This window comes from Shewanella sp. SM29 (assembly GCF_025654245.1).
Taxonomy (GTDB): domain Bacteria; phylum Pseudomonadota; class Gammaproteobacteria; order Enterobacterales; family Shewanellaceae; genus Shewanella; species Shewanella oncorhynchi.
Genome location: NZ_JAKKRN010000023.1, coordinates 1 through 56767, shown reverse-complemented (window position 1 = coordinate 56767; position 56767 = coordinate 1). Strand labels below are relative to the sequence as shown.

59 protein-coding genes, 2 pseudogenes and 1 riboswitch (1 of these 62 cut by a window edge) are annotated in these 56767 nt (G+C 44.7%); of the genes and pseudogenes, 32 read left to right on the top strand and 29 right to left on the bottom strand.

What is annotated here, in order from left to right; translation table 11 throughout:
- The 3 genes from L5L77_RS15650 to L5L77_RS15640 all read left to right on the top strand — a co-directional run.
- On the top strand, positions 1-453 hold the final stretch of the coding sequence (locus L5L77_RS15650) for an exonuclease SbcCD subunit D (RefSeq protein ID WP_263186256.1). Its footprint begins 693 nt before the window's first position; the window shows 453 of its 1146 coding nt (coding positions 694-1146); its start codon lies off the left edge, out of view; its stop codon occupies positions 451-453.
- Complete coding sequence (locus L5L77_RS15645) at positions 450-3506, top strand: AAA family ATPase (protein WP_263186258.1); 3057 nt, start codon at positions 450-452, stop codon at positions 3504-3506. Before L5L77_RS15650 ends, L5L77_RS15645 begins: the two co-directional genes overlap by 4 nt.
- A 264-nt stretch (positions 3507-3770) precedes the next feature.
- Entirely contained in the window at positions 3771-5072 is a 1302-nt protein-coding gene (locus L5L77_RS15640) for a peptidoglycan DD-metalloendopeptidase family protein (RefSeq protein WP_028760425.1), read from the top strand.
- A 372-nt stretch (positions 5073-5444) separates the two neighbouring features.
- Here the strand turns inward: L5L77_RS15640 and L5L77_RS15635 are convergent, their stop codons facing one another.
- From L5L77_RS15635 to L5L77_RS15620, 4 genes are all read right to left on the bottom strand, one after another.
- On the bottom strand, positions 5445-5900 hold the full coding sequence (locus L5L77_RS15635) for a hypothetical protein (protein WP_105253145.1): 456 nt from the start codon (positions 5898-5900) through the stop codon (positions 5445-5447).
- Positions 5901-5990: 90 nt separating this feature from the next.
- Positions 5991-6515 (bottom strand): M48 family metallopeptidase, encoded by a 525-nt coding sequence (locus L5L77_RS15630; RefSeq protein WP_105252910.1) that lies wholly within the window; start codon positions 6513-6515, stop codon positions 5991-5993.
- Between the two features lie 48 nt (positions 6516-6563).
- Positions 6564-7001 (bottom strand): DUF3010 family protein, encoded by a 438-nt coding sequence (locus tag L5L77_RS15625; protein ID WP_028760422.1) that lies wholly within the window; start codon positions 6999-7001, stop codon positions 6564-6566.
- Between the two features lie 203 nt (positions 7002-7204).
- A complete protein-coding gene (locus L5L77_RS15620) occupies positions 7205-8560 on the bottom strand; it encodes a DEAD/DEAH box helicase (RefSeq protein WP_173496518.1) in 1356 nt (451 codons plus the stop codon).
- Positions 8561-8810: 250 nt separating this feature from the next.
- On the opposite strand from L5L77_RS15620, the gene rssA reads away from it, so the two are divergent.
- The gene (rssA, locus tag L5L77_RS15615) at positions 8811-9758 is read left to right on the top strand and encodes a patatin-like phospholipase RssA (RefSeq protein ID WP_105252908.1); all 948 of its coding nucleotides are present in this window, start codon (positions 8811-8813) and stop codon (positions 9756-9758) included.
- A 135-nt stretch (positions 9759-9893) separates the two neighbouring features.
- On the opposite strand, the gene L5L77_RS15610 is transcribed toward rssA, so the two are convergent.
- Positions 9894-10904, bottom strand: a complete 1011-nt coding sequence (locus L5L77_RS15610) for an NADP-dependent oxidoreductase (RefSeq protein WP_263223054.1) — start codon at positions 10902-10904, stop codon at positions 9894-9896.
- 146 nt (positions 10905-11050) lie between these two features.
- Between L5L77_RS15610 and L5L77_RS15605 the strand changes: the two genes are divergently transcribed.
- The 7 genes from L5L77_RS15605 to L5L77_RS15575 all read left to right on the top strand — a co-directional run bounded on the left by L5L77_RS15605 (position 11051) and on the right by L5L77_RS15575 (position 17655).
- The gene (locus L5L77_RS15605; RefSeq protein ID WP_263138198.1) at positions 11051-11539 is read left to right on the top strand and encodes a MarR family winged helix-turn-helix transcriptional regulator; all 489 of its coding nucleotides are present in this window, start codon (positions 11051-11053) and stop codon (positions 11537-11539) included.
- 120 nt (positions 11540-11659) lie between these two features.
- Entirely contained in the window at positions 11660-12349 is a 690-nt protein-coding gene (locus L5L77_RS15600; protein ID WP_173496521.1) for a hypothetical protein, read from the top strand.
- A gap of 261 nt (positions 12350-12610) precedes the next feature.
- Entirely contained in the window at positions 12611-14728 is a 2118-nt protein-coding gene (nrdD, locus tag L5L77_RS15595; RefSeq protein ID WP_263163218.1) for an anaerobic ribonucleoside-triphosphate reductase, read from the top strand.
- Positions 14729-14832: 104 nt separating this feature from the next.
- On the top strand, positions 14833-15294 hold the full coding sequence (nrdG, locus tag L5L77_RS15590; protein WP_105252903.1) for an anaerobic ribonucleoside-triphosphate reductase-activating protein: 462 nt from the start codon (positions 14833-14835) through the stop codon (positions 15292-15294).
- 114 nt (positions 15295-15408) lie between these two features.
- Positions 15409-15765: a YibL family ribosome-associated protein gene (locus L5L77_RS15585; protein ID WP_028760414.1), complete on the top strand. Its 357-nt coding sequence runs from the start codon at positions 15409-15411 to the stop codon at positions 15763-15765.
- Between the two features lie 273 nt (positions 15766-16038).
- Positions 16039-16653 (top strand): GTP cyclohydrolase II, encoded by a 615-nt coding sequence (gene ribA, locus L5L77_RS15580; protein ID WP_006087423.1) that lies wholly within the window; start codon positions 16039-16041, stop codon positions 16651-16653.
- A gap of 57 nt (positions 16654-16710) precedes the next feature.
- A complete protein-coding gene (locus tag L5L77_RS15575) occupies positions 16711-17655 on the top strand; it encodes a hypothetical protein (RefSeq protein WP_263223052.1) in 945 nt (314 codons plus the stop codon).
- A 52-nt stretch (positions 17656-17707) separates the two neighbouring features.
- On the opposite strand, the gene L5L77_RS15570 is transcribed toward L5L77_RS15575, so the two are convergent.
- The 5 genes from L5L77_RS15570 to L5L77_RS15550 form a co-directional block, all read right to left on the bottom strand.
- On the bottom strand, positions 17708-18163 hold the full coding sequence (locus L5L77_RS15570; RefSeq protein ID WP_263163214.1) for a FlxA-like family protein: 456 nt from the start codon (positions 18161-18163) through the stop codon (positions 17708-17710).
- A 169-nt stretch (positions 18164-18332) separates the two neighbouring features.
- Entirely contained in the window at positions 18333-18716 is a 384-nt protein-coding gene (locus L5L77_RS15565; protein ID WP_263163212.1) for a VF530 family protein, read from the bottom strand.
- Between the two features lie 182 nt (positions 18717-18898).
- Positions 18899-20359, bottom strand: coding sequence for a carbon starvation protein A (locus tag L5L77_RS15560; RefSeq protein WP_219252149.1), 1461 nt, complete (start codon positions 20357-20359; stop codon positions 18899-18901).
- Between the two features lie 199 nt (positions 20360-20558).
- Positions 20559-21269 (bottom strand): two-component system response regulator BtsR, encoded by a 711-nt coding sequence (gene btsR / locus L5L77_RS15555; protein ID WP_028760409.1) that lies wholly within the window; start codon positions 21267-21269, stop codon positions 20559-20561.
- Complete coding sequence (locus L5L77_RS15550; RefSeq protein WP_263223050.1) at positions 21266-22963, bottom strand: sensor histidine kinase; 1698 nt, start codon at positions 22961-22963, stop codon at positions 21266-21268. Before L5L77_RS15550 ends, btsR begins: the two co-directional genes overlap by 4 nt.
- A gap of 128 nt (positions 22964-23091) precedes the next feature.
- On the opposite strand from L5L77_RS15550, the gene L5L77_RS15545 reads away from it, so the two are divergent.
- Complete coding sequence (locus L5L77_RS15545; RefSeq protein ID WP_028760407.1) at positions 23092-23334, top strand: YecH family metal-binding protein; 243 nt, start codon at positions 23092-23094, stop codon at positions 23332-23334.
- On the opposite strand, the gene L5L77_RS15540 is transcribed toward L5L77_RS15545, so the two are convergent.
- The 6 genes from L5L77_RS15540 to L5L77_RS15515 all read right to left on the bottom strand — a co-directional run bounded on the left by L5L77_RS15540 (position 23261) and on the right by L5L77_RS15515 (position 26405).
- Entirely contained in the window at positions 23261-23458 is a 198-nt protein-coding gene (locus tag L5L77_RS15540; RefSeq protein WP_263223057.1) for a hypothetical protein, read from the bottom strand. The genes L5L77_RS15545 and L5L77_RS15540 overlap by 74 nt on opposite strands.
- A 237-nt stretch (positions 23459-23695) precedes the next feature.
- Positions 23696-24040: a replication protein RepA gene (locus tag L5L77_RS15535; protein WP_105252895.1), complete on the bottom strand. Its 345-nt coding sequence runs from the start codon at positions 24038-24040 to the stop codon at positions 23696-23698.
- Complete coding sequence (locus tag L5L77_RS15530) at positions 24027-24695, bottom strand: AAA family ATPase (protein WP_028760405.1); 669 nt, start codon at positions 24693-24695, stop codon at positions 24027-24029. The genes L5L77_RS15535 and L5L77_RS15530 overlap by 14 nt, the downstream gene beginning before the upstream one ends.
- Before the next feature lie 76 nt (positions 24696-24771).
- Positions 24772-25074 carry a PilZ domain-containing protein gene (locus L5L77_RS15525; RefSeq protein ID WP_263163206.1) on the bottom strand — a complete coding sequence of 101 codons (303 nt, stop codon included), beginning with the start codon at positions 25072-25074 and terminating at the stop codon, positions 24772-24774.
- A gap of 158 nt (positions 25075-25232) precedes the next feature.
- A complete protein-coding gene (locus L5L77_RS15520; protein WP_028760403.1) occupies positions 25233-25637 on the bottom strand; it encodes a phosphate-starvation-inducible protein PsiE in 405 nt (134 codons plus the stop codon).
- A gap of 258 nt (positions 25638-25895) precedes the next feature.
- Complete coding sequence (locus L5L77_RS15515; RefSeq protein WP_028760402.1) at positions 25896-26405, bottom strand: DUF2062 domain-containing protein; 510 nt, start codon at positions 26403-26405, stop codon at positions 25896-25898.
- A gap of 32 nt (positions 26406-26437) precedes the next feature.
- On the opposite strand from L5L77_RS15515, the gene L5L77_RS15510 reads away from it, so the two are divergent.
- Genes L5L77_RS15510 through L5L77_RS15495 form a run of 4 tightly spaced genes read left to right on the top strand, consistent with a single transcriptional unit; the run spans position 26438 to position 31783 of the window.
- Positions 26438-28756 (top strand): DNA internalization-related competence protein ComEC/Rec2, encoded by a 2319-nt coding sequence (locus tag L5L77_RS15510; protein ID WP_263223049.1) that lies wholly within the window; start codon positions 26438-26440, stop codon positions 28754-28756.
- Between the two features lie 32 nt (positions 28757-28788).
- On the top strand, positions 28789-30597 hold the full coding sequence (gene msbA, locus L5L77_RS15505; protein ID WP_105252892.1) for a lipid A export permease/ATP-binding protein MsbA: 1809 nt from the start codon (positions 28789-28791) through the stop codon (positions 30595-30597).
- The gene (gene lpxK, locus L5L77_RS15500; protein ID WP_263186269.1) at positions 30598-31593 is read left to right on the top strand and encodes a tetraacyldisaccharide 4'-kinase; all 996 of its coding nucleotides are present in this window, start codon (positions 30598-30600) and stop codon (positions 31591-31593) included.
- A gap of 10 nt (positions 31594-31603) precedes the next feature.
- Positions 31604-31783, top strand: coding sequence for a Trm112 family protein (locus L5L77_RS15495; protein WP_006081200.1), 180 nt, complete (start codon positions 31604-31606; stop codon positions 31781-31783).
- Between the two features lie 137 nt (positions 31784-31920).
- On the opposite strand, the gene L5L77_RS15490 is transcribed toward L5L77_RS15495, so the two are convergent.
- Positions 31921-32382, bottom strand: a complete 462-nt coding sequence (locus L5L77_RS15490) for a hypothetical protein (RefSeq protein WP_263186270.1) — start codon at positions 32380-32382, stop codon at positions 31921-31923.
- Positions 32383-32513: 131 nt separating this feature from the next.
- Between L5L77_RS15490 and L5L77_RS15485 the strand changes: the two genes are divergently transcribed.
- Positions 32514-33203 carry an energy-coupling factor ABC transporter permease gene (locus tag L5L77_RS15485; RefSeq protein WP_263186271.1) on the top strand — a complete coding sequence of 230 codons (690 nt, stop codon included), beginning with the start codon at positions 32514-32516 and terminating at the stop codon, positions 33201-33203.
- Between the two features lie 161 nt (positions 33204-33364).
- Here L5L77_RS15485 and L5L77_RS15480 read toward each other — a convergent pair whose 3' ends face one another.
- The 3 genes from L5L77_RS15480 to L5L77_RS15470 form a co-directional block, all read right to left on the bottom strand.
- A complete protein-coding gene (locus L5L77_RS15480; protein ID WP_028760396.1) occupies positions 33365-33721 on the bottom strand; it encodes a glutathione S-transferase N-terminal domain-containing protein in 357 nt (118 codons plus the stop codon).
- A gap of 302 nt (positions 33722-34023) precedes the next feature.
- Positions 34024-37404 (bottom strand): DUF748 domain-containing protein, encoded by a 3381-nt coding sequence (locus L5L77_RS15475; protein WP_263223048.1) that lies wholly within the window; start codon positions 37402-37404, stop codon positions 34024-34026.
- A 255-nt stretch (positions 37405-37659) separates the two neighbouring features.
- Positions 37660-38040, bottom strand: coding sequence for a VOC family protein (locus L5L77_RS15470; RefSeq protein WP_028760394.1), 381 nt, complete (start codon positions 38038-38040; stop codon positions 37660-37662).
- A 435-nt stretch (positions 38041-38475) separates the two neighbouring features.
- Between L5L77_RS15470 and L5L77_RS15465 the strand changes: the two genes are divergently transcribed.
- From L5L77_RS15465 to L5L77_RS15455, 3 genes are all read left to right on the top strand, one after another.
- The gene (locus L5L77_RS15465; RefSeq protein ID WP_105253144.1) at positions 38476-39180 is read left to right on the top strand and encodes a DUF445 domain-containing protein; all 705 of its coding nucleotides are present in this window, start codon (positions 38476-38478) and stop codon (positions 39178-39180) included.
- Positions 39181-39282: 102 nt separating this feature from the next.
- Entirely contained in the window at positions 39283-39633 is a 351-nt protein-coding gene (locus L5L77_RS15460) for a VOC family protein (RefSeq protein WP_105252887.1), read from the top strand.
- A complete protein-coding gene (locus L5L77_RS15455; protein WP_131524340.1) occupies positions 39608-39841 on the top strand; it encodes a DUF1289 domain-containing protein in 234 nt (77 codons plus the stop codon). Before L5L77_RS15460 ends, L5L77_RS15455 begins: the two co-directional genes overlap by 26 nt.
- Positions 39842-39966: 125 nt before the next feature.
- On the opposite strand, the gene cdd is transcribed toward L5L77_RS15455, so the two are convergent.
- Both cdd and sbcB read right to left on the bottom strand, forming a co-directional pair.
- Positions 39967-40857, bottom strand: coding sequence for a cytidine deaminase (gene cdd, locus L5L77_RS15450; RefSeq protein WP_105252885.1), 891 nt, complete (start codon positions 40855-40857; stop codon positions 39967-39969).
- 211 nt (positions 40858-41068) lie between these two features.
- Entirely contained in the window at positions 41069-42487 is a 1419-nt protein-coding gene (sbcB, locus tag L5L77_RS15445; RefSeq protein ID WP_263223046.1) for an exodeoxyribonuclease I, read from the bottom strand.
- 170 nt (positions 42488-42657) lie between these two features.
- On the opposite strand from sbcB, the gene L5L77_RS15440 reads away from it, so the two are divergent.
- The 4 genes from L5L77_RS15440 to L5L77_RS15425 all read left to right on the top strand — a co-directional run bounded on the left by L5L77_RS15440 (position 42658) and on the right by L5L77_RS15425 (position 45154).
- On the top strand, positions 42658-43107 hold the full coding sequence (locus tag L5L77_RS15440) for an Arm DNA-binding domain-containing protein (protein WP_317629713.1): 450 nt from the start codon (positions 42658-42660) through the stop codon (positions 43105-43107).
- Positions 43108-43716: 609 nt separating this feature from the next.
- Entirely contained in the window at positions 43717-43872 is a 156-nt protein-coding gene (locus L5L77_RS15435) for a hypothetical protein (RefSeq protein WP_263223045.1), read from the top strand.
- A gap of 239 nt (positions 43873-44111) precedes the next feature.
- Positions 44112-44726 (top strand): hypothetical protein, encoded by a 615-nt coding sequence (locus L5L77_RS15430; protein ID WP_263186274.1) that lies wholly within the window; start codon positions 44112-44114, stop codon positions 44724-44726.
- Between the two features lie 188 nt (positions 44727-44914).
- Positions 44915-45154 (top strand): hypothetical protein, encoded by a 240-nt coding sequence (locus L5L77_RS15425; RefSeq protein WP_263223043.1) that lies wholly within the window; start codon positions 44915-44917, stop codon positions 45152-45154.
- Between the two features lie 79 nt (positions 45155-45233).
- On the opposite strand, the gene L5L77_RS15420 is transcribed toward L5L77_RS15425, so the two are convergent.
- Both L5L77_RS15420 and L5L77_RS15415 read right to left on the bottom strand, forming a co-directional pair.
- Positions 45234-45467, bottom strand: coding sequence for a helix-turn-helix transcriptional regulator (locus L5L77_RS15420; RefSeq protein WP_263186869.1), 234 nt, complete (start codon positions 45465-45467; stop codon positions 45234-45236).
- Positions 45468-45537: 70 nt separating this feature from the next.
- Complete coding sequence (locus L5L77_RS15415; protein ID WP_263186868.1) at positions 45538-45699, bottom strand: hypothetical protein; 162 nt, start codon at positions 45697-45699, stop codon at positions 45538-45540.
- A 119-nt stretch (positions 45700-45818) separates the two neighbouring features.
- On the opposite strand from L5L77_RS15415, the pseudogene L5L77_RS15410 reads away from it, so the two are divergent.
- The 3 genes and pseudogenes from L5L77_RS15410 to L5L77_RS15400 form a co-directional block, all read left to right on the top strand.
- A pseudogene (locus tag L5L77_RS15410) lies at positions 45819-46196 on the top strand (hypothetical protein); the annotation flags it as partial.
- A complete protein-coding gene (locus L5L77_RS15405) occupies positions 46189-46404 on the top strand; it encodes a helix-turn-helix transcriptional regulator (protein ID WP_263186867.1) in 216 nt (71 codons plus the stop codon). The pseudogene L5L77_RS15410 and the gene L5L77_RS15405, both read left to right, overlap by 8 nt.
- On the top strand, positions 46394-46753 hold the full coding sequence (locus L5L77_RS15400) for a hypothetical protein (RefSeq protein WP_263223041.1): 360 nt from the start codon (positions 46394-46396) through the stop codon (positions 46751-46753). The genes L5L77_RS15405 and L5L77_RS15400 overlap by 11 nt, the downstream gene beginning before the upstream one ends.
- A gap of 76 nt (positions 46754-46829) precedes the next feature.
- Here the strand turns inward: L5L77_RS15400 and L5L77_RS15395 are convergent, their stop codons facing one another.
- The 4 genes from L5L77_RS15395 to L5L77_RS15380 all read right to left on the bottom strand — a co-directional run bounded on the left by L5L77_RS15395 (position 46830) and on the right by L5L77_RS15380 (position 51721).
- Positions 46830-48539, bottom strand: a complete 1710-nt coding sequence (locus tag L5L77_RS15395) for a potassium/proton antiporter (protein ID WP_263186865.1) — start codon at positions 48537-48539, stop codon at positions 46830-46832.
- Between the two features lie 241 nt (positions 48540-48780).
- Positions 48781-49173: a GGDEF domain-containing protein gene (locus tag L5L77_RS15390; RefSeq protein ID WP_263186864.1), complete on the bottom strand. Its 393-nt coding sequence runs from the start codon at positions 49171-49173 to the stop codon at positions 48781-48783.
- Between the two features lie 92 nt (positions 49174-49265).
- Entirely contained in the window at positions 49266-50267 is a 1002-nt protein-coding gene (locus L5L77_RS15385; RefSeq protein ID WP_173496527.1) for a sodium:calcium antiporter, read from the bottom strand.
- 92 nt (positions 50268-50359) lie between these two features.
- Positions 50360-50471, bottom strand: a riboswitch (yybP-ykoY riboswitch).
- A gap of 359 nt (positions 50472-50830) precedes the next feature.
- Complete coding sequence (locus L5L77_RS15380) at positions 50831-51721, bottom strand: LysR family transcriptional regulator (RefSeq protein WP_263186863.1); 891 nt, start codon at positions 51719-51721, stop codon at positions 50831-50833.
- 138 nt (positions 51722-51859) lie between these two features.
- Here L5L77_RS15380 and L5L77_RS15375 point away from each other — a divergent pair, with 138 nt between their 5' ends.
- From L5L77_RS15375 to L5L77_RS15360, 4 genes are read left to right on the top strand one after another with little or no spacing between them, the layout of a single operon-like run.
- Complete coding sequence (locus L5L77_RS15375) at positions 51860-53092, top strand: MFS transporter (protein ID WP_263186862.1); 1233 nt, start codon at positions 51860-51862, stop codon at positions 53090-53092.
- Positions 53093-53107: 15 nt separating this feature from the next.
- The gene (locus tag L5L77_RS15370; protein ID WP_263186861.1) at positions 53108-54157 is read left to right on the top strand and encodes an NAD(P)-dependent alcohol dehydrogenase; all 1050 of its coding nucleotides are present in this window, start codon (positions 53108-53110) and stop codon (positions 54155-54157) included.
- A 19-nt stretch (positions 54158-54176) separates the two neighbouring features.
- Positions 54177-54692 (top strand): cyclophilin-like fold protein, encoded by a 516-nt coding sequence (locus L5L77_RS15365; RefSeq protein ID WP_263186860.1) that lies wholly within the window; start codon positions 54177-54179, stop codon positions 54690-54692.
- A gap of 58 nt (positions 54693-54750) precedes the next feature.
- Positions 54751-55761: an alpha/beta hydrolase gene (locus L5L77_RS15360; protein ID WP_263192897.1), complete on the top strand. Its 1011-nt coding sequence runs from the start codon at positions 54751-54753 to the stop codon at positions 55759-55761.
- A 166-nt stretch (positions 55762-55927) separates the two neighbouring features.
- Here the strand turns inward: L5L77_RS15360 and L5L77_RS15355 are convergent, their stop codons facing one another.
- On the bottom strand, positions 55928-56083 hold the full coding sequence (locus L5L77_RS15355; protein ID WP_198572234.1) for a hypothetical protein: 156 nt from the start codon (positions 56081-56083) through the stop codon (positions 55928-55930).
- 384 nt (positions 56084-56467) lie between these two features.
- On the opposite strand from L5L77_RS15355, the pseudogene L5L77_RS15350 reads away from it, so the two are divergent.
- Positions 56468-56767 (top strand): annotated as a pseudogene (locus L5L77_RS15350) (transposase); the annotation flags it as partial.

The following is a 56767-nucleotide window of genomic DNA, read 5'->3' as shown; positions in this document are numbered from 1 at the left end:
TTGAAGTATTCCTTTAGCGAACAACGTCAACATAAGTCGGTGACCTTAGTCGAACTTAGTGCGCAAACGCCGATTAAAATTAGTTTATTGCCATTAACGTCGATACGCGATGTCCGTATCTTAGAAGGGGAGTTAGCCACATTACTCGCCCAAGGTAAAACGGATATCAAGCGTGAGGACTACCTTATGGTCAGACTCCTTGATAAACATGCCATTTTAGATGCTATGGGAAAATTGAGAGCTGTTTACCCTAATGTGCTGCATTTAGAGCGGACTGGTCTGATGGCGGGGCAGCAACAAGTCACCTTGAGCCGAGATCATATCAAAAAAGGCGAGATGGACATGTTCCGTGACTTTTTCTCTCAAGTGTCCGGCGAGTCATTAACACAAGCACAGCAAGCTGTGATGGATGAACTCCTGACTAAGCTACACAATGAGGAGCGCCAAGCATGAGACCACTTAGCCTTTCCATGTCAGCCTTTGGCCCCTTTGCATCGACTCAACAACTTGATTTTACGGCCTTAGGGACTAATCCATTATTTTTGATTAATGGACCCACAGGTGCGGGTAAGACGACCTTGCTCGATGGTATTTGCTTTGCCCTCTATGGCAAAACCACAGGTAATGAGCGTGAAGGCAGCCAGATGCGCTGCGATATGGCCGATGATAGTCTGCTAACAGAAGTCACTTTTAGTTTTCAGTTGGGTAATAGCTGTTATCGTATTCGCCGTGTGCCAGAGCAAGACAGGGTTAAAAAAAGCGGTGACGGCTCAACGGTGCAGAAGCCCGAAGCTCAGTTATATAAGATAGACGCCGAGGGTAATGAAAGTTTGCTTGTAGCGAGCAAAGTCTCTGAGGCAACCGCTGAGATTGAAGCCTTAACTGGCCTTGATGTGGAGCAGTTTCGCCAAGTGATGGTGTTGCCGCAGGGAAAATTTCGCGAATTGTTAATGGCTGACTCCAAAGCAAGAGAACTGATATTTAGTCAGCTATTTCAAACGCATATATACCGGCGTATTGAAGATTCCTTAAAAAGTAAGGCTGCAGATATCCGCGCCTTAGTGAAAGATCAACGCAGCCGCCGTGATGGCATTTTACAAAGTGCGGGTTTAGCATCCGATGACGAGCTTAGCTGCGAATTAGCCAAGCTCACGCCAGAACTTGAAACAGCCCAAAGTGCGAAAGAACAGGCATTACAGCAGCAACAATGGGTGATAAAAACCAGCGATGCCGCCCAGCATTTATTGGCCGAATTTGCGCAGTTTGATGCCTTAACTCAAACGGTTGCTGTGCTTGATGTACAGCAAGAAAACATGGCTGCGCAAACCTATAAACTGAATTTGGCTAAACAGGCGCAGCACATGGCACCTATGCTTGAGGTGTTTGTGGCTCGTGAGCAGGAAGCCAAGGCAGCAAGTCTCGCACTTGATCATGCGAAAACAGCATTAATCCATGCTAAACAAGCCTTCGATAACGCAGAGCTTAAGGCTGCTGATTTGCCCGTGTTGGAAGCGTCGTTACTCGAACTGGAACAGGTCAAACAGCAACTGAATGCCTTAGGGCCGCAGCTTAGGGAATTGGATAGGCTTAATAAAACCCTCGAACAAGAGCAAGCGCAGCTAATTAGCGCGAAAACACAACTTCAGAACAGCAAAAATGAGTTAACCACCGTAGTCCAAAAACGCCGTGAATTGGAATCCGTTCTGCCGCAACTACAGGCCAACAGCGAAACTCGCCTCTCATTGCAACAAGCGCACCAGCAGCAACAGCAATTATTGTCTACCTATCAGCAATGGCAACAAGTGGCGGCAAGGGTATCGTCGACACAGGCAAAACTTGTTGAGGCTAAAGTCAAAGGGCAACAACTCAGTGCTCAGCATCAGCAAGCACAGGTTGCATATAAAGCCTTATTGTTGACTTGGCACCAAGGACAGGCCGCTATTTTAGCGCGGCAATTACAGCAAGATGAACCTTGCCCCGTTTGTGGCAGCCAAACACATCCACAGCCAGCACAAAGCCAAGAGCCGCTCCCAAGTGATGAAGCGCTGCAATTAGCACTAGAGGCTGAAACGAATGCCCAAGAAATCCTGAGCAAAGCCAGAGCGGAATATCGTGGGCTACAAACGCAGTTAGAAACCTTGCAACAGCAAGCACAAGATCTCGCGGTCCAATTGGGCACTGCGGTTGATATTTCTTTAGACGAACATACACATACCTTGTCGCAATACGCTTTCTCACTCACTCAAGCGGAGCAAGCCCATCAGCAGTTACAGCTGTTACAGCAAGAGATTGCATTGTTGCACGCACAGGAAACGCATCTACAACAAAAGTTAGAGCAAGGACAAACACACGACAGTGCACTGCAATCTAAAGTGGATATATTGCAGGGGCAGTTAGCGCACATGCAGCAAAGTGTTCCATCTGCGCTTGCAACGCTTGAGGCCTTAACTGCAGCAATCGCGCAAAATCAGCAAAGTATCAGCCAAATTAAGCAACAGATTGCTAGTGTTAGGGATCTCCAACAACAGACTGGCCAATCTTTTGTTGCGGCTAAAGCGGCACTTAATGGTGCTGAAAATGCTGCTGAGGCAGCATTAGCCCAGCAAACGCGTGCACAGCAGCAACTCAATCAGCAATTAGTCGCAGTAGGTTTTGCCGATCAACAGGCCTTATTTGAGGCCATGCTCGATGAAGAACAACAGCGCGCATTAGCCAGCGAGATTGAGGCTTACCAGCAGCGCAGTGCTTTGACCAAGGCACAGTGCGAGCAGTTAGCGCTTAAGCTTAAAGATAAAGTGCCACCTGATAGCATTAAGCTGGCTGCTGAGCTTGAGTTCGCGCAGCAAGCATTACACGCAGCAGAGCAGGCATGGCAGTTGCTTCACACGCGCACAGTATTACTGATGCAAACCCAAACCCAGCTGAGTATTGCCGATGCAAAAGCTAAGGTTTTGGAAGATGAATATGCGGTTATCGGCACCCTTGCAGATGTCGCTAATGGAAATACAGGTAATAAGATCAGTCTGCAACGTTTTGTGTTAAGCGTACTGCTTGACGATGTGTTGTTAGAGGCAAGCCACAGGCTACACCTAATGAGCAAAGGGCGTTATCGTTTACTACGTAAGGAAGATAGGGCCAAGGGCAACAAAGCTTCTGGGCTCGAATTAGAAGTAGAAGATGCTTATACCTCCAAAGTGCGTCCTGTGGCCACCTTAAGCGGTGGTGAAAGTTTTATGGCAGCATTATCTATGGCGTTAGGCCTATCTGATGTAGTGCAAGCCTATGCAGGTGGTATTAAACTCGATACTTTATTTATCGATGAAGGCTTTGGCAGTTTAGATCAAGATTCTTTAGAACTGGCCATTCGGACCCTGATGGATTTGCAATCCTCTGGCCGCATGATAGGGGTGATCTCGCACGTGTCGGAAATGAAAGAGCAGATAAATACCCGCATCGACATCAATAAAACCTCACATGGGAGCGAAATGACGATAGTTTTGCCTTAGTTGTTCATTCTCACAGAGTGTGATAAATAACAAATTGTTTTATAAGTGTTATTTATTGTATCTCCTGTGTGTTTAACATTCGGATAATACACACAAAGTGAGTTGGAAATGCCAACTAGCGCATGTTTTTCATTAATGGTACAACAAAAGAGTGAAATAGCGTTTGTCATAATCGGTTTTTTGATATAAGTTGGAAAAAATTCGGGCTTCCCTCAAAGGGACTGGTCAAAAATAGAACGCAAAGTTAACGAAAGGTGAAAAGCGTTGCAAACAGGCAAACCCAACTTTATCAACTTATCGCAAACCCGTTTGCAGAACTTATCATCGACCCAAAAGAACATTCTATTAATGGGTAGTTTGTTGATGGGTGCTGCGATGTTGATGCCGAATAATAACCATGTTACGCCAACTGCTCAGCGTATCCCTGTTGTTCTCGATATTGAAAATATTCTCCCTCAAGTTTCTGAACCTGAAGTCCTAGATCAAGCTGCACTCATTAATAATGCTCCCCAGTTTGAGCGAATTATCGTTTCCGGTGATACCTTAAGTGGGTTATTTTCCAAGGCGGGTGTTGATCAGCAAACTATGTATAAGGTTTTAGAAGCTGATTTAAACATTTTGGCACTTGATACCCTGTTACCTGGTAACAGAATGCAATTTTGGCTTGATAGTGAAGGTCAGTTACAAAAATTAGAACTTTATTTTAACGCTGCCCGCCAAGTGGTTTTTACGCGTTATGAAGACGGTAGTTTTAATGTTGAAGAAGTGAACGTTGAAGGTGTTTGGCAAAATCGAATTTTGACTGGCGATATTAAAGGTTCTTTCTACGTTTCAGCCCAAAAAATGGGCTTAGCCGCTGCAGATATTCAGCGAATTGAAGATTTACTCAAAGAAAAATTGAATTTTGCCCGTGATTTACGAGCTGGCGACAAATTCTCAGTTTTGGTAAATGATCAATATGTTGAAGGTGAACCGACGGGAAGTAGCCAAATTTTAGGCGTCAGTATTAAAAGTGGCCGTTCTGAAATTAGTGCATATCAATATTCTGATGGTAGTTATTATGATGCTAAAGGTCAGAGTTTAGTTCGGGCATTCCAACGTTATCCGTTAGCTAAACAACCGCGTATGAGTTCACGTTTTAACAGCCATCGCAAACACCCAATCACAGGGCGTATTTCTCCCCATAATGGAACAGACTTTTCTGTGCCGATCGGGACTAAAGTTGTTGCACCTGGTGATGGAATTGTCAGTTTAGTGACGGACCATCAGTTTGCTGGTAAGTATATTGTGATTGAACATGGTGGTAAGTACCGTACCCGTTACCTACATTTGTCTAAGGCGTTAGTGCGTAAAGGTCAACGTGTAACTCGCGGTCAAGTGATTGCTTTATCTGGTAATACAGGTCGTTCGACTGGCCCGCATTTGCATTATGAATTCCATATCAATGGTAAACCTGTTGATCCGTTGAAAGCCGATATTCCTATGTCGAGCAAGTTAGCGAATCAAGATTTACGCACATTCACTAATATGGTGAAGAGTCGTGAAGCTATAATGAACTTAGGTTAGCCAAACCTAAGCTAATAGAATTTATAGTATCAAAGTTTGAATAAACAATAGCACTGACTTTCTAGAAGAGTTTATCAATGCCGATGAAATGAAAATTTCATCGGCATTTTTGTTTCCACAATACTTATTATGGTAGACATTTTCCTGCTATCACGAGTACTGTTCGAGTTGTATAAAAGCTTAAAATTTGTTCGACTCGAAGTCGTGGCGATAAAACATAAGGGGATAAAATAGATAGGATCTTCAGTTAGAAGTGTTATAGCGAGTCATTCAAAAGGTTGTGAAGAGGAAAATTGTGCGGCTGAAGAGCTTATAACGTTTTTTATTAAGGACTGAACAGAGAACCCAATATGCAGTGCTAAATCGTGCCTATCAGCTTGCGTGGCGCCTTTGCATCACTTTTAATGCGCACTTGCACAATTTACCTTTTAATGCGGGACAGCCACCACAGGGTGATTTTTTAAAGGGACGTAATGCAAAGCTGTGTTCCGTGGGTAAAGGAGAAAGTCGAGTAATAATAGTCGATGAAAATGTCGCATCATTTGCGGCAATAAACTTAGCTTTCGCGAGTTTTAATTGTTTTTTGAGTGTTGATTTATTGCTATGGGCAAATTCTTGCTGAGCAATATGCTTAGAGAGTAATTGGGTGAGGTGCTTTCGTTGAGCCTTTTTATTCGTCAAAGATTTATCAGTCAGGGTGTTCAGACGAGATAAGGATGGAATCACTTTTCCTGAACTTGAAACAGATTTCGCCTGTGTTTTGAGTAACTTTTTAGCTTGTTTTTTACACCATTTGCTCAAAAGTTTATCGATATTCTGTTTCGTCATTGTCATTACTGAGTTCTCCTGCGTGAGATACTTCAGCATTCTAAATGAAAACTATTATCAGTCAAGTTTTGGGCGAAAAATATACGAAGGTTAGGTATCGACTTTATCTGTAGAATAAGGGGATATGTTAGCGTCGATGCAAGTCAATAATAAGCGCAAATCAAATTCAAACTGGTGATAATCCGGCTCCATGTGGGTACACAAATTATAGAAAGCTTTGTTGTGATCTTTTTCTTTTAAATGGGCTAATTCATGTACTACGACCATACGCAACAAAGGTTCTGGCACACGCTTTAAACGCGAAGAAATGCGAATTTCGTTCTTCGCTTTGATTTTATTGCCTTGAACTCGTGCTACGTAAGAATGCAAGCCAAGTGCATGATGGCTAATATTAATTTTGTCATCAAATATCACTTTTGAGAGCGGGGAGGACTGGCGTAAAAATTGATTTTTAATCGTCTGAGTATAGTCGTACAGCGCTTTATCGCTACGAACGCTATGTATGACAGGATGACGTTTCAGCAATAGCTTGGGTAATGTGCCAGCATCGAGATGTTGCTGTACCTGCTGTTGAATATCAAGGCTGTAACCGTTTAAGTACTTTAATGGATTCATAGAGGATTTAGCTCCGAATGACTTCGGAGCCTGAGTTCATCACATTACTTATACTTTGCCAAAAATTCGGCGATTTTGATGGGCATAAGCGGCTTCGAAAGCTAACTGCTGTACTTTTTTAAGATCTAAACTATCGAAATCAACTTGGGGTGGATTGCGCTTGTTTTGCTCTTTGATAGTGACAGGAGACAATAGACTGACAGGTAATTCCCCTAATTGAATGGCTGCTTCAAGTTTAAAGCTTGTCGCTGAACCCGCGAGTTTACCTTTTTGCTCACGTTCTATGATGACAACTTCATCAACGCGATAATCTTGCATAAGCTTATGAAAAGCGAAGTGAAACTCACGAATAGCTTCTGTGGTAGCAGATTGGGAAACGGTGAAAGACACCTTACGGCATTCTGGCACATTGAAGGTTTCACCTTCATAGCTCAATAAACTGATAATGGCTTCGCCACCTTTTAATTCAACACCACAAACTCTCATGTTACACCTTCAAAATATCGATAATAGCGCTATTGTAGCTGGAAATGACATGAGGATCAGTGTTTACCATGCGCTTTTGATTCGCTTGGCGACAGACTGATAATTTTAGTATGTCAATTTCCAGTATTAGATCATGCCTATGTGATTTGTATCAGAGATAATATCTGATGTTAAATCCACCGGCCTTTATGCATAAATTAGTTTTAAACTTCTTCAGTATCATTATCTTGCAGTAATTGTGCCGCAGCAGGTTTTCTACGCATAGGAGCATCGCCGACATCCACGCCCGTGATGAAACGCTTATCCCGCGACGGTGCTGGTGTGGTTGCTTTGGTTCTTTTGCTCTTACCTTTAGCAAGCTCCGCTTTAGCAACACGTTTTACTGGCGTTTGTTTAGCTTTGCTTTTTAGACCACTAAATTTAGCTTCTAGGCCTGGAATTGTGCTGATCTCAAAGGTTTTTCTGAGGAAGACTTGGACTTTCTTAAAGTTGTCCCAATCTTTTGGCCCGACGAGCGATATCGCATCACCTTTTGCGCCTGCACGACCAGTACGGCCGATACGATGCACGTATTCTTCGGCAAATTTAGGCATGTCGAAGTTAACGACCAAGGACACATTGAGCAAATCCAGGCCGCGAGAGGCGACATCGGTTGTCACTAGTACTTGTTGTTGGCCACGGGCAAATTGGTCCATGATTTGGTTTCGTGCGGCCTGCTTTAAATCACCGCTGAGTGCGGCGGTTGCAAAACCTTGCGTGGTTAATTTAGCGGCTAAGCGCTCAGTATCTGGACGCGTCGCGGTAAAAATAATCACTTGTTTATGGGTTTCATCTTTGAGCAAACGGGCTAATAACGCTTCTTTATGGTCTAAGTGGTCACATAAAAAGATACGTTGATGAATATCGTTATGCTCAGAGTGAGCCGCGCCAATCGCCACGTGCGCTGGATTTTTTAGTAATGTTGCTGCGATATCATTGATTTCGTCGTGATCTAACGTGGCAGAAAACATCAGAGTTTGACGGCGTTTATGATCGGCTGCATCGTTGATGGCTTTTAACTGCGGGGCAAAGCCTAAATCTAACATGCGGTCGGCTTCATCGAGGACTAATAACTCTAAGCCATTGAGAAAAAGATGCTTCTGTTCTAAATGATCGGCGATACGGCCTGGAGTCGCGACAATAAAATGCGGTTCTTTCGCTAAGGCTTTGGCTTGGTCATTAAAGTTTTCACCGCCCAGTACGCTGATGGCCTTGTATTGGGTGTTGGCGACAAGGAGGCGAAGCTGACTATAAACCTGATGTGCTAGTTCGCGAGTCGGTAATAAAATCAAGACTCTAGGATCACGTTTCGACAGTGAGCGGGTAGAAATGACTCTTTGCAATGCGGGTAACAAAAACGCTAAGGTTTTACCTGAGCCCGTTTTTGATGACGCCATTAAATCTTTACCTGCCAATGCGATAGGCAGTGCTTGTTCCTGGATGGCGGTGGGTTCTGTGATCCCCATATGTTTTATGCTTTGAAGCAGACGCTGGTCCAGAGAAAAATCGGTAAATTGCAAAGGTATATCCCCTAAATCTTAGTAAGGGCAGATTATAGCCTTAATCGCCCTTGCTCAGCTATCCACATCGGTGATTATCTCTGCTTCATGCACGGATTGATGTAGAAAGTGTGCCATTTATGCTCTGTTGATTGTATTTATTTACATTGGTATTACAACCTCTTAATTGTGTCGTTTTTACCGATTGACAGTGGATATGGCAGGATTTTACGTTATCGTGTACTGCATTGAGTTACAGGAGAAATGATTTATGGCTAACGGAACAACCCCTTCGGTAGGTATTGCCTTGGGCAGTGGGGCGGCGAAAGGTTGGGCACATATAGGTGTATTGAATGGTTTAGCTGCCATGGGTATTAAGCCCGATAAAGTGGCTGGATGTTCGGTGGGGGCTTTAGTGGGTGCCGCTTACGCCCATGATCATTTACCCGAGTTAGAAAAATGGGTGCGCGGTTTTTCTAGTTGGGACGTGCTTGGCTTGATGGATATTCGATGGCGTAAGGGCGGGCTTATCGGCGGAGACAAGGTGTTCGATGTGCTGCATGCACGTATAGGAGATGTGAATATTGAAAATCTCAATCGTCCCTTTGCAGCCGTCGCGACTGACTTATACTCTGGTCAGGAAATTTGGTTTACTGAAGGGGATTTACGGCAAGCGGTACGGGCCTCTTGCTCCATGCCGGGGATTTTAGCCCCTGTCAGACAAGGAGAACGCTGGTTAGTCGATGGTGCTGTGGTGAATCCTGTTCCTGTTTCGGTCAGCCGTGCCATGGGCGTTGATGTAGTGATTGCAGTGGATTTATATGGCTATCATTCTGGGCGTATCCAAGTGTTACCCGTGAATATGACCAGCCAAAGGACTGTCCAAGCTGAAATGGATATGCCAGCGCGACAAGAAACGGGCTTTATGGATTTATTTGCCCGTGGCCGAGATTATGTCAGTAACCTAACCGATAAGTTTTCGCTCGGCACTAAATCGAATCCGGGGATGATTGCTGTGATGTCGCAATCTATGGGTATTTTAGAGCAAAGACATAAGCGGGCGCGGTTGATGGGCGATCCACCAGATATTTGTATTGTGCCAGAGGTGGGAAATATCGGCACTATGGAGTTTCACCGTGCTGATGAGGCGATTGCCGCCGGCGAAGCTGCGGTGGAGAAAGTCGCCCACTTGATTGAAGCAGCGCTCTGGAAGGGCTGATGAGGCAAAATATAGAGTCAAAAGCTTTCATATAGATAGCGTTTGATTGCAAGATAAACAAAAGTCGGTATCACTTTCGCGATACCGACTATTTGCTATCTCATATTGAGATGTTTATACCGCTTTGTTGGTGACTTAGGCTAGTTTTACCAACATTTTACCGCGATTCTTACCTTCAAATAGACCGATAAAAGCATCAGGTGCTTGTTCAAGCCCTTGATAAATTGTTTGTTCTGCTTTGACTTTGCCTTCCGCTAACCATTGAGCCATTTTTGCGGTGAACTCAGGATAATGCGCCCAATGTTCGGATACGATAAAACCTTCTAACTTGAGTTTTCGCATTACAATTAGGGCTAAGTTGTCAGGGCCAGGTGTTGGAGTTGTGTTGTTATATTGCGAAATCATACCGCAAACAGCGATACGTCCATGATCTTTCATATTGCCTAGTGCTGCGGCTAAATGCTCGCCACCGACGTTCTCAAAATACACGTCAACCCCTTCTGGGGCTGCTTTTGTCAACGCTTGGGTAAGATTGCCACAAGTCTTGTAATTGATGACCGCATCAACACCATAACTTTTTAATAATTCAGCTTTTTCATCTGAACCGACAGAGGCTATTACACGAGCACCTATTAGTTTACCAATTTGGCAGGCCACGCTACCTACTGCGCCAGAGGCGGCGGAAACGAATAGTGTCTCACCCGCTTTTAAATCTGTAATGCGAGTCAGTCCTGTCCAAGCTGTCATGCCTGGCATGCCGAGTACGCCGAGGAAATGTGAACTATCAAGCGTAGTTAGTGGTAAAGCTGTTAGTCCTGCGGTATCTGTGACTGCGTGTTCACGCCAACCTAGCATGCTGCTGACTTTAGTACCAACCGGGAACTTGGTGTTTTTTGACGCGATAACTTCACCAATCGCACCGCCTTCTAAGACTTGATTTAAGGCGAAGGGCGGAACATAACTCTTGCGATCAACCATGCGCCCGCGCATGTAAGGGTCAACCGACATCCATAGATTTTTAATCAGCACTTGTCCATCAGCGAGCGGTGCTAACGCTTTATTTACTAAAGTAAAATTCTGTGCTGTAGGCATGCCTTCTGGGCGACTAGCTAGATGGATTTCACGGGTTTCAGTCATACTCTTCATAAAAACTCACCTTTTGTTTGTGCGCAAACGAATGATGTTAACTCTACGTGGCTTTAAGATTGAATGCAAATAGTTTGCGCGCAAACTAGATGAGGTGGGACAGATCGGATAAGATAGCGTTATGTTTAAATGACAGGCGCTTAAACGTGCAGAATTGCTTACCTCAACCTGAGCTAGACGCTACAAAACAGACTCATAGCCAAGCTTCTAGCGATCCACTCTGTTTATCCGATAATGTTTGTTTCGCGTTATATTCTGCGAGCAATGCATTAGTGCGTGCTTATCGGCCTCTACTCGAGGCATATGAGTTAACTTTCCCTCAATATTTAGTGATGCAAACCCTGTGGCGTCAAAACGGCTGCAGCCAAACCCAGCTATCAATGGCGACTAAACTCGATATGGGAACCCTAACGCCAATCGTCAAGCGGTTAGAGTTGAAGGGGTTGATTACGCGATTAGCCTGCGTTGAAGATGAGCGGAAAAAGCTGATCACTCTGACAAGTCAAGGAGAGGGTATCAGGCACGAAGCTCTTGCCTTGAAGCAAACCTTGCTTGATAAAGTGCAGATGGACGCTGAGGCACTCGATTTACTAAGGCGGCAATGTCTTGCCCTTATTGAAGATTTACAGTCCTAGAGATAAATCTACTGGTGCTGTTCGCTACCCGAAAATTCAGGATCTGCACAGATTAATACTTGATTGGCTTAGTTTTTGCTTTAAAACCGTTATTGAGTCTTAGACGCCGAATTTTTGACGATGAATTCTATTTTAAATGCCTTTAATCTTAATCGCAGCAGTGCCAGTATCGCCGATGCCTATGGTGCCAATAGCCAAAAGACGAGCACGGCTAAAACCGATACTACGACAGAAACAAATAAAACGCAGACGGATGCTACCAAACCCGATAACGGTAAAACCGATGAGATAGCGCTGTCGCCAAGGGCGCAACGCGCACAGAAAATTCAATCGATGGCGAAGGATTTTTTTGCCGATGGTCAATTTGGCGTCGCCGATATTCCCGCATTGGTGTCGCGCTTACAAAAAGATGGCATTTTATCGGATGTGCAACTCGAGCGTTTATCGAAAAACGGTATTACAGTGCCGAGCACAACAACGCCGACTAAACAATCGTTGCAAGATTTTTTAGATGATGAAATCAAGTCATTAGCTAAAAAATCACCTAATAATCCTCTTATCAATACCTTAGTTGATGCTAAAAACGTCTTAACCAATATGGATGATGCTCAGTCGCCGGTGCTAGCCCAGAAGGCCACGAAAGTCCTTAGCCAATTGACGGATTATTTGAATTCTGAACCTCCGCTTACGGATGCTCAAAAGCAGCAGTGGCAGGGGCTAAAATCTATGATGCAACTTGCTTCATCTATGGGGGCACATCAATCTGCATCGGGCCAACTCAGTAGTTATCTTGCGCTTGCTAAACGTTAATTCACATCCATAGTGCGTGATAAACACAAATTGTCACGCATTCAACTAGCTGGGTTTAATCAGCAGGTCAAGGCGCAATTTTCAGATAATTGGGCCTAGCTGCAGTTCTTGTTTGTTCTTTTATTTCATCCTAAAAACTATGATCTGGATCATGGACTCCTTACCGTCATTGTAGCCTAATGCTCTACATATTGTGTTTTATGCTTTTAAAATCACTAGATGTAGTGTTAATTTTTAGGCGAGATGGAGAGGAACTGAACAATGCCAGTCGTAATTAAGCGTGATGGTTGCCGCACACCTTTTGATGAAACAAGGATAAGGGATGCAGTGAATGCCGCTGCAAACTCAGTTGGAATAGAGGATGGCGACTATGCAGCGACAGTGGCAGCGTGTATCAGTCAGAGCGTCGCGCCATTAGCTGAAGTCGATATCCACCATCTACAAGATGCGGTTGAGAATTTACTGATGGAAGGGCCGTACAAGTCCCTGGCGCGGGTGTATATCGAATACCGTCACGACAGAGATGTGTGCCGTGAAGCGACCAGTAAACTCAACCTCGAAATCCGTGGTTTAGTTGAGCAAAGCAATGCGGCTTTACTCAATGAAAATGCTAATAAAGATTCAAAAGTCATTCCTACTCAGCGGGATTTACTCGCGGGCATAGTCGCCAAACATTACGCCAAGAGTCATATTTTGCCAAAGGATGTGGTCGCTGCCCATGAAGCGGGCGAGATCCATTACCACGACCTAGATTACTCTCCGTTTTTCCCGATGTTTAACTGCATGTTGATTGATTTAGCTGGCATGTTGACCCACGGCTTTAAAATGGGTAATGCCGAAATTGAAACCCCTAAGTCTATTTCAACAGCGACAGCGGTGACCGCGCAGATTATTGCCCAAGTGGCGAGTCATATCTATGGCGGAACTACTATCAACCGTATCGATGAAGTGTTAGCGCCATTTGTCGCTAAGAGCTACGACAAGCATTACCAAATTGCCCTGAATTGGAAGATTACCGACGCCAAAGCCTTTGCCACGGCGCAAACTGAAAAAGAATGTCACGATGCATTCCAGTCTTTGGAATATGAGGTCAATACTTTACACACCGCCAATGGCCAAACACCGTTCGTGACCTTTGGGTTTGGTTTAGGTACGTCGTGGGAATCACGCTTAATTCAGCAATCTATGCTCAAAGTGCGGATGGCGGGATTGGGTAAAAATCGCAAGACGGCAGTATTCCCTAAGCTAGTGTTTGCGATTCGCGATGGTATTAATCATAAAGCGGGCGATTGCAATTACGATGTAAAACAGATGGCGCTCAAATGCGCGACAATGCGCATGTATCCCGACATTCTCAACTACGAGCAAGTCGAGAAAGTGACCGGTTCATTTAAAACCCCAATGGGCTGCCGTAGCTTTTTAGGCACCTATGAAGAAAATGGCGAGCTTGTGCATGAAGGGCGCAATAATTTGGGAGTGGTCAGTTTAAACCTGCCGCGGATTGCCTTAGAAGCCAATGGCGATGAAGCTGAATTTTATCGCATTTTAGATGACAGATTAGTATTAGCTCGTAAAGCACTGGATACCCGTATTGAGCGACTGAACGGTGTTAAAGCCCGCGTGGCACCTATCCTCTATATGGAAGGCGCCTGTGGTGTACGCTTGCGCGCTGATGATGATGTGGCGCAAATCTTTAAAAATGGCCGTGCGTCGATTTCACTCGGTTACATTGGACTGCATGAAACCATGAATGCACTCTATGGCCCCCAAACCCATGTATTTGATGATACACAATTGAGGGAAAAAGCCGTCGCTATTGTAGCCTATCTTAAAGCGGCCACGGATGCATGGAAGGCCGAAACAGGTTATGGCTTTAGTCTGTATAGCACGCCAAGTGAGAGTCTCTGCAGCCGTTTTTGTAAACTGGATGCGAAGCAATTTGGGCTAGTCACAGGGGTGACGGACAAGGGCTATTACACTAATAGTTTCCACCTCGATGTGGAAAAAAGTGTTAACCCTTACGATAAAATTGATTTTGAACAGCCATATCCCGCTATCGCGAACGGCGGCTTTATTTGTTATGGCGAATATCCCAATATGCAGCATAACCTCGAAGCGCTGGAAAACGTCTGGGATTATAGCTACAGCCGCGTGCCTTACTATGGCACTAACACGCCAATTGATGAATGCTACGACTGTGGCTTTACCGGTGAATTTAGTTGTACCAGTAAAGGGTTCACTTGCCCTAAGTGTGGCAATCATGAGCCTAGTCGGGTTTCTGTGACGCGCCGTGTGTGCGGTTACTTAGGCAGTCCTGATGCGCGGCCCTTTAATTATGGCAAGCAAGAAGAAGTAAAACGCAGGATCAAACACTTGTAACACTATTACCTTATTCTGCCTGTTAGACTTATTCCGTGGCATCAAATAGTGCCACGGGATGAGTGTCAGTGTTAAAAGATGAAATGCACTATGAGTGACCATCAATGAATTACCATCAATATTTCCCTATCGATGTGGTCAATGGCCCAGGTACCCGTGCGACCTTGTTTGTCTCTGGCTGTGAGCACCAGTGCCGCGGTTGTTACAACCAAAGCACGTGGGATCCCCGTTCTGGGCATGTGTTTGATAGGACGATGGAAGATAGGATTATTGCCGATCTCAATGATCAGCGGATTGTGCGCCGTGGTTTATCGCTTTCGGGCGGAGATCCTTTATTGCCTGTCAATCTCAGTGCCATTTTGACGCTCGTCAAACGAGTCAAGGCTGAGTGTAAGGGGAAGGATATTTGGCTGTGGACAGGTTATGTGCTCGATGAGTTGAGTGATGAACAGCGCGCCGTGTTGGCTTATATTGATGTGCTGGTGGACGGAAAATTTGAACAAAGTCTTGCCGATCCGAGTCTTGTCTTTCGCGGTAGCAGCAATCAGATCATTCGTTTGTTATAAAAGCGGTAACGAGGATCTGTAACTTGCTGCTATAATCTCAGGCCTTGACACAGACGCTAGCATAATCAGGCTAAGATTTTACTGTGGCTAACTTAGGTAATTTAAGGTAACAGAATGAATTTAAAGCAAGAACTGCAGCAGCTTAACGATAAATTAGATAAATTTCGTCGTAAACTTGCTGCGGCTGAACAAAGAGGCGATGACGTCATTATTGCCCAGTTCAAACGCGAAATCGCTGCGGTCACTAAGCAAATCGGCAGTGTGAAAGGGCAACAAACCCGCTTATTGAATAAGCAAGGGTCAGATATTAAAGGTTTGCCTTTCCATCGTGCTTTGACAAAAGCGGAACAAGCAGACATGGGCAAACTGAAAAAGTCTGTCAAAGGGCTTGTGGTAATCCACCCTATGACGGCTATCGGCCGTGAAATGGGGCTAACGGAAGTTACTGGATACGCTCCCGCAAAATTTTAATGTGGGATAGGATGTCACTGGCACGGGATCGAGTGTCGATCACGTGTTTGTGCTCCTTGTATTTAATGCACTGCTTCGTTTTAATCCATTCCTTCGTGCTGCCCATCGAAAAGACATTCATGTTTGGTTTAGTTGATTAAAACACTAAAGTATTTCTGGATTGTTCGAAAACACTTTAGAATGGTGCGCTTAGTTGGCTAAGTGCCTAATCCTCGTTTTGTTTCTAGGGATCTTATTCGTCTCATGGAATGAGAGTTGTCGTTAAGGTTAAGTATGTCGATAAAATATGTCGCGACGTCAAAGTTACCCACTCCTTGGGGCGTGTTTGCCATGCATGGTTTTGAAGATACCGAATCAGGTAAAGAGCATGTTGCGCTCACATTCGGTACGCTCAGTGCGGATGAACCTGTGTTGGGCCGTATTCATTCCGAGTGTTTAACCGGCGATGCTTTATTTAGCTTGCGTTGTGACTGTGGTTTTCAGTTACAAGCTGCCATGCAAAATATTGCGGAAACGGGCAGTGGCTTTATCCTCTATTTACGCCAAGAAGGCCGTGGCATTGGTTTGCTGAATAAAATTCGCGCCTATGAGCTGCAAGATAAAGGCGCCAACACGGTTGAAGCCAACGAGCAACTCGGTTTCGAAGCGGATATGCGTAAATACGACATGATCAAGCCTATGCTGGAACAGATAGGGGTGAAGCATGTGCGTTTGATGACCAATAATCCGCGTAAAGTGAAAGCGATGAAGGAGTTTGGCATCGAAGTGGTTGAGCGCGTACCGCTGCAAGTTGGTAAAAATCGTTATAACGAAGCGTACTTAAAAACTAAATCCACTGAGCTTGGACACATGATGTCTGAATATCATTTTATGGATGAAAATAAGTAGTTTTGTCATCATGATGAGTCGACCGATTGAGTTAAAAATGAGGAAGGTTTAAGTCAATTGAGCCATTGTTTCAGTCGGTTGCTATTAAGCTTGTCGCTAATGTGCTTGGCATTACTGAGCGTTATTCCTACCACCTTTGCCGATAGTGTCTCTGCTACAAATACATTTATATCTGCATCTCAAGCGGATGATTCCGACTTTTCTATCAATCATGCACCTAATAATGCTAATGGTAGTAATCCGATAGAAACTAGCACTAATCCAAATTCTGTTTACGCCTTTGGTAGTTATCTTGGCACTGGCGTTTACCGCGCTGCAAACCAAAATGCCACCGTCGTTAGTATTCCGTTAACTTTTGATTTGAAGAAAGATAGCGGTAGCCAAACTTGGTTACGGTTACCTATCTCCTTTGGCTTTTTTGATTATTTAGCCAAAGATATCACTGAAGGCGAGTTACCGTCGTCGATAGGCACTATGACAGTTACCCCAGGTTTTGAGCATCATTGGCAGGCGAGCGAAAATACTCGAATGGAAGGGTATTTAGATATCGGTTTTGGCACTAACTTCGATAAAAACGATAACGTTGCTATTATCGCCTCAGGGATCAGTAGCTTGTATGACTTTACCTTAGCAGGGCAGGATGCTGTGTGGGTATCGAGATTACGCTTTGCTGGGTACAGTGAGCACTATGGTAAGTTTTCGGATCAATTTGCAGTACTACAAACAGGTGTTGATTTAGGGTTAGCACCACGCTGGCAATGGTGGGATCTGCAGGTGCAACCAAGGATCTTTGCCGTGGGTTATTGGTATTTCAATGAACTCAGATTTATCAGCGAGATAGAGCAAGATACTATTGTTTCTGGCAGCTATGAGGCAGGCTTCTCCCTTGCCTTTTCTAAGCCGTTAGGCGGTGAATTATTGAGTGTTGATCGCATCGGATTTAGTTATCGTCGTGGCGATGGGCTCAATGTTTGGCGTTTAATGTTTAGCTTTCCTATCTAGGTTATCATCCATTACGGGCTGTATTACAAAGACTATTGGTAAGTTATCTTGTCTAAGCTGACTTTTGCGCGTCGCGCATCTTCTTATCAGTCAAGGTTGCTATTTGACTACTTAGCTGCATTATCTGTTCTTGAATTAACTTACGTTGTTGCTCCGCAACCTCAGAGTCATCTCCTTTAAGTTTGGCCAGCATTTTTTGTAGTGCTTTGATCTGCTCTTTTATTTTCTGGATCTGTTGGTCGATTAACGTCATGGGCTCTTCTGACGCATCATTTTCTATTCCATCTTTTTTGGCTGCAGCATTGTCTCTTAAAGGGGCACCTACATCTGCGGACAATGCGGCGCGGCCGGCTGAAGAAATGGAGACTGTGTCTTGAGTATCCTGCGCATCTGCTGTCGATTCATTAGTCGCCGTTTTTGTTGTGGCAGGAGTTGCTGCGATATATGCGCTCGATACCGGAGTGAAAGTTGAGCCGATTGTGGCACTGTTTATTCCATTAATGCTCATTCCATACTCCATTAGATGCAAACTGTGTTGATACTCAAATCGCTATCGGCCATTAATTGGAAAACTGAAGCTAATTTTTGGCTTATTTGGCAAAAAGCGCGATAGAGCTGATGATAATACAGCCCTTAAGTGAGGGCTGTTCACGTTTTATGGCTGCAGAGGGCGAAGATTAACTGTTACCCCAAATATGGCTATTTATTTTGTCATCTGTGCTGGGTTTATCGCTTTTAACAGACTTGTCAGGGGGAGTTTGATTGGTTTTCTTCGTCGCAATTTTTGCCGCAGGCTTCTTAGCGGTTTGACTCGCTTCCGCTTTAGGTGGCGGCAAGGGTAATTTATTGGCTCTTAAATAAAGATATTCGACTTTATCCCGCGCCCACTCTGTTTTTCTCAAAAAACGTAAACTGGATTTGATGCTGGGATCGTGGGTAAAACAGCGGATATTAATTCTTTCACCTAATTCTTCCCAGCCGTATTTCTCGACTAAATAAGTGATGATCGTTTCCAGTTTAATGCCGTGGAGCGGGTTATTCGATTGATTCATATTATGCATGTTGCAGTGTGCTATGGCGGGAGTATAGCAGTTTTGTATGCCTGATACAGTGTGGAATGGTATCGAGTCAAGCTTGAATACCTTGCTAGCTTAAACCTGTGATAGCTGTTATTGGTGGAGCAGTATGATCAAAACAGGCGCAATAAAGCGCCTGTTTTAGGTTGGTCATTTGAATTGTTTGACTAGTCTTTGACTGTCTCTTTAAGCTCAGTTTCAACCGGTAAATCAATTTCGCCTTTACCTTTGGTTTTCACAATCAAGAGTGCTGTAATCACTAAGGTTGTGACTATGCCCGCTATGGTTGATACCGTCATAGGTAAACCTGCACCTAAGGTTGACGAGTTCAGTAGGAAGGTGATAACCACAGTGGTCATAAACATCGCTGGAATTGTCGCAATCCAATGTAGTTTGTTATGTCGTAGCAGGTAAGCCGAAGCCGTCCACAGCATTAATACTGCAGTGGCTTGGTTTGCTACACCGAAGTAGCGCCAAATCACACCAAAGTCCACTTGGGTCAATATGCCGCCGATAACAAACAGTGGCAGAGCTAACACTAAGCGCTTTGGTAGTGAGATTTGTGGCATGTTGAAAAATTCAGCCAGAATCAAACGCGCAGAACGAAAAGCCGTATCGCCTGAGGTAATCGGCAGAATAATCACCCCTAGGATAGCCATAAAGCCACCGATAGCGCCTAACAGACCAGTAGAGGCCTCATAGACGACGTTGGCAGGGTTACCTGACATACCCGCACTTAACCCTTCTACTCCGCCAAAGTAAGACAACGCGATGGCACACCAAAGCAATGCGATAATGCCTTCGCCAATCATGGCGCCAAAGAAGACGAAGCGACCATTCGTCTCGTTTTCAACGCAGCGGGCCATTAACGGTGATTGAGTTGCATGGAAACCTGATACTGCGCCACAGGCAATAGTGATGAATAGGGCAGGCCAAAGTGGCATGTCGTTCGGATTTAAGTTTTGGAAGAAATCGCCCGCTTGTACGTTAGGCAGTAAGGTATGCTCGCTTGATAGCATAATTGCGAAAGCTAAACCAAACGACATGAAGAACAATAAAGCGCCAAAGAAGGGGTACAGACGACCGATAATTTTATCGACAGGTACCACAGTTGCAATCAGGTAATAGACGAAGATTATACCAACGAAGATACTGACATCCCAGCCAGTAAGCTTGCCAAGTAAGCCAGCAGGCGCAGAGATAAAGACCACACCGACGAGCAGTAACAGCACAATAGCAAACACGTTCATGAAGTGTTTGGCGCTCTTACCTAAATACTTACCCGCAAGGTTTGGCACGGATTGACCGCCATTGCGCACTGACAACATACCGGAGAAGTAGTCATGTACTGCACCTGCAAAGATACAGCCAACTACAATCCACAACATGGCTGCAGGACCATAGAGTGCACCTAAGATAGGACCAAAGATTGGGCCTACGCCTGCAATGTTTAATAATTGAATTAGATAGACTTTGCCTTTAGACATAGGCACAAAGTCGACGCCATCAGTTTGACTGAAAGCGGGTGTTTGACGATTAGCGTTAATGCCGAAGACTTTCTCGACAAAAGCGCCGTAGATAAAGTAGCCGCCGATCAGTAGACCGACACAGAGTAGGAACCACATCATTTTTGTTATCTCCCCATTTGAGTTCTGGCGAGTGTAAACAAGTTGTTGATATAAAACTTTGCAATTTCAATGAGTGGTCGAAAATGCAGTGTGAGCGGCAATTGGTGAGCTTAAGTGGTTACCATTGTATGTTAACGGTGAGTGTTGTTGGCTATCTTATGGCTAAAAATACGTTGCTAAGATGACTTTTGGATTGTGTTTATTGAAAGCCAAATAGCTGTTTAAGGCTTTTAAGATAGCGGCGTGATACGGGTACTTTATCGCCTAAATGAGTGGTGACTTCAGCCCCTGTATCTAACAGCTCAATTTCAGCAATCGCCTTAGGTGAAATCAAATACTGCCGATGGCAGCGCACCAGTGGGGTTTTTTCTTCGAACACTTTCAAGGTCAACTGGGTATGGACTTTGCCTTTCGTGCTGGCCACATGGATGCCGCTTAAGTCACTGAACACATATTCCACATCTTGGATTGCAATGACTTTGAGTTTATTGCCGCTGTAGCAGGGAATATGTTCAAGACTCTTTGGGGTAATGGAGTCCATAGCCTGAGGCGTTAGATTTTTACGCACACGAGTGAGGGTTTTACTGAGTCTGTCGGCATCTATGGGTTTGAGTAAATAATCGAAGGCATGATTGTCGAAGGCTTTGACGGCAAATTCGTCGTAGGCGGTGACAAACACGATTTTCGGCATGTCATCGGGGTCGAGCATTGCAATAAGTTCCATGCCCGAAATGCGTGGCATTTGGATATCAAGAAAGATTAACTGAGGTTTTTCTTTGGTTATGCTCTGTAATGCCTCAATAGCATTGGCGCATTGACCGACGATTTGGATGTCGTGTTCTTGCCCCAAAAGGTCAGCTAATTCTTCACGAGCAAACAGCTCATCATCGACAATTAAACAAGTGATCACGTGCGGTTATCCATATTTGATGTTTCAGGGCTTTCTATGGGCAATCTTATGGTGACACGAGTCAATTGATCGGGCTCGCACTCCACTGTCACGCCGTATTGTTCGCCAAAAATATTTTGAATTCGCTTATGCACTAAGTTCATCCCTAGGCCTTCTGAGCCCTCAATGGGCTGATACAACCCGGCATTGTCTGTGACTTCTAGCTCCAGCACATCATTTTCGAGCTTGCCAGTCACTTTAATCTGCCCTTGCTCAATCATGTGCGAAGTGCCGTGCTTTACGGCATTCTCAATAATTGGCTGCAGGGTAAAGGCGGGGACTTTACAGTGGTAGAGTGATTCAGGTATCGCGATACTGACTTGTAATTTATCAATAAAACGCGCTTTTTCAATGGTGAGATAGGACGCTATGTGATCTAGCTCATCCCCAAGCGTCACTAAGCCTGTCGTTCGCTTTAAATTGATCCGTAAAAATTGCGATAACTGCTGCAGTAGTTGCTTAGACATATCAGGATCACGTTTGATAATCGCGCTAATGGTATTCAGTGCATTAAATAAAAAGTGTGGATTGACCTGAGCCTGCAGCAATTTAAGTTCGGCTTGAGTCAGTAGATTTTGCTGTTGCTCAAAACGCCCATAAAGAATTTGGTTCGATAACAGGCGGGCAATACCTTCACCTAAAGTACGGTTGATATTCAAAAAAAGTTTATTCTTAGGCTCATAGAGTTTAATCGTGCCAATGACTTCGGTATCACTGCGCAGCGGGATCACTAGACTTGACCCTAGACGGCAATGAGAAGAAATAGAGCATGCATAGGGCATTTCAACGCCATCGGCGAACATGACCTTATTTTGATTGATGGCTTCTAAGGTGATTTTGGACGAAATCGGTGTACCAGGGAGATGGTGATCGGCGCCTATGCCAATAAAGGCTAACAGTTTTTCCCTGTCCGTGATGGCCACTGCACCCACATTGGTTTCTTCGATGACGATTTGGGCGACGTGACTACTACTTTCTTCGTTAAATCCTTTGGATAGTAATCCGACACTGCGTTCGGCAATTTTTAATGCTTTAGTCGAAAAGCTCGATGAGAGTTTATCAAACATGGTTTTTTGGTCACGGATCATGCTCATAAAGAGTGCCGCTCCCACGGAATTGACTAATAACATGGGCGGCGCGATTTGACGTACTAATTCCCATGCATCATCGAAGGGACGTGCAACCAAAAGTATGATGCTCATTTGCATCATTTCAGCATAAAAAGTCACTAGGCAAACGAGTAATGGATTGTAGATGAGCTCACTTTTATCTGCGCGTCTTAAGTAGAAGCTTATCATCCCAGCGGATAAGCCTTCTAAGGTGGTGGAGATAGCGCAGGCTATATCAGTAAAACCGCCCATACTGTAGCGGTGTAGCCCACCAGTCAGCCCCACCAGAAAACCAGTAACCGGTCCTCCTAATAATCCGCCTAAAACTGCGCCCATAGCACGAGTGTTGGCAATCGCTCCCGAGGTTTGCTCACCAAAATAAGTGGCCATGATGCAGAAACTCGAAAAAATCAGATACATAAAAATCTTATGTGGCAGACGAGGAGACGTTTCGGCAAACAGTTTAAACAGTGGCGTTTTACTGACTAAGTAAACGATCACTAAGTACAGCGACATCTGTTGGGTCAGTAATAGGATCAAAGACATAATGGCTCACATTATCGTCACAGATGTCGGCGCAGTCGTCCCCATTTGAAAGTTTGTGCGCGAGATCAGGGTTCGAATTTAACCGTTAGGATATAAAGAACAATAATATTGCATCTTTAGGAGGACATATGTCCAATTCTGTTCACGGTCATGATGTTATGGCGCTGATGGTAGCTCAAGGGGCCGCTATTATAAAGCCTGAATTAATTTCCATGATGGAGCAAAAGTTTGGCTCGGCGGCTCGATACCATACTTGTAGTGCAACTGATTTGAGTGCCGAAGCATTAATTGAGTTACTTATAGGTAAAGGTAAGTTTTACGAAACGTCCCAAGGTATTCAACTTGTAGCTGGGCGAAAGTGTGAGCATTAATATCCATCGTATTAAATATCTGTTCATTCAGCGGGAATTTAACTCGCTTTAGACAAGGAAAAGGCTTGAAGGCATAGTGGTGCTCTGTCAAAAGCCTTAAACGCAGTATAAAGCGCGATGCCATAAACATCAGCCGCCCTTCGGGAGCCACAGGCATTCCACTCCGGTGTTGCATTACTTAAAAGTGAATGATCATTTCTGCATCAATGCGCCTTGGATTGAGATGCTAGTGAGGCTCTGAAATGGCTAACTATTTAATATTATTGGTATAATACACAGTGCCATAGCGTACTCATTTTATTTTGTTGTATTTTATTGATTGGTTTTTAGCCGCTTAGACGTGTAATCGTTTTGTTGAAGCTCAGGTCTCATCGTGGCGCTTATTTGCAATTTGCTCCTGCTGTGCGGGGGTGAGTTGGGTAAATTCATTGATCAAAATACGCAGTAATCGAGATTTTGCAATATTGGTGGATTTTGATAGGGCATCAAGCTGAGAAATGCTGTTTTCAGTGAGGGTAAAGGTCGCGTGGCGATAAATCTTAGTCGATTTTTTATCTAAGCCCTTAACTATGGTATGTGTGGTGGGCGCAGCTAATAAACTCGCCTTACCTAAGGCGTAGTTATTGGCATCTTCAATGAAATCATCGACAGAAACCGGCTTGATGATTTGCTTAGGTTTCTTACGTTTAAGATCAGTTAAGCTCATAGCTATTTTCTGGTGGCATTGCGAATAACTCATCCGCTATGGCGCGGATCTCATCGGCTGCTTTCCCATCGGGTTCTATTTCGACGACTGAAGAGCCTCTTTCTTCACTGTCATCATAAATATTTCGGCAAAATGTAACTGAATTTAGCACCCTTAGTCCAAAGGATTGCACCACATCTTTGGCTTCTAAAATGCGTTTAAACTGTGTGGGAAGCGCTGGGCATTGGGTTAGCACTATAGTCGCGATCATTTTAGGATTCACCATTTTACAAGTGCTTAGCATGTCTTCCATGTGGGGTAATGTTTTGAGATCGCGTCTTTTGGGTCTGAGGGGGATCACAACATAAGTCGCTACCGACATAGCTGCGCGCATGGCTAAGTTATCTTGGCCACCACAATCTACAATTACGTAGTCAAAACGCTCATTGAGGCTGAGTAAATCATTACGAATCTTGCCGTAAAGTTGGATGCAATTAATGCTTGGGAGGCTTGGATCATTATTTCTTGCTTGGATCCAATCTGAAGTCGTGCGTTGGGGATCACAATCGACCATGAGGACGTTTGCCTGAAATTTTTGCTTAATATAAACGGCAAGATTTTGAGCGAGACAACTTTTTCCGCTACCACCTTTTTCACCACCTACCAGCAAGATCATACAGACGCCCCTTAATGAATTGTTCAATTCATTGAGTGTAGAACAGAGCCATTAAAGCTGCGAAATTTAAGTTAAATTAAAGCAGTTGCATAGCAATATGGTAGCTTTGGTCATGGCATCTCGCACAACGGCAGACTTGTCCTTTAACGGTATTTTGTTGGGTTGAATTGGGATTAAAGGTCACTTCGATGAGTTCCCCGAGTGCAAACGGATTTTTATAATCGAATAAAATGCCGCGTCTTGCTAAGTCGATACACACACCTTCATCAGTTTGCTTCATGCCTTGAGTGTCGATCCAATTCAAGACCACGCGCTCTGCTTCCATGTCGACTCGCAGTGATGTGCGTTTTTCTTCAAAACCACTAGTATGGTTACCCATAACTCAATTGCCCCGTAAATTATTGATCTCAGTAAAACTAGCATAATTGCTTTTTGGCAGAATACCAATGTGAAAGCTAGGTCTTTGATAATAGTTTTAAAACGAGAACAGCAGGTGCCATTGATTTAGGTTTCAATAGCACCAACTCAGGTATTTGATTAATTGTCGTATTCTTGATTTTTTGGATAAGGCATTTTTAATTGGCCCCAACGAATCACAATCACGGTTGCCGCTAAAATTAGCGTCGATAATGATATTGCTGCGATACGCCAGTCTTCCATGCTCTTCATATCTAAGATTAGGTAACGGGCCAAGGCGACAATCGCAATATAAAGCGGCATACGTACTGGTAACTTACCGGATTCATAGTAGTTAGCCACCATGGCTAACACTTCTAAGAAAATAAATAACAAGAGTAAATCGGCCAGTGCGACCATACGTACAGAGATGATATGCACAATTTCTTGGCCTATTGCGACAACGGTGGCAATGGCAATAATAAATAGGACTAAGTGTTCAACGGCTTTAAGGCTTTTAGAACCATATTGATGATAAAAAGGCATGGATATTCCCTACTTGATGTTTTTATAAATAGTAACAGCAAAAATCTGTTTTTAGGGAAAAGCTAGGCGCCGCTGTGTGATTTAATTCACAGATATGTACGATCTTAAATTCGGCGCAAAGTGGAGTTAACGTGGTTGTATTGTAAAAGGTGATTCACATGATGAACAAAAGGGAAGCGAGAGCGAATGTGTTAATCCGCTTATGCTGTTACCTTGACTCAATCGTTGTACCAACATAAGCGGTTTGAATATAAAAGATTATTTATTCTTGCGTTTCTGCCACTTAAACATAATTGAATATTTCCACAGATTATTAATCAGCAAATAACCGACAGCGGAAAAAACCACTCCTAGCACGAGACACCCGAGTAAGAATGCCGGACCTATAGTCGCAAGCGATGCTTCAATCCATTGCCAACTTGCTTCGAAGGCAAAATCTTGCGGAGCATGGCCGAGTATTTTAGCTCCGAGCAAATACGCCCCATAAAACATCACTGGCATAGTTAAGGGATTGGTTATCCATACTAATGCAACTGAAACAGGAATATTAACGTTAAATAGAATGGCAAAAGCCGCTGCAACAACCATCTGAAATGGCATTGGGATCCAAGCGACAAATAACCCTACGGCAAATGCGCCTGGGGCGGATTTTCGATTAAGTGCCCATAGATTGGGATTATGTAACAAGCGTCCGAACATGCGTAAGTGTTTATGCTCACGCAAGGTTTCAGGCTTAGGCATAAATCTTTTAATTAATTTTTTTGGCATATGCTGAAATTGCTGTCTTAACTTAATTCACTATGAATCGATTCATGTTTGGCTTTAGTGCCATCTTATTATCAGCGATGTTATGGCCTTCGCTGCCGCCAGTCAGTTACATACCCTACCTTGTTGTTGGGGCGTTAATCTTACACCGAAAAATCCCTGTCTGTGCAGGTGGGCTCTTTGCGGTAGCATGGCTAACTGGTTTTTGCTTAGGATTATCTAGGCAGGATTTGCCAGTGTTACAACAACCTATACAGGTAAGGGGCGAAATCATATCACTAGTTAGTCGAAACAGCGACTGGCTAAGTTTGGATATATCGCTCATTAAACCAAATTTAATCTTAGGACCAAACGCAAAATTGCGACTCACGTGGAAAGATCCGCCAGAAGTCGATGTGGGTCAGGTTTGGCTGTTTACCTTGACACCTAAGAGCATTGCTAGCGTGCTAAATCAAGGCGGCTACAACGAACAAAAACAATTAATCAGTCAACATGTGGTCGGTAAAGGGCGAGTGATTGAGGCGCAGTTACTTGCGGTTTCGCCTTCATTGCGTAATGACCTCATAAGCGCATTGACACCTGAATTAGCCTCTTTACCTCAAGGTGACATTTTACTCGCCTTGCTTTTGGGGGATAAGCATTTGATCTCACAAGCTCGTTGGCAAGCACTAAGGCAGACTGGCACTGGCCATTTAGTGGCGATTTCCGGTTTGCACCTCTCCGTTGTCGCGGCATGGGTATACGCTTGCCTTTTGTTTGGATTGAGTCGTTTTGTGTCACATCAGAGTCGACGTAATATGACTTTTGCGTTAGTCGCGGCAGGTATAGGCGCAGCATTTTATGCCTATCTTGCAGGTTTTGGTGTATCGACTCAGCGTGCACTCGTGATGATTTTACTGTTAATGCTACTGAGTTTATTAAAGCGATTTTCTACTGCGTGGGAGCGCTTGCTGTTTGCATTGTTTGTCGTATTGTTACTCGACCCGCTTGCTTGTTTAAGTGCGGGATTTTGGCTGTCGTTTTGTGCTTTAGGGGTGATTTTATATACCTTAGTCATCCAGCCCAAAGAGTTTACGGCTGTGTCGACTCGAAGGACGCGTGTAGGCGCGGGGCTTTTACAATTTTGGGCCATCCAGTGGCGCTTGAGCCTTGGGCTTGGATTACTGCAAGGAGCACTCTTTGGTGGTGTGAGTTTACACAGCTTGTGGATGAATATCCTAGCTGTGCCATGGTTTAGTTTTGTTGTTATCCCATTAGCTATGGCGGGATTTATATGCTGGTGGGTTGGTACTGCGTTTGGGTTCTCTTGGTTAGGACTGCTTCGCCTAAGTGATTGGAGTTTATCACCCTATGCGCAGTTGCTAGACATAAGCCAGCAATTGCCAGCCCATTGGTTAGCGCTTTCAGATACGATATTAGCCTTGGGGTTATCCGCGCTCATCGGTGGTGTGTTATGGCGCTATGTGCCTAAAAATAAAAATTATACTTCTTGGTTAAGCCTGCTGAGTTTACTGTTTATTCCCGCTTTGCTTTTCTGTATTACGCTGTGGTCACCCGTTCAAAATAATCGATGGGCTATGCATTTACTGGATGTAGGCCAAGGTTTAGCTGTGGTTATTGAAAAGAATGGTAGAGGGCTGGTTTACGACACTGGTGCCGCCTTTGGTGATGACTTCAGTTATGCGGAGCGGGTGATATTGCCTTTCCTAAAAGCCAAAGGCATTCAAGAGATTGATTATATTGTTATCAGCCATAGCGATAACGATCATGCCGGTGGTGCCCCTGTTTTGATTGAGGCTTACCCTAAGGCTTTAGTGATCACAGACGTGGCTGGCTTTAGCGGCCAAGATTGCCGCCCAAGGCAGATTCAATGGCAAGGGCTGAGTTTGAATTTGCTGTCTCCGCCTCAAGCGTTAGCGGGTAATAATGGTTCCTGTGTTATACGCATTGATGATGACAGGCAGAGTCTACTGCTTACGGGGGATATCGAAAAGCAAATCGAAACTTCGCTATTAAGTCGTGCCCTAAGTGGTGAGTATGAGTTACAAAGTGAAGTGCTCGTTGCGCCCCACCACGGCAGTAAAACCTCGTCAACAGAAGCCTTTATTGATGCTGTTGCCCCCAAGTTAGTTTTGTTTCCTGCTGGTTTTGCTAATCGCTGGGGGTTTCCAAAATCCACAGTGGTTGAACGGTATCAGCAACGGGAGATTATGGGCCTAACTACAGGTATAGAAGGGCAAATTAGTGTGATTTTTCAGCAGTCTGAGCGAGAGGTTAAGACCTATCGTGGTGATTTAGCGCCATTTTGGTACAACTCTCTGTTTAGATTTGGTGACTTGATTAATCCAGAGTAGAATGCCTACTTTGCCATAATTTAGTGTTATCAATGACAACATCTCCTAAAGACGAAATGTGGACAGTTTTCAAACGATTACTGGGCTATATAAAACAGATGAAAGGCATGTTTATGCTTTCAGTTGCGGGATTAATTATTTATGGTCTCGTCGATGCCGCCTTTATCGCTTTCATCGGCCCCTTTATTGATAAGGGTTTCTCCGGCGGCGCACCTGCTGCGGTGACCAACGGCATCGCATTGCCAACCAGTGAAGGTTTCCACGCAAACAACGACGTGCTTATGATGGCGCCGCTTGTGGTTATCGTTATGTTTTCCCTACGTGGCTTTGCTAACTTTGTTTCGACTTACGGCATTTCATATATGAGTGCACGTTTGATCATGGACATGCGTCAGCAAGTGTTTGAGCATTATCTGAGCCTGCCTGTCAGTTATATGGATAAGGAAAATACCGGTAACTTGATCTCAAAAGTGACTTTTGATACTGAGCAAATCGCTCGAGCATCGGGAAGTGCTTTGATTTCCATCGTCCGCGATAGTGTGACTGTGTTTGGTATGCTGGTGCTGATGTTCTATAACTCTTGGAAACTATCCCTCTGTATTCTTGTGATTGGTCCTATCATGGGCATGGTCATTGCGGTGGTTAGTCGTCGTTTCCGCAAGGTCTCTAAGCAAATTCAAACAGCCATGGGCGGGGTGAGTGCGACTACGGAGCAAATGATTAAAGGCCATAAAAACGTATTGGCCTTTGGTGGACAGGAAACCGAAGCCACCCGTTTTGCTAAAGTAAACGATCAAAACCGCCATCAAAATATGAAGTTAGCTGTGGCACAAGCCATTAGTCAGCCTCTGATCATGATTATCGGCTCATTCGCCTTAGCCTTTGTACTTTATGCGGCAAGCTTAGACAGCATGAAAGCTGATCTTACCGCGGGTACTTTCGCGACGATTCTTGGCGCTATGATGGCCATGTTACAGCCAATCAAAAACTTAACCCGAGTGAATGCCGAATTTCAACGGGGTATTGCGGCTTGTACCACAGTGTTTGAATTACTGGATACGCTGCCTGAGTCCGATACGGGAACTTATACTGTCGAGCGTGCTAAGGGTCATCTACGTTTTGATAATGTGTGTTTTACCTATGACAGCCAAGATCGTCGTGCACTTGAGAATGTCGATTTTGAAGTCAAACCTGGACAAACCTTAGCCTTAGTTGGACGTTCTGGCTCAGGTAAGTCGACTATTGCGAGTTTAGTGACCCGTTTTTATACGGGCCTTGAATCCGGCGATATTCTGCTTGATGACGTCAGTATCTACGATTACTCGCTAAAATCGCTGCGTAATCAAGTGGCACTAGTATCGCAACAGGTGACCTTGTTCAATGACACGATAGCCAATAACATCGCTTACGCCTACCCAGGTGAAGCCACTCGTGAGCAGATCATCGAAGCTGCGACCTTGGCCTATGCGATGGAGTTTATTGATCAGCTGCCCCAAGGCCTTGATACCCAAGTGGGTGAGAATGGTGTGTTATTGTCCGGTGGTCAAAGGCAGCGGATTGCGATTGCGCGCGCTATGTTGCGTGATGCGCCCGTGTTGATCCTCGATGAAGCGACCTCAGCACTGGATACTGAGTCAGAAAAAGCCATTCAAAAAGGGTTAGATAACCTCAGACAAAACCGCACATCTGTAGTGATCGCCCACAGGTTGTCGACCATCGAGAGTGCCGATCAGATTTTAGTAGTCGATCAGGGGCGGATTGTCGAGCGGGGGACGCACCAATCACTATTGGAATTAGATGGCATGTACGCCAAATTATACCAAATGCAATTTGGTAGTTAGATGCAGGCCTTAGTGAATAAAATCTGGTATCAGGGCCATCCACTGCGATGGCTATTGTTACCTTTATCTGGCTTATTCGCGGTTATCACTTATGTGCGCCGCGCTTTGTTTCACCTCGGGATGACATCACAAACGGCAATGCCTGTACCTGTCATCGTCGTCGGTAATATTACCGTCGGTGGCAGCGGTAAGACGCCAACTGTGATTTATCTGATTGAATTACTGCGCCAACATGGATTTCACCCTGGTGTGATCAGTCGTGGTTACGGTGTTGATATTCAAGGCGTTAAATCGGTTTGCTTAGGTGCAAGTGCGGCAGAGGTGGGTGATGAACCTGCCATGATAGTGGCGCGTACTCAAGTGCCTATGGTGGTTGGCGCTAAACGGGTCGATGCGGCTAATGCGCTTATTGCTGAGTTTGGTGTTGATGTCATCATCTGTGACGATGGCCTACAGCATTATGCTCTGGGACGCGATATTGAGCTGGTGGTAATTGATGGTCAGCGCGGTTTAGGCAATGGCTTGCTATTGCCAGCAGGTCCATTGCGTGAAGGCGCGTGGCGTCTCGATACCGTGGATTTTATCGTCAGTAATGGCGGCCCAGCGGCAAAAGGGCAGTTCGAAATGCAACTGACACCTACAGCAGTGAAGCCTGTTAAATGTGATGCGATGTCTGGTGAATATACTTTCGATAAGTCTCTGCCGCTCGTTGCGATGGCAGGCATAGGTAATCCAGCACGTTTCTTTGAATCGTTGCGCGCACAAGACTATCAACTGGCCTTCTGCCACGGTTTTGATGACCATCAGGCTTACGATAAAACCCAGTTAGGTGATTTAGCCCAAGGCTTGCCACTGTTGATGACAGAAAAAGATGCGGTTAAATGTCGCGATTTTGCACAAGAAAACTGGTGGTATTTGGCGGTCGATGCCAAGCTATCCCCACAATTTGATGAACAGCTGCTCACACGTCTTCGTGAAGTGGCTGCAGCTAAATAAGGAAACTTCCATGGCATTCGATAAAAAATTGTTAGATATAGTGGCTTGCCCTGTGTGTAAGGGAAAACTTGAGTACGATAAAACGACGCAGCAGTTGATTTGTAAGGCAGATAAACTTGCTTATCCGATCACTGAAGGTATCCCTGTGTTATTGGAAAATCGTGCTGTGCCACTGACCGAATCAGTCTAGTGTGATGTGAATGCGCGTATTGTCTCATACGCGCATGCTTACTTTTTATTCTGCTTATTATCGTTTTCGCTATTTTTAGCCGATTTAAGTTTTTTGTATTGGTAACTGTGCACGTTTCTTCATTACTTTGAGTTTAGTTAATAGCTCATAAATTTTTGTTTATCAGCATTGGTTGCACCCTCTTGGCACTCACCGCGGATTTCTCCTCGACCAGGCTCGATAATTCGGCTTAATTCAATATAACCTTCGCGGCAATAACCCGTCATTTCAAGGGTTTTGATTAAACCCAAATCAACCTGTCTCCCCCAAATTTCTAATGAGTCCTGTAGATCTTGCATCGCGCGACGTTGCTCACGGGGATCTTGCATATTACGTATGCGTGCCTCGTGTGGAAAAGGGCGATCTGTATCATTCATTGTCGACTTTTCATCGACCAGACGCGCTTTGTAGCTGAAGAGTTTAAGGCCATCACTTTTAATATCCGTCGTTAACTTATCCCGTAATTTTCCGGCGAGTTCACTCGGGTCAATTGGCGCACTGCTGCAGGCGATGAGCGAGAAACAACTTAAGATGGCAAGGCTGAGATATCGAAACGGCATAATCAAATTTAACTCTTAGTTATTAACTGACAGAAGAATACCTTAATATGGCCCTAAAGTTCATGGATTTATGGCATTCTCATTGGCTGAGTACGCGCCGATAGGTGTAATGGATTAAGGATGGGCGAGTAATGTTGGCGTTTTGGTCGAATAAATGGGCGCAAATCGAATGGGATATGAGCCTGACTCAAGGTATATGCCTTATGTTCTTGGCGTTATGGATCTACGCCATATGGCCAAAAGAAGAGTTAGTGCAGCTCCGGCGGGATAAACATCTCCAATTACGTTTGTTGCTGACGTTGGTGGGGATCAATGCACTGTGGTCGTTAAATGCCAGTATTCAAACTGGGTTGCATCTGCATTTTCTGGGAATTGTCACTTGTATGCTGATGTTCGGCTGGCGTCTTGCGACTCTAATGTTGCTGTTGCCGAGCGCTTTTTTTAGTCTTTTTGTATTAAAGCAGCCCGCTGATTTTGGTGCTTTTAGTTTGTTCGCTATGGCCGTGCCGCTGTTTCTGTGTTTTATCCTATACAGTCGCAGTTACCATTTATTTCCTAAGCATATTTTTGTATTCATCTTCGTCGGTGGTTTTATCAATGCGGGCCTCTCAACTGTGTTTCATCAATTGAGTTGGGCGATGTGGTTGTGGTCTGCAGCGGATTACGATTGGAATGTGTTAGTGGACGACTACCTGATGATGATCCCTTTGCTGGCATTCCCTGAGGCATTGCTTAATGGCATGGCAGTGACGCTATTGGTGGTGTATCAGCCCCAGTGGTTGTTTGATTATTCTGACCGTGAATATTTGTGGCGTAAGTAAATGTAATAAAAGAATGTGGTAAAACAACGCAATAAAAGAACTGCGCCCGAAACCTCGTCATTCCAACGTAAAGCCCTTTGTAAGGAGCCCATTGAACAGACGATTGAAAAGGTTATTGGACGCACTTATTTGTATATTTGCGCTGACCGTTGCGCCGTGATTTAGGCGAAGCGTTGGTCTAAGTAGTTAATGATTTCTTTTGATTCATATAACCACTGTACTTGACCGTTTTCTTCAATCCGCAGACAAGGCACTTGCTGTTTGCCGCCTTGAGCGATGAGTTCATCTTTATGCGGCGCTTTTTTAGCGTCGTGGGTCACTATGTTGAGTCCTTGGCGACGCATTGCACGGCGGACTTTTACACAAAATGGGCATGCAGGATATTGATACAGCGCTAATGCTTGAGTTTGAGCATCAATTTTTTGTTGCTCAGCCAGTGGACGTTGGCGCTTCTTAGGGCTAAATACGAAGTTTAAAAACAGAATAATCCTGCCTAAAATCCAGCGAATGATAAACATGTTATTGACCTTAATGATAATTTTTGTGGAAGAACATTTGTGCGTTATGCCGCCACAGAAAGCGTGCGGCGAGTCTGAGATCCAGTCGTTTAAAAACTGTGATCTCAGCTGTATAAAGGCCGCAGAGTGTAACCTATGGCACCAAGCACGGCCAACATTTTAGAGTGAATTAACAGATAGATGATTTGATTGTAGAAGAATGGTTTTTTAATTGGTTATGACGCTTAGCCATAAGGTAAAAGCCCGCTAAAGTCGAACTTTAGCGGGCTTAGTTTTATATAAAAAGCAGTTAATTGGCTGAGTTATTGAGCATCAATAGTGAGACTCACTTGGGCTGCATTCTGGGTTAAACTCACTCGGCTTTCGAGCAAGAAGATCCGCTCTGGAGCAATTTCTTTCACGTCCACAAGGTAAGCTTTAACGGCTTTTGCTCTTTCTTGGGCCAAATTACCCAACATGCCATCGTTAACATTCTGCGCTTTTACCGACAGATTATATAAAGCGATATGCCAGCGGGTGGTGATTTCGTCATCTGAAAGCTGCGCGTCTTTGGCCTCTGCGATAACAGTGTCTCTGATTTGGGTAGGATCGGCTTTAACTTCTTGTTCATAAAGCTTTACTAACGCATCAGCAAGCGGCCCTTGGGTCGGGAATTGACTCGGACTTAAATCATCAGGTAACGCACTAAATTCAATATTGGCTAATTTAGCCAATTTACGCTTCATGATGCGCTCAGCAATGGCTTGGCTGTCATTGATGGCATCGACTTCCCCTTCAACGCTGAGCTTGAGCATAGGTCTGTCGAGTAAGGCGCTAGCGAGTTTGTCTAAACTTTTTTGCTCATCTTCACTTAGGCTGAATTTGCCTGCGGCAAAGCTGATCTTATCTAAGGTTTCGTCAGAGCCTATGAGTCCTGCTAAGAAAGTGAAGGGCGCTGTGACGGCTTTAGTGATCACATTGGTAATCGCCGTCATTATGATGCTGCCGACACTAAAGCTGGGTGAGTCTAAATCGCCTGAGACCTCCATACCTAAATCAATCACGCCGTTACGGTCCTGCAGCAGGGCAATCGCGAGCGTGATGGGTAAGCTAGTGGCAAGGTCACTGTCACTGGGTTTACCAAGTTTCAGTTGGTCTATGACCAGATGGTTACTGCCCTTGAGCTTGTTCTTATCGAGTTGATAGTTCAGCGATAGTGATAGCTGCCCTTTATCTATGTAGTAACCCGCATAGGTGCCTGAGTAAGGATTGACTGAGGTTAACTCAACGCTCTTAAAGACTAAGTCGAGATCTAAATATGGCATATCTAGCAAAGGGTTAATATCGCCTTTTAGAGTTACAGGCGCGTACTTGTCTATCTTACCTTTGATATCGACCGAGGCCTTCGTCCCTGGCGTTGACGACAAGTGAGTGATATTACCTTCAAGTAACTCAATCCCTGAGGCAAAGTTTGGTGTCAGTGAGTTATCGGCAAAGTAAGCTGAGCCTTGGCTAAAGCTAATTTTTTGAATATCGAGGCTTAACTCAGGCGTTGTCTTGCTTGCCGTTTGCAGCTCGGTTTGCTTAGCACTGGCTGTGGTTGTGTTTTTAGTTGTCTTGCTATTTGCAGCCGGAGCCTCAACGATAAGATCGCTGATATTAGTGGTTCTATCTTTGGCTATCACCACTTTGGCGTAGGGTTGATTAAAGGCTAAGTGATCAATTTTGATTTGATTTTTCTGTTGGTCAAAATCCAGTTGATTGATATTCATCTTTTGCCATTTGACCAGCGGAGCATTACGCAATTTGTCATGAATAGCTAAATCATCGAGCTCAACACTGCCACCGTAAATGGCTTTGCCTTTAGCATCGGCGGTCAGTTTGCCTGCTGAGCTTAATAGACCGCTCTTGAGCTGGATATTCACGTAGGGCGCTAAATAGGGCTGAAATTGGGTTAATGCCAGCTTATCGAGTTGGATATTGGCATCTATGGTTTCGCCCGTCACATCGACTTGGCCTTGAGAGCTCAAAGTACCTTGACCATTGAGGCTGAGTTGTAGCTCATATTCAATCGGAGCGGTTAAAGTACTCGTTATGACCTTAGTTGAAAAATTAAGCGGATACACTCGCCATTGCTGCGGCGTTGCCGTTAGCTTTTGTTCTGATAGATTAAGGTCATAGTTTTCAATATTGAGCGCATCGAGTTGCACTAACCAAGTGTCTTTTGAAGGTGTCTTAGGCGCTTGCTTGACTGGCTGTTGAGGATTTGCCTCTGAAGCGGTGTCTGCAGCGGTTTCTTTAGTGGCATCAGTGGTGACATTTGCGGTCGCTTCTGTCTTTTGTTCTGTTTTATCACTCTCGTTAGTTGCGGTTAATTCGCTTTCTGTTGCTTTGTTTGCGCTATCGCTTGCACCAGTGGCAGTCTCTGCTATTTGACGTTTTTCTTCGACTTGCGCAACTTGTACGCGTTCTAGCGATTTAGCATCGGTTGGTTTAGCAACCGGCTGCGTAGTCGTTGTGGAGGCGCTTAACGATTTAGGCATGAATAAGCCAACAAGATCGATCCCGTCTTGATTCAAAATGGCGTTTACAGTGAGGCCATCGCTGTGGAGTTTGTTGATATGCACTTTCTGCTGCTTCAAGTTGGCTGAAATGCCGTCGAGGGCAAACATGGGGAGTTTGACCACTGAGCGATCTTTGTCGTTAACGTTAAGTTTTTCAACAATAAACTGGCCATTGTTGCTGATGACTTGTAACTCGCCATTCTCGGCAAGATCCACTTGATACTGAGTTTTAATACTGAGCTCGCCATCCGTGAGGACGGGATTAAATTGATCGTCGATAAATCGCCATAGTGGTGTCAGTTTCAGTTTGGCGACTTGGATGTCACCCGCAACTTTTAGCGGGAACAATTGGAATTGCCCCTGCAAACTGATTTCACCAGCATGATCATCACTGAGTTGTATCGCATAGTGATTGTGCTTGATAGGCACAATGGGTGAGTCAGACGTTGATTGGGCGTTTGGTGTCGTATTATCAACTTTGTTTACTTTTATGGCTGGTGTTATCGATGCCGATGATGCCGCCATCAAATATTCAGTATCAAGGGAACTGAGTTTTAGATTGATATTGGGGTAGTTCACTTGAGCATGGGTAATTTTGTCATCGAAGTTAAATTGTCCCGCATCCAACACAAATTGGCTGAGCAGGACACGAATGGGTGAGCTGGCTTCTGTGGGGGCTGTTTCTGTGCTCGTGGATGAATGCCCGTTCAGGGTCTGCAGAATATCGTCGAAGTTGAATCCAGCTTTCCCTTTTTTCTCCACGCGAATGATATGTGCGTAGGGCGCTTGTATGTGTATGTTTTCGATAACGGCGGCGCGATTAAAAACGGATCGCCAAAAGTGTATTTCGAATTGGACTTGTGCAATACCAGCAAAAGGTTTGTCGTCTTTTTCTTTAATGGCCAGTTGGTCGATTTCGACTCTGAAATTAAAGGGGTTAATGCGTATATCACCGAGGGTGACGGGACGACCGAGCAGAGTTGAGAGTTTTTCTGGTGCCAGCGTGGTTATCGCATAGGGGAGGATTAAACCTAATGTGCAGACATAGCTAAGGTAGACTGCTGTTAGGTAAATAATCACTCGCAGGTATCTTGGGAGGGCAAAAAAAGAGTGTCTGAATTGCGATAACTGGGTCAGCATTAATATCAAGGCTCCAATGCATAAGACAGGGAAAAACTTCCATAAGTACGGACATTCTAGCGAATAATGCTAATGTTTCCAGAAATTATTTATATTTTTACCAATGAAATCTTGGTATTACACAGACAATAACGTCTTCTGATCTAAGACATTCCTGAGTGGTAACCTATCATCTACATTGATAACTACATGTGTTTCAGCCTATGGCTAATGTTTTGAGTCGTCAATACTCGCTATGTTGGACGCTATTTTTGATCAGCGATTTAAATAACTAATCGCTGCAATAATGGCGCCTTGTGGATCTTTTATCCAACAAAAACGGCCTACTTCGGGTATATCTTCAGGACCAAACAGAATATCCCCGCCAAGTTTTTTTGCGCTGATAGCGACTTGATCGACATCGTTAACGGTAATGTAGCCAGTCCAATGTGAGGGAAGCATTGGGAGCAAACTATCGGTGATCCCCCCAATGCTGACGCCCTGATTTTCAATAATATGATAATTGCCGTGGGGCATTTTGACGGTTTTAAAGTGCCAGCCAAAAATCTCAGCATAGAAGTGCATAGCTTCTTCGGTATTATTGGTTGTCAATTCATGCCAACTTAACGCCCCTGCAGTGTTAAAAGCCGATTCCATAAGCGCATCCTTTATTCTATTTTGGGTAAATTTTGTGTATTGAGCCGAGGTTAACTGTCAGTGTTCAGTACCGTCTGTATTTTGAGCCATATTTTTTGTACGTTATCTTGATTGAGTGTAGTTGAGGCAAGTTGATAATTCACAGACGGTAAATTAAAATTTTTGCGTTTTTTAGGTCGGCAAACATTAAATTAACTTAATGTTCTACAAGGAGATTCACTTTATTTGGTGCTGGCTAATCAGCTTCTTGTGGCTCAGTGGCGCTGCGGCTTAGTTGATGGGCTTCATCTTGCCCCTCGCGCCAAGACTTAGCACTGAAAACAGATTTTAAAACGGGTTTGTTTACTGTGGTTTGAGTGTTAGACCTGACTCCCGTTAACTTGTTAATATAGGCGAGTTTTGCATCTTATCGATGCCACCTTAGGGGATATGAGATTGAATAAGAGTTTAGTGACGAATTTATTGGCGGCTGCTTTGGTCGTTGTGGGTTACCTGATGAATTCGGCAATTGTCCTGAATGTCGGATTATTTGCTTTATCGGGTGCAATTACCAACTGGGTTGCAGTTTATATGTTGTTTGAGAAAGTCCCCGGACTCTATGGTTCGGGAGTTGTGCCTTCTCGTTTTGAAGAGTTTAAGGCGGGTATTGCTCATTTGATGATGAAACAGTTTTTTACCACTGAAAATATCGACCGATTCCTATCTGAAAAAGAAGGGCTGAGTAAAATAGACTTGGCGCCAGTGATTGAAAAGGTTGATTTAGCGCCTTCTTTTGATGCGTTAATTAGCACAGTCGCCCAATCTTCCTTTGGCGGCATGTTGTCTATGTTTGGTGGCACAGATGCCTTATTGCCGTTAAAAGAGCCGTTTATTGTGAAGATGAAAGCTTCTTTAGTTGAAATGGCACAAAGCGATGCATTTCACGAGTTGCTGAAACAAGAAATTGAACAGCCAAATGTGATGGCCGATCTGCAAACTAAAATTGCTAACATAGTGGAGCAAAGATTAAACGAGTTAACACCGCAAATGGTGAAACAAATCGTTCAGGACATGATCCAAACGCACTTAGGTTGGTTAGTGATTTGGGGCGGCGTGTTTGGCGGTCTGATTGGACTTGCCGCAGCCTTAATCCAAGGTTAACCTGAGTTAAAGCCGCGAATAGAATGGGAGCTTTGGCTCCCATTTTTACTTACGCATTTTATGTTCATCATTTTGTGTCCTGATTAAATAGCAAGGAAGTCTATGAACCGTCACCACAGTATCAATTATTTGGAAATCCCAAGTCGCGACATTGCGAGTTCTAAGGCTTTTTTTAGCCAAGTTTTTGGATGGACCTATGTCGATTATGGCCCTGAATACAGTTGCTTTATGGATGTCGGCATTACTGGGGGATTCTATCAAGCCGATGTGAATTTCACCCTCGCAAAAGGTTGCCCGCTGATTGTGATCTACAGCCAGAACTTAGAATTGACTCTGACGGCTGTCGTAACAGCTGGTGGCATTATCACAGCTGACATCTTTAGTTTTCCGGGAGGCCGTCGATTCCATTTTGTTGAACCTTGTGGCAATGAATATGCCGTCTGGTCAGAATGATCCTAATGTCACTCCTTGTATTCGAAATTGTTGTTTAGATCAGCAAGATATTTGTTTAGGTTGTTTCAGGCATCTTGATGAAATTTTAGCGTGGCGCGTTATGTCGGAAGTGGAGCGGCAAGCTTGTTTTATCAGGATGGAGGAGCGTAAGGGGGAGTATCTGGCTAAGTTCAATGACGCGGTTAGTAGAAGACAGGATGGAGCATGATTAGCCGTCAGAATTACCTACGATAATTGATTTTTAAGCTTTAAGTGGATAATCGAACGGCGAAATACGCATAAACGTATTTCGCCGTTGGCATTTTGAAGCACCTTGGCATCTTGAAGCAGACGTTACACTGGATCTACCACTATGTGCTCAAGTTCGATGGCGGCAACGGTATGGAGCGCATCCATAGTCGCGCCAACTAAGCTGATTTTTCCTTGAGATGACTCAATTAAAACCGCACGGCTGATATCGCTAAACTCACGATTGTGGCGTGCCAGATTTGATAAGGCCATCTGCATAGGCAGCATAGAAGGATTGAATGCTGCATTTTCTGCGTAGCGACCACAATAGGTTGCACCATCGTGAGTTTCTAATACCACAGCGGCGAAACTTTGGGTGTAAGGTGCATAGCTTAAACCGGCATGATCTAAGCCTTCTATGATCATAGGATCGGCACTGTCTAGTGCAAATTCAGTTTGTTGCTTGGCCATTAAGGGCGAAGTGACATTTAAGTCTTTTGGCCCAAAAGCATAGGGTAAATAATAGGCCAGAGGATGGCTTTCCTGTGCGGGTAGATGAATGCAGATCTTGCTCCCTTCAACCAGTTCATTCATAAACTGACGACAATGACCGCAAGGACTGGCATTAACTATGATATCAACAATTTGGCTTTCACCACTGAGCCATGCGTGGCTGATAGCGCTTTGTTCTGCATGGACAGAATGAAATAACGCTTCACCGGGTAATTCTAAGTTGGCACCCATGTAGATATCGCCACTTTTACCTTTGGCTATCGCGCCGACATAAAACTCACTGATAGGCGGTTTGGCCAATGCCGCTGCTATCGGCAGTAATGCTAATAACACTTCTGCTTCGGTCATTTTGCTTGCACTTGTTAGCGTAGCAAGTTGCTGCGCATCAATGTGTCCAGCAAAATTCTGGTGCAACATTGGGATAAGTGCATCGGCTAACGGCGTTGGCAGTTGGGTTATGCTACGAATGAATCTATCTTGCATTTCCCTATTCCTTATTTGTTAAGTTCATGGAAGAACATTCTAGTAATTTTGTTACAGCATAAATGCGAGTTAGCTCGCGTTTATACGCTGTCAATGTCAGTGCTATCGAGAGTGATAAACTTATGTTACTCACGTATAGAGTAAGTCTATTGGTGCACACAAATAAGCTTAAGACTATAAAAAAAAAGACTTAAGCTTGAATTTACACAACTTAAAGTTCACGCAAATAATGACAAAGGGCAGCAAGTAGCTTTTGCTTAGTCTCATCCGCTTGTGTTTCTTGTAGCAAATTTTCTAATTTAAGTACGTAGTCTTGATCGGCTAAGCGACTTTGACAGAATTCACGCCAGCGCTGCGACTCTGCATAATCGAGTAGTTCAGGGTAATTACGGGCGCGGTAACGAAACAGCATTTCAGGAATACGTGGATCATCAAACTGCAAATCTAACGCCGCTAGATTTTTCGGTAGGGTATGACGGATGATTTCCATTTTTGCTTTATCAGCTTGGCTAAAGAACCCACCAGAATACAGCATCAAATCGGGATCTGTGGTTACTCTGCTGTCATCATGCTCAAATAATAGCGCCAGTTTTTCACGTAATTCTGGGTGACGTTTTAGGCGTTTATACTGCTCTCTGGCAAATTCTTTATCTATGCCTAAACGAGCGGCATGCTCATCACTGAGGATTTTTGCCGAGGTGATAAAAGGGCACTTATTAAGATGAATTTGTTTTACTGCGATAGGTAATTCATCTTCGGCAAGATCAGCCCTTGACGTATACATGCGCGTTTTAATTTGCTCGACATCTAGCTCGAATAGCGGCGTTAAATCCATGGCTAAATTAACGCAAATAACGGCATTTTTGTTAGTAGGATGGTGCGCTACGGGTGAGATCAACGTTGCACAACCATTGCGCGCACTAATTTTAGAGCTCACGTGAACCAAAGGCTGCATATTGAGCACATCGATTTGATCGCTAACCGCTTGCTTACGGCGCAGGTCAAAATAGTACTGATATAACTTAGGCTGTTTCTCGCGAATGAGTTTTGCCATAGCGATGGTCGCATACACATCAGACATAGCATCATGGGCTTTCTCATGGCTTAAACCATTCGCTTGTGTCAGATGTTCTAGCTTAAAACTCGGAGAGCCATCTTCCTTTGTCGGCCAGTTAATGCCTTCGGGCCTAAATGCGTAACAAGCGCGCACTAAATCAATGATATCCCAACGAGAGTTGCCATTTTGCCATTCACGGGCATAGGGATCGATAAAGTTCCGATAAAAGCCATAACGGGTCACTTCATCGTCAAAACGCAGTGAGTTATAACCTGCAACACAAGTGTTTGGTTGGCTAAATAGCGCTTGAATTCGTCCCATAAACTCAGTTTCAGGGATGCCTTTTAAATTAGCTAACTGTGGAGTGATCCCTGTGATTAGTATTGCTTCCGGAGACGGCAAATAATCAGTGGCTTGCTTACAATAGAATGTCTCAGGCTCGCCAATGATATTGAGATCTAAATCCGTGCGAATGCCAGCAAATTGCGAGGGTCTGTCTTTCGCTGGGTTCGCTCCAAATGTTTCGTAGTCGTGCCAAAAAATCGACCCTGCTTTATCGTCTTTCATCTTCATTTATTTTCGTTCTCTAAAGCATTTAACATGATGTTATTGAAAGTTAAATAGCTTTATTGGGATTCGTTGTTATTCACATCAATTTAGTTTGTTACAACTTAGATGTGAGTGCATATCTGTATATACTGGGTTCCGCGTCAGATTAGCTAAAATCACATGTACACAGGGTAATTAAAATATCTTTATCTGACAATTGGTTACGTGCAATAAACGGCAATCCATATTTAGAGAAACCAGAGCTTGCAGACCGCGACGGCTTAAGCGTTCGTATTACCCCTGCAGGGACTATAACATGGCAGTATCGATTTAGGATTGATAATCAACATGGACGCTTAACCCTTGGTCGTTATCCTGATTTGAAACTAGCTGACGCACGGAAACTGATCCCTGAGTTACGGAACTCAGTGGCAAATAATATAGATCCACGTGTGTTTTGGAAACAGTGCAACACATTTGTGGACCAGACAACACTGAGGGATTGTTGTGAACAGTTTTTATCGGCGCGAAGTGCAGCACTTAAGCTGGGAACTGTTACTCCTTACCAATCCTGCTTTAGAGCACATCTCTATGATGCTTTGCTGATCGCAAAGTCGAAAGTATCACACTCGGCGAGTGGATAGATTTTCTCGATAAAAGGCAATTTATAGTCGAGTTACCGCAGGCGCGATACTCAAACAATTAAAGACGGTGCTTAGCTGGTCCGTTCGCCGGCAAATGATATCGCTTGTTGATGTCCTTCAACTACGAGTCAGTGATGTGGGCTCCGCGCCCAAAGTCGGTTCGCGAGTACTCACCATTCTAGAGTGTGGCAAAATCATCCGTGAGCTTGATAAATGCCGCGCGCCCAAAGCAGTAACCAATGCCATCAAGGCATGTTTACTAACGGGGGCGTATATCAGAAATATTAAAATCCAAACGGGCTGATTTTGACCTTGAGTCGATGGTCTGGACCTTCCGATAAATAATAGCAAAACTAATTTGTCAATCCGAAGGCCAATCAGTCCCGCCTTATTCGACATATTACAAGAACAGTGGAACCTCTATCACTCGCCATGGAGTTTTCCCGCAGCAAACGATCTTAAGCGCCCAGGCAACATCGCTTCAGTAAATAAGCTGGTCCGCGAGGTCAAACTAAGACTAGAAATCCCTGACTGGCGTATTCAGGATTTTAGACGCACATTATCGACCAGAATGTTAGAAGCTGGGGTGTTGCCCATGTGGCAGAGAAGATGCTAGGCCATCTATTAGGCGGGGTGATGGCGGTGTACCACAAACATGATTGGTTAGATGATCAAGCTGAGGCCTATGAAAAATGGACAAATAAGCTGAGATTGGCAGCTCTGGGTGATAGCAAAATAGTCGTGTTAGAAAAATTGTCGTGTTAGAAAGAAGGGTAGGCATGTTTGTCGCTGACAGCAGAAAATGGTGAGCTGATTCAGTATGTAAATCAGTTGCGTTGCAGTGCAGCAGAAACACCTCTTTGTAATTAGGTGCATTGGAGCTCAATTCGGCACAAGGTAAACTGTTATCTGTTCAATATCAGCTTTATTTATGGTTTAGTCATTTCAACTCAATTAATCATACACTTGGCACAGTGTTCGGATTAACGTTAAGCAAGGACATCATGGAACTAAAATTTTTAATCACGCGGGAACAGTTAATCACAATCGCGGAAAGAATAAATTCAGCACGCATTGCAAAGAATGCTCGTTTAGCTAAGTGGTTATATGCCCTTATCGTTCGTGCATTACTCCTATGGATCCCGTTATTATCCCCGTTACTAATGTTTTATTTTTTCGTAGAAATTCACACCCCAGAGACATATATCGCAATCGCAATTTGCGCTATCACTTACCTTCTTGTGTGGAAATTTGTATTAAAAAACATCGCCGAAAATCAAGCTAACAAATTTGCATGCAAGATAACCACTCTGGATCGAACGATTGAAAACACAACTTTACAGAGCCTTGCGAGCCTAGAAGGGGGCCATACAGTGACCGCCACAGCCTCGACGCTAACGTTTGTGCCCCCTAGCGGTAAATCCATCACCATACCGTGGAAAAAGTTTTGTGCTTTCAAGCAAGACGATGATTTTTATTATCTTACCGTCTGTAATCTGATGATGTTTAAAGCCACTTATTTAATAGCCAAAAACGGTGACACAACAGAAACCGCAGGCTATCAAGCAGGTTTAGAGTACATAACGTCTCGGCTGCAGCCCGATAGAATGGGACGGTAAAACATCAAAATATCGCATGAATGATTCAATCAGTTCACTATTGCCACTAACGTGATTGTTGTTGAACATCCAGCGAAGTGAGCCTTTGTTAAACGTCACATTTGAACTAACCTTAAAAATGATGAACTGATCGCTACAGCCTTCTTTTAGGGGCTGCTAGATGCAGTTTTTCAGCTCATTAAAACGCTATGTTATCAATGACGATGTATAGCTTTGTTAGAAACGTCAATGGCCTAAGCTGGTTTGGAGCCATAGTCGCTGCGGTATCATTTATCGCGACAGTGGTCGCATGGATATCAACCGATGGTGTCTTGTTAATTACCCAAATAGTACTGGTTGGCACAGGACTCGCCGCTACCATCACTGATGCTGTAGCAGTAGCACTAACTGCGGTAGTAAAGGCTGTAATGTCGAAGGCGATGAGTTAATGGCCTAACAGTCCATCGATAAAGGTCTAAAAATAAAGCCCCAAAAATGGGGCTTTATCTTAAGGCTTAATAAATCAATTCAAGCCGCGACTTGCTGTTTTTCATCCCGCTTATCTAGCGACGCTTTTAAGTAATGACGGCCATTATGGATAGGAGCAGGGAAACCGTCGTTTCTCCGCCACTTCCAAAGCGTTGCTGATGAGCTAATCCGGTAGCGTGTCATGACTTCCTTAGTGGTAAGAAAGAGCGGCACTTTGCGGGGCAGGGTGTACCACTGGCGTAAAGCGTCTTTGGTGATTGCAGATTGCTTCATGCTGATGCTCCTTGGTGCTGGGCAGAGTTTGGTATGTTTGCCATGCGGGCAAATCAGTGTTTGATATTCGCTAATCAAGCTCGCCAGCCTTGTCATAGGACACTGAGCCACCAATTTGATTGCCCTCAAAAGTGAATATCGCAGTGCAATATACCTGTGGATGATATGCACCGTTAAACGCCGTGAAGGTGAGAGCAGGGCGCAGTGATAACAGTTGCTGTTTAAATAGCATTGTGCTGCGCAATGTCAGCTTGCTTTTGTGAATGGCCCGCCGCGTTGCAATAAAACGCCTCGCCGATGCAGATAACCGCTTCAATGTCCGTCGTATGAGTGTTTTTGCTCCCAGGTTAGGTGCGGCCAGTGAGTATACGCACCGCGCAGTATTGGAGTGAGACGATTCGGTTTAAGACGTTTACCTCCCACGCACTAAGAAAACTATGCCGCACCATTATTGCCGACATGGGCGTAGATACCATGGTGGGTGAGCGGATTTTGAATCACGCCTTGCCATTGCTGCTACGCACTTACGTCAACAGCACTTTAGATAAGGGCATGTTGATGGCGTTGGATGCCTATCATGCGCACTTAATCACACTGGGGTTTGATGATGTGGCGCCCGAGATTATGCGCCAATCGACCACTGAGCCGCACGAGCCAGTGGTTATGACGATATCAATATTAATTAGCACAACTGGGTTATGGACTTCACGCAGGAGGATTTATGGCTAATCGCGCTGCGGATGTACTAAAAGTAGGGCGCCGTTTACGGGGCATGACCCAAGACGAAGTGGCTGATATTTACGGCATTAGCCGCAACACTTACCAACGTTGGGAAAATGGCCGTACTACTGCGCTCTATGACGATGTGACATCGATATGCCTTGATGTGTTTAAGCTTTCCATCGAGAAGATAAATGAGGTGGCCAATGTGCTTTAGCGATGAACCCGAGCAGATGATGAACATTAAGGCGTTGCGGTTAGGGTTATATCGCTGGGGCCGTTATTGGGTGCACCAAGAGTTGGGTAAGGGGTTTTCGAACCGCAGCGCCTGCGACCGTTTAGGTGAAGCGCTGGGCGGCGGCAACTTAAAGCACGAACTCAACGTGCCTGCCCATGTCGGCCATTTTGACCACCTCGTTGAGCAGTTATCCATAAACTGCAAACGCGCCATTCGCACCCATTACCTGTGTAAAGATCAGTGGGCCTTAATGGGATTTGACAGCAAAAAGTCTTACATATTTTGGCTAAGAAAAGCCGAAATGACACTGCTAGATAGGATGAATTAGAAGGAACGCCCTCTTGCGAGGGCTGGCGGGTTAGACGGTTGTCCACCAAGACTGCTAACCCGTTGATTGGATTTTATCAAAGGTTCGGTACGATACCCACTGTCGCAATCCTCGAACCCACCATCTCACGAACATGCAATATTACTTCACCAAAATCTTTACTTGCACCTAAGGTCGGCTCGTCAGTCAAGCTCTGACGAAGCACTTCATCTAATGACAAATTATCATTAGCAGAGAGTTCAATACCGTAGGAGTGCTTTAAATCTGCTACTTTGGTGTAACCTTTCAACTTCAATTCACTCGTAGGTAATTCATAATGATTGGCTTGTGCAACACCAGAGCAAACCAGATCAACAAACTCACGCACATCGGGTTTCATCACAATAAATAAATGATCGCCAGCATACAGGAACGTTGATCCCCTAGGTGGAATTACATTGTTTCCTCTGGTTATCATCGCCACTACTGTACCGTCAGGTAAAGCCATTTGGGATAAACGGCGACCAGAAGCGCGTGAGGTATCGCCCAATTGATACTCGACAATGTCAGCATCCACATCGCCTAAAGCAGTAATTTCCAGTGTCGCTGCAGGTGTCGCAGGAGGCGGTTCCGTAAGTCCTAAAGCGCGTGCAACCCAGGGTAATGTTGACCCCTGTATTGTCGCTGAAATTAACACGACGAAAAACACTACGCTAAAAATAAGACTGGCACCAGGCAGGCCATAAATCAGCGGATATATAGCCAGAATAATAGGCACCGAACCACGTAACCCAACCCAGGATACTAGGGTAATTTCACGCGCATTAAAGCCAAAAATCTTCAGTACAGGGATTACCGACAAGGGTCGCGCGATTAAGGTCAGGACGATTGCAATCATCAGTCCTTCCTGCCAGACATCCAGCAAAGACGAAGGATTAATCAGCAAGCCTAAAAAAACAAACATAACAATCTGGCCTAACCATGCCAAACCATCGTGAAATAAAAAGGTACTGCGCTGAAAAACAAAACGACTATTCCCTATCACCACACCAGCGATAAAAATAGCTAAAAAGCCACTGCCGCCAAGATTAGCTGCTACGCCAAAGGACAGTAAACCAAATGCCGCGACCATCACAGGATATAATCCAGAGGTCGTCAGATGGATACGATTAATAATACGTACTGATAACCAGCCTGCCGCTAAACCCACTGCGGAGCCGATACCCATTTGCTGGATAAACAGCATCAATAATCCAGTCCCTGGTTCAAGCCCTTTGACCATGACCTCCAATAAGCCAACTGTTAAAAAAATTGCCATAGGATCGTTAGTCGCACTTTCAATTTCTAATGTGGCTTTAAGGCGTGGGTTGATATGAATACCTGCATTACGCAGTAATGAGAATACGGCGGCGGCATCGGTTGAACCAACAATGGCACCAATCAGTAAACCGTAAAGTAAGGAAACATCTAGAATATAAGCTGCTGCAGCACCAGTGATCATGGCTGTCACCAATACGCCTAAAGTCGCCAATACAGAAGCAGGCTTCCACACTTGCTTAATCGACGCGACGGGTGTTTGCAAACCACCATCAAACAAAATAATGGCTAAAGCTAAAGACCCAAGCGCGTGAGCAATTTGTGCATTATCAAAAACAATACCTCCAGGGCCATCCTCACCAGCTAACATGCCCACCATGAGAAAGAGCACCAGTACGGGTAAACCCAATCTCGCAGATAATTTACTGGATAAAATACCAAGAATAATCAAAATCGCGGCGAGGAGAATAATTTGATCGATCACAAACATAAATAGTTTCTCTTTAATTAATGTAGGGAAATTAAACCACTACAGAGCTTTCAATGACTGCGCCAGCTCTGAAAAGATACTTCACTAAGCCTGATTGTCAGTTAGAAATCGTCAAATGCATTATGCATTTTGGTCTTGTAGTCAATGATTCTATTTATCCAAACACTACATGATTCATCTCACATTTCAACTTTGATAATTTCAAAAATCAAAATTTACGATTGGCACTCAATAATGATGTTTACCGTAGCAAGCTGGCCCTGCTGACTTGATTACGTCCATACTTTTTAGCTAAGTATGATTGCTTATCTGCGGATTCGATAAGCGTTTGCCATTTCAAATGCCGATAAGGTTGAATACGCGCAACGCCAGTTAATGGTGACCGCTTGGAAACTAGAATAAATGTAAAGCTAGCACTGCGTTGACGATGAGGTATGTTCATCGCGCCTAAATGCTGAGTATCCGGTAATAGACAAATAAATTTCTCACCACCATAGTGCGCAACCAAATCGTTCGGGCGGTGTATCGCTGTGCGTAGTGCTTTTGTGACGAGATATATACATTGATCATCACTAGTGATGGTCACAAGGATCGCTGAAAAGTTTAATTCATTTAAATCAATTTTTTGCAACATTTACAAAATTTAACATTACACTCTTGGCGTGTTGGGCAAATTTAGCCAAATAGGAACGCCGTACCACACGGCGTTCTCTGACACTTTGCTCCTTAGAGAGGGAAGTAGAACGCAATTAGCAAGGCAAATACGCCGTACAATGAGCTTACTGCGACCAATGCACGCGCATCGACAACGCCTCGCCGAAATAGCTGCCATAGAAAAATAATAGCCAAAGCAGTAATGACTCCTGCCGCCATCAGTGGGCCATCAAAAAGCCATGGCGTAAAGAAGATACCCAACGCACTGGGAATCGTTGCCTGAATCATCATGGCACCAGAAATGTTCGCCAATGCCAAGCGTTCCTTTCCTTGCCGTATCCATATGAGTGTGTTCATCATCTCGGGTAGCTCTGTCGCCACTGGACTCAGCAGCAATGCTACCAAGTGTGGTGACCATTGTAGCGCTGTGCCAATGGCCTCAAGTTGACCTACGAATATATGGGATGCAATGCCTATGACTATCAGGGACAACACGGCTTGCAGCGCCGCCCATTTTAACGATGGCTCCGTCACGGAAGGTTGAATTTTGAGAGGTTCAATCTCTTCTTCAGGCGCTGTGTCGCTCTCCTGAATTTCACGCCAGACATAGATTGCGTAGGCTACGAGAAACAAGACACCCAGCCACGGCTTGATGGCAAAGGCGATTAGGCCAAGTGCCACTTTCACTACAAACACTGCGAGAAAGGCGAGCTGGTCGTGACTCATACGGGCGTGATCGGCACGTACATGATACGTTTCCCGTTGAAGGCGGCGATGGTGGTAAATCAGTGCCAAGCCGACCACTGCATAGGCTAAGGTAGCGAGAACGAGCGGACCGCCCATGGCTGCGCCGACGCCAATGTCCTTTTGCTCTGGTGTTTTGCCGAAGACAACGGCAATGAAGGTCACCGCCGTTTCAGGTAGTGCTGTACCGAAGGCAGCAAGTACTGAACCCACTGCAGTCGCGCCAAGATTCAAACGGCGGCCGAACCATTCGATGCCGTTGACGAAGTATTCGCAGGCCAAATAAATGGTACCTGCCGAGAGGAAAAACAGAGTAAGAGTAAGGATCATGTGAGCAATCCGGCCGGGCGAGCAATAATCCAATGGCACGACAACACTGCTCGCCCGGCTGGGAAAGCGTATTGCGGCCAAAGGTCTCGCCTGGCTCTCCGCATTCGCAGAGGCTGACCACGCCATGAGGTGTTAGACCTCAATTTTGTTGACGTGGACTCCTTAGTGGGAGGCTAAGGATGACTACTCCCCAATGACAATGGGGGGCATTTTACCGTTCTTGCAGGTAAATGTCGCCATTAGGTTTTAGTGTACTTTTATTTTCTTTTTTCTGAAGTGACCCATTTCTAGAATTCACAAACTTGGTTTTAGGCTAAAAAACCGTTTTTACTCCGCGATGTTTTCGCAACTTTGCGTATCAGCGACATCGCATATCAAGTTCTTGGGGTCGTTTCTAGAACAATAATCGGTGCTAGACAGCTCGTATAATTTCTATCATCTGTTTGGATGATGTTGAGCACAATCACATTTTGTATTGAATATCAGCATAATGCTATGTAGTGGCTTTTATCTGACAAGTCCAAATCAGTCGTCCATAAAATTACCAAAACTGTAATGCACTATCACGACATGCGCAGAGCTTCGGCGACTAGTGTAAAAGCGGGGGAGGGTTGGCGGCGACTGGGGTAATACAGATAATAGCCGGCAAAAGACAGGCTCCAGTCTTCTAGTACTTTGACTAAACGCCCTTCTTTGATATGGGGTTCAAACTCTGCTTCAGGCAGGTAAGCTATACCATTGCTTTGCAAGGCTGCATCGACTATATGGTGCGATGCGTTAAAGATAAGTTGGCCGTCCACATGCACATTCAATTGCTTGCCGTTTTTTTCAAATTCCCATACATACAAACCACCGTGGGTCGGGAAGCGAATGTTAATGCAATTATGCCCGATAAGATCCTGCGGGTGTTTGGGGATGGGGTGCTGTGCAAAATAAGCGGGAGTCGCCACGGCCGCCATTGTTTGATGGGGACCGATAGGGATCGCGATCATGTCTTTATCTATGGTATCGCCTAAGCGGATGCCGGCATCGAAGCGATCTGCCACTATGTCCCTAAAGCCATAATTCACATCGAATTCTATTTTAATATCGGGATAATTGTGGAGTAACGGCGACAGTTTTGGGATGAGTAAAGTTCGCAGCACGAAATCACCGCAGGTAATCCTGACTGTTCCGGCAGGTTTATCACGCATGGCCGTTAGTGCATCCAGCTCGGATTCAATTTCATCAAATCGATTACCTATTGCATGTAACAGGCGTTCGCCAGCCACTGTCGTCGATACGCTGCGGGTGGTGCGCGTTAACAGCCTGATTTCAAGTCGGGTCTCTAAACCACTGATCGCTTGGCTCAGTGCCGATTGGGTGACGCCGAGCAAGGCGGCGGCTCGGGTAAAACTGCCTTCGCGAGCGACGGTGACAAAGCATAAAAGGTCGTTCAGATTCCGTTTCATCATACTGTTTTCTATACCACTTTAATTAGCTGAGCTAATAAGCTCTATAATCATTCATTAGCTAGTAAGGTTCCAGTGCATTTGAAACAATAGCTACCACAAAGTCAATCAGATTTAAATTTAACCATTGATAGGTATGTAATGACCACTCAGGTATGCGAAACGTTAGAACCATGCTGTGCGATTCAGCAAGCGAGTCAACAACAAACGGCAAATTGGAGTGGCGTGCTGGCGATGTCGTTATGCGTGTTTGCCTTGGTCGCCTCGGAATTTATGCCTGTTAGTTTGCTGACACCGATTGCCGCGGATTTGAATGTGAGTGAAGGATTGGTCGGGCAGGGCATTGCGATATCTGGTTTTTTTGCCGTGTTAACCAGTTTGAGTATCGCATCAATCGCTAAAGATACGGATCGCAGGTCACTCCTACTTGGGCTCATATCGTTAATGCTGGTATCTGGCATTGTGATTGCTTATGCCCCTAACTACTCAATTTATATGCTGGGCCGCTCTTTGATTGGTGTCGTGATTGGTGGATTTTGGTCTTTGTCTGGCGCGTCGGCGATCCGTCTGGTTCCAACGGAGAAGATCCCTAAAGCCTTGGCGATATTCAATGGTGGCAACGCGTTGGCTATGGTGATTGCTGCGCCGCTGGGTAGTTACCTTGGTGCGCATATTGGCTGGCGAGGTGCCTTTTTCGGCTTGGTGCCCGTCGCGCTTATTGCGTTTGTGTGGATGTGGTTTAGTTTGCCCGCGATGAAACCCGAAAAACGCATTGCTGGCTCTGCGAATGTGTTTTCTCTATTAAACAAGCCTTTGGTTCGATTGGGGATGTTGGCAATTGTGTTGTTCTTTATGGGGCAGTTTGCGCTGTTTACTTATGTGCGTCCGTTTCTGGAAACCGCTATCCACGTAGAGAGCAATAACTTGTCGTTCATTTTGCTGGTGATGGGTGTGGCGGGTTTTATGGGGACGCTGTTCGTCAGTGTGTTTTTGAAAAAGAATCTCTACCGCACGTTAATCTTTATTCCGTTGGTGATGGCGGTAATTGCTTTAGCGTTAATCCTGTTTAGCGATAGCAGTGTTGCCGTAACGACGCTGCTTGCATTGTGGGGCGGCGTTGCCACTGCGGCGCCCGTTGCATGGTGGACTTGGCTTGCGCGAACTATGCCGGATGATTCTGAAGTCGCTGGCGGCTTAATGGTGGCGGTTATCCAATTGGCTATCGGGCTGGGCTCAACCTTAGGCGGTGTTCTATTTGATTTTAATGGTTACCACAGCACATTTTTGCTGAGTGCAACCTTGTTAGCTGCGGCTGCTTTATTGGCGTATTGGACTAAGCGTTCGACACCAAAACTGCTGCTTCACACTCAATAATTAAGGAATTTTACTATGAAGATTAATGCTTTTGGTGCAAATGCCAGTCATTTACCGCTGGAACCTATGACTATTACGCGACGCCCACCCGGCGAGGATGATGTGCAGATCAGCATCGACTACTGCGGGGTGTGCCACTCGGATGTGCATCAGGTACGTTCGGAATGGGCGGGGACCTTATATCCCTGCGTCCCCGGTCACGAGATTGTTGGCCGAGTGACCGCCGTGGGCGGGCATGTCTCCAAATTTAACGTGGGTGACTTGGTTGGCGTGGGTTGCATCGTTGATAGCTGTAAGCACTGCCATGAATGTATTGATGATCAAGAGAATTACTGCGATCACATGGTGGGCACTTATAACGGCCCAACCCATGACGCGCCTGGACATACGCTCGGTGGTTACGCGGAACAAATCGTGGTTGATGAACGTTATGTGCTGCGTATCAGTCATCCACAAGCGCAATTAGCGGCAGTGGCACCGCTTCTGTGTGCGGGTATCACAACTTATTCACCGCTTCGTCATTGGCATGCAGGACCGGGTAAAAAAGTCGGTATTGTCGGCATTGGTGGCCTTGGCCACATGGGGATTAAGCTCGCCAATGCAATGGGGGCTTATGTTGTGGCATTCACCACTTCAGAATCTAAACGTGATGCAGCCAAAGCCTTGGGCGCTGACGAAGTAGTTGTTTCCAAAAATGTCGATGAAATGGCTAAGCATTTGCAGAGTTTAGATTTGATTGTGAACACCGTTGCGGCTCCCCATGATCTGGACGCTTTTTTAAGCCTATTAAAGCGCGACGGTACTATGACCTTAGTTGGCGCGCCTGCAACAAATCATCCTTCGCCCAATGTGTTTAATCTGATTATGAAACGCCGCAGCCTTGCGGGCTCAATGATAGGTGGGATCCGTGAAACCCAAGAGATGCTCGATTTTTGTGCTGAGCATAACATAGTGGCGGATATAGAACTGATCCGCGCCGATGAGATTAACACCGCCTATGAGCGCATGCTGAAGGGTGATGTGAAGTATCGGTTTGTTATCGACAACGCGACGTTAACGCGCTAGCTGAACCTGAGTGTGAATTATGGGTATTCGATGGTTAAGCGTTCTGGTCGTGCGGATGTTTATGGTTGTATTCCTGTTTATGTCCAGCATTGTGATCGCATCCGCTGCGAGTTCAGTTTCATTCAGTCAACACAGTGAGTCTATGGCTATGCGCAGTGCAAAAAAGAGTGCAATAAAGATACGCATCATCATCGAAGACACAGCATTAACCGCAACGCTTGAAAACACGCAGGCGGCTCGGGATTTTGTGAAGCTACTGCCTTTGGCTCTCGAGCTTGCTGATTACAACGGCACCGAGAAAATTTCTGATTTACCCGCAAAGCTTTCGCATAAAGAAGCGCCAGAAGGTTATGCCCCAAAAGTGGGCGACATTGCGTATTTTGCGCCTTGGGGAAACCTTGCCTTTTTCTATCATGACTTTGGTTATTCGCGAGGACTGATCCGCATTGGTCAGATTGACGGGGGAGTTGAAGTCCTTATGGGCGATAGTGATATCAAAGTGCGAATTGAGCGAGCTACAAATGGCGATTATTGAGAATAGGAAATCTGTAATGTATATGAAAAAATTAAATAAAATCACTAAGGCAATAATAATGCTAGGCCTGTTATCAACGTTAAGTCTTCCTACATTAGCGCAGGATATGTCTAATGGCGCTGATAATTTCTACCAAAGCAATAGCGTGGCTATGCAACGGGTTACATTTAAAAATCAATATAACATGGCTGTTGTGGGCAATCTGTTTATCCCCAAAAACCTCGATAAAAAACTGACTCATCCAGCTATTGTTGTCGGTCATCCAATGGGCGCGGTAAAAGAGCAAAGTGCTAATTTATATGCCACAAAAATGGCAGAACAAGGGTTTATTACCCTATCTCTAGACTTGTCATTTTGGGGCGAAAGCGAAGGTCAACCCCGTAATGCGGTTTCGCCCGATATCTACTCCGAGGATTTTAGTGCCGCGGTCGATTATCTGGGCACTCAAACCTTGGTAGATGGTGCTCGCATCGGCGTGCTGGGTATCTGTGGTAGTGGCAGTTTTGTGATTAGTGCGGCCAAGATTGACCCGCGCATGAAAGCTATTGCGACAGTGAGTATGTACAACATGGGGGCTGTAAATCGTCATGCCCTAAACCACTCTCAAACCGTTGAACAACGTAAAAAGCTTATTGCAGCTGCTGCGAAACAGCGTGACGTTGAGTTTAGTGGCGGTGAAATTCAATATACCAGCGGAACAGTGCATCAGTTAGATAAAGATACCCATCCAATCCAGCGCGAGTTTTACGATTTTTATCGTACGCCTCGGGGCGAATATACGCCAGCAAGCTCCTCACCACAGTTAACAACTCACCCAACACTGACCAGTAACATAAAATTTATGAACTTCTACCCGTTTAACGATATTGAAACCATCTCACCACGGCCCATGTTGTTTATTACTGGCGATAAGGCTCATTCAAAGGAGTTTAGTGAAGAAGCCTATCAATTAGCGGGCGAGCCAAAGGAGCTTTACTATGTTAAAGATGCAGGCCATGTTGATTTGTATGATAGAACTGCATTTATTCCATGGGATAAGTTGATTGAGTTTTTTAGAAAAAACTTATGAATGGATTCTAAATCATGAAATATATAGTGTAGTGGCATAATGAGTTTGGCAATCTAGTTATAACTGCATGAATTTACTCGTAGTAATTCAAGAACCCTACATATTCAAAGTTGTTAAGCAATATAGTTAATGCTTTTTCCAGATTTTGTTCAACGTCATTTCCGTTTTAGAAATGTTCGGCAAGTTCAAGTCTGGTTTGAGTGTCGCTGTGATTGGCCTTAAGCTGTAACGCTTTGATATCTATAGAGTCTGCATTTGTTGTTGGGGAAACAAGTGTTGCCATCAGTATTAAGTTGATAAGTGAGATTTTATCTATTGTCATGATTATTTGTATTCCTGAACAATACGGTGCTAACTCACTGCTCTCTTATTTTAACAGCTCGCAATGAAGAGATTCAAACTTTGTAGGTTTTTGCGCCCATCCCCTCGAAATTAACCTTAAGACAATTTCTATACGTGATCTGAATTTTAAGATCCTTTGAGATAAGAATATAATGTCTGCTGGCTAATCTAATCCTCACTTGCTAAAGCCTTCTTATTTTCACCTGCAACAGCCTTTGCTTAAGTTCAGTTATTTGTTCTATTCTGAGAGCCTGTTTTCTGCCTTTATATACCTCTTTCTTCGCAAGCATTGTAGTGGCACACTAATTTTGGCCACCTAAATAGAGGTGATATTATTACCTCGTAGATGACTTTAGGTGAACACATGAGATCGACAACCAGAAAAACATTTAGTGCTGAATTCAAACTTGAAGCWGCCCAATTAGTCCTCGATAAAAACCATAGCATCATCGAAGCTGCAAAGGCGATGAACGTAGGTAARTCCACTATGGATAAATGGGTGAGACAGTTAAARCTAGAACGCCAGGGTGGCACACCAAAAGCATCTCCGATTACCCCTGAACAAATTGAAATCCGTGARCTGAAGAAGCAAATAGCTCGTCTTGAGGAGCACAATCTTATCCTAAAAAAGGCTACCGCTCTCTTGATGTCAGACTCGATGAAC

Coding starts and splice junctions, on each gene's coding strand:
- L5L77_RS15460 (WP_105252887.1), top strand. CDS start 39,283: ATGAACCGTCACCACAGTATCAATTATTTGGAAATCCCAAGTCGCGAC.
- L5L77_RS15400 (WP_263223041.1), top strand. CDS start 46,394: ATGTGCTTTAGCGATGAACCCGAGCAGATGATGAACATTAAGGCGTTG.
- L5L77_RS15585 (WP_028760414.1), top strand. CDS start 15,409: ATGAATTTAAAGCAAGAACTGCAGCAGCTTAACGATAAATTAGATAAA.
- L5L77_RS15380 (WP_263186863.1), bottom strand. CDS start 51,721: ATGATGAAACGGAATCTGAACGACCTTTTATGCTTTGTCACCGTCGCT.
- cdd (WP_105252885.1), bottom strand. CDS start 40,857: ATGCAAGATAGATTCATTCGTAGCATAACCCAACTGCCAACGCCGTTA.
- L5L77_RS15645 (WP_263186258.1), top strand. CDS start 450: ATGAGACCACTTAGCCTTTCCATGTCAGCCTTTGGCCCCTTTGCATCG.
- L5L77_RS15565 (WP_263163212.1), bottom strand. CDS start 18,716: ATGCATAATATGAATCAATCGAATAACCCGCTCCACGGCATTAAACTG.
- L5L77_RS15425 (WP_263223043.1), top strand. CDS start 44,915: ATGTTATCAATGACGATGTATAGCTTTGTTAGAAACGTCAATGGCCTA.
- L5L77_RS15530 (WP_028760405.1), bottom strand. CDS start 24,695: ATGATCTTGCTGGTAGGTGGTGAAAAAGGTGGTAGCGGAAAAAGTTGT.
- L5L77_RS15520 (WP_028760403.1), bottom strand. CDS start 25,637: ATGCCTTTTTATCATCAATATGGTTCTAAAAGCCTTAAAGCCGTTGAA.
- ribA (WP_006087423.1), top strand. CDS start 16,039: ATGTCGATAAAATATGTCGCGACGTCAAAGTTACCCACTCCTTGGGGC.
- sbcB (WP_263223046.1), bottom strand. CDS start 42,487: ATGAAGATGAAAGACGATAAAGCAGGGTCGATTTTTTGGCACGACTAC.
- L5L77_RS15545 (WP_028760407.1), top strand. CDS start 23,092: ATGTCCAATTCTGTTCACGGTCATGATGTTATGGCGCTGATGGTAGCT.
- msbA (WP_105252892.1), top strand. CDS start 28,789: ATGACAACATCTCCTAAAGACGAAATGTGGACAGTTTTCAAACGATTA.
- L5L77_RS15525 (WP_263163206.1), bottom strand. CDS start 25,074: ATGGGTAACCATACTAGTGGTTTTGAAGAAAAACGCACATCACTGCGA.
- L5L77_RS15510 (WP_263223049.1), top strand. CDS start 26,438: ATGAATCGATTCATGTTTGGCTTTAGTGCCATCTTATTATCAGCGATG.
- L5L77_RS15635 (WP_105253145.1), bottom strand. CDS start 5,900: ATGACGAAACAGAATATCGATAAACTTTTGAGCAAATGGTGTAAAAAA.
- L5L77_RS15390 (WP_263186864.1), bottom strand. CDS start 49,173: ATGTTGCAAAAAATTGATTTAAATGAATTAAACTTTTCAGCGATCCTT.
- L5L77_RS15455 (WP_131524340.1), top strand. CDS start 39,608: ATGAATATGCCGTCTGGTCAGAATGATCCTAATGTCACTCCTTGTATT.
- L5L77_RS15405 (WP_263186867.1), top strand. CDS start 46,189: ATGGCTAATCGCGCTGCGGATGTACTAAAAGTAGGGCGCCGTTTACGG.
- L5L77_RS15415 (WP_263186868.1), bottom strand. CDS start 45,699: ATGCTATTTAAACAGCAACTGTTATCACTGCGCCCTGCTCTCACCTTC.
- L5L77_RS15355 (WP_198572234.1), bottom strand. CDS start 56,083: ATGACAATAGATAAAATCTCACTTATCAACTTAATACTGATGGCAACA.
- L5L77_RS15470 (WP_028760394.1), bottom strand. CDS start 38,040: ATGGAATCGGCTTTTAACACTGCAGGGGCGTTAAGTTGGCATGAATTG.
- L5L77_RS15630 (WP_105252910.1), bottom strand. CDS start 6,515: ATGAATCCATTAAAGTACTTAAACGGTTACAGCCTTGATATTCAACAG.
- L5L77_RS15370 (WP_263186861.1), top strand. CDS start 53,108: ATGAAGATTAATGCTTTTGGTGCAAATGCCAGTCATTTACCGCTGGAA.
- L5L77_RS15515 (WP_028760402.1), bottom strand. CDS start 26,405: ATGCCAAAAAAATTAATTAAAAGATTTATGCCTAAGCCTGAAACCTTG.
- L5L77_RS15540 (WP_263223057.1), bottom strand. CDS start 23,458: ATGGCATCGCGCTTTATACTGCGTTTAAGGCTTTTGACAGAGCACCAC.
- L5L77_RS15430 (WP_263186274.1), top strand. CDS start 44,112: ATGGAACTAAAATTTTTAATCACGCGGGAACAGTTAATCACAATCGCG.
- L5L77_RS15480 (WP_028760396.1), bottom strand. CDS start 33,721: ATGTTTATCATTCGCTGGATTTTAGGCAGGATTATTCTGTTTTTAAAC.
- L5L77_RS15485 (WP_263186271.1), top strand. CDS start 32,514: ATGTTGGCGTTTTGGTCGAATAAATGGGCGCAAATCGAATGGGATATG.
- L5L77_RS15395 (WP_263186865.1), bottom strand. CDS start 48,539: ATGTTTGTGATCGATCAAATTATTCTCCTCGCCGCGATTTTGATTATT.
- L5L77_RS15385 (WP_173496527.1), bottom strand. CDS start 50,267: ATGATCCTTACTCTTACTCTGTTTTTCCTCTCGGCAGGTACCATTTAT.
- L5L77_RS15490 (WP_263186270.1), bottom strand. CDS start 32,382: ATGCCGTTTCGATATCTCAGCCTTGCCATCTTAAGTTGTTTCTCGCTC.
- L5L77_RS15360 (WP_263192897.1), top strand. CDS start 54,751: ATGCTAGGCCTGTTATCAACGTTAAGTCTTCCTACATTAGCGCAGGAT.
- nrdD (WP_263163218.1), top strand. CDS start 12,611: ATGCCAGTCGTAATTAAGCGTGATGGTTGCCGCACACCTTTTGATGAA.
- L5L77_RS15375 (WP_263186862.1), top strand. CDS start 51,860: ATGACCACTCAGGTATGCGAAACGTTAGAACCATGCTGTGCGATTCAG.
- L5L77_RS15560 (WP_219252149.1), bottom strand. CDS start 20,359: ATGATGTGGTTCCTACTCTGTGTCGGTCTACTGATCGGCGGCTACTTT.
- L5L77_RS15495 (WP_006081200.1), top strand. CDS start 31,604: ATGGCATTCGATAAAAAATTGTTAGATATAGTGGCTTGCCCTGTGTGT.
- L5L77_RS15435 (WP_263223045.1), top strand. CDS start 43,717: ATGCTAGGCCATCTATTAGGCGGGGTGATGGCGGTGTACCACAAACAT.
- L5L77_RS15550 (WP_263223050.1), bottom strand. CDS start 22,963: ATGTCTTTGATCCTATTACTGACCCAACAGATGTCGCTGTACTTAGTG.
- L5L77_RS15475 (WP_263223048.1), bottom strand. CDS start 37,404: ATGCTGACCCAGTTATCGCAATTCAGACACTCTTTTTTTGCCCTCCCA.
- L5L77_RS15570 (WP_263163214.1), bottom strand. CDS start 18,163: ATGAGCATTAATGGAATAAACAGTGCCACAATCGGCTCAACTTTCACT.
- lpxK (WP_263186269.1), top strand. CDS start 30,598: ATGCAGGCCTTAGTGAATAAAATCTGGTATCAGGGCCATCCACTGCGA.
- L5L77_RS15610 (WP_263223054.1), bottom strand. CDS start 10,904: ATGAAGAGTATGACTGAAACCCGTGAAATCCATCTAGCTAGTCGCCCA.
- L5L77_RS15625 (WP_028760422.1), bottom strand. CDS start 7,001: ATGAGAGTTTGTGGTGTTGAATTAAAAGGTGGCGAAGCCATTATCAGT.
- L5L77_RS15420 (WP_263186869.1), bottom strand. CDS start 45,467: ATGAAGCAATCTGCAATCACCAAAGACGCTTTACGCCAGTGGTACACC.
- rssA (WP_105252908.1), top strand. CDS start 8,811: ATGGCTAACGGAACAACCCCTTCGGTAGGTATTGCCTTGGGCAGTGGG.
- L5L77_RS15365 (WP_263186860.1), top strand. CDS start 54,177: ATGGGTATTCGATGGTTAAGCGTTCTGGTCGTGCGGATGTTTATGGTT.
- L5L77_RS15535 (WP_105252895.1), bottom strand. CDS start 24,040: ATGAGCTTAACTGATCTTAAACGTAAGAAACCTAAGCAAATCATCAAG.
- nrdG (WP_105252903.1), top strand. CDS start 14,833: ATGAATTACCATCAATATTTCCCTATCGATGTGGTCAATGGCCCAGGT.
- L5L77_RS15600 (WP_173496521.1), top strand. CDS start 11,660: ATGAATTCTATTTTAAATGCCTTTAATCTTAATCGCAGCAGTGCCAGT.